At 56.0% G+C, this 57,671-nt stretch carries 53 protein-coding genes (1 of these 53 running past the window's edge); 35 read left to right on the top strand and 18 right to left on the bottom strand.

Going from position 1 to position 57,671, the window contains the following annotated elements; translation table 11 throughout:
* From QTL96_RS13100 to QTL96_RS13080, 5 genes are all read left to right on the top strand, one after another.
* Positions 1-910, top strand: partial view of a formylglycine-generating enzyme family protein gene (locus QTL96_RS13100; protein WP_289727960.1) — the 3' portion only. It extends 65 nt beyond the left edge of the window; only the last 910 of its 975 coding nucleotides appear in the window; its start codon lies off the left edge, out of view; it ends in the stop codon at positions 908-910.
* On the top strand, positions 907-1,707 hold the full coding sequence (locus QTL96_RS13095; protein ID WP_289727959.1) for an ABC transporter permease: 801 nt from the start codon (positions 907-909) through the stop codon (positions 1,705-1,707). Before QTL96_RS13100 ends, QTL96_RS13095 begins: the two co-directional genes overlap by 4 nt.
* The gene (locus QTL96_RS13090; protein WP_289727958.1) at positions 1,704-2,474 is read left to right on the top strand and encodes an ABC transporter ATP-binding protein; all 771 of its coding nucleotides are present in this window, start codon (positions 1,704-1,706) and stop codon (positions 2,472-2,474) included. Before QTL96_RS13095 ends, QTL96_RS13090 begins: the two co-directional genes overlap by 4 nt.
* A gap of 34 nt (positions 2,475-2,508) precedes the next feature.
* Positions 2,509-3,492 (top strand): aliphatic sulfonate ABC transporter substrate-binding protein, encoded by a 984-nt coding sequence (locus tag QTL96_RS13085; RefSeq protein WP_289727957.1) that lies wholly within the window; start codon positions 2,509-2,511, stop codon positions 3,490-3,492.
* 167 nt (positions 3,493-3,659) lie between these two features.
* Positions 3,660-4,298 carry a L,D-transpeptidase gene (locus QTL96_RS13080; RefSeq protein ID WP_289727956.1) on the top strand — a complete coding sequence of 213 codons (639 nt, stop codon included), beginning with the start codon at positions 3,660-3,662 and terminating at the stop codon, positions 4,296-4,298.
* 76 nt (positions 4,299-4,374) lie between these two features.
* Here QTL96_RS13080 and QTL96_RS13075 read toward each other — a convergent pair whose 3' ends face one another.
* Both QTL96_RS13075 and QTL96_RS13070 read right to left on the bottom strand, forming a co-directional pair.
* Positions 4,375-4,947: a flavin reductase family protein gene (locus QTL96_RS13075; protein WP_289727955.1), complete on the bottom strand. Its 573-nt coding sequence runs from the start codon at positions 4,945-4,947 to the stop codon at positions 4,375-4,377.
* Positions 4,948-5,873: 926 nt separating this feature from the next.
* Positions 5,874-6,317 carry a hypothetical protein gene (locus QTL96_RS13070; RefSeq protein ID WP_289727954.1) on the bottom strand — a complete coding sequence of 148 codons (444 nt, stop codon included), beginning with the start codon at positions 6,315-6,317 and terminating at the stop codon, positions 5,874-5,876.
* Between the two features lie 177 nt (positions 6,318-6,494).
* On the opposite strand from QTL96_RS13070, the gene QTL96_RS13065 reads away from it, so the two are divergent.
* Both QTL96_RS13065 and rnk read left to right on the top strand, forming a co-directional pair.
* Complete coding sequence (locus QTL96_RS13065) at positions 6,495-7,613, top strand: metallophosphoesterase (RefSeq protein ID WP_289727953.1); 1,119 nt, start codon at positions 6,495-6,497, stop codon at positions 7,611-7,613.
* A 249-nt stretch (positions 7,614-7,862) separates the two neighbouring features.
* The gene (gene rnk, locus QTL96_RS13060) at positions 7,863-8,267 is read left to right on the top strand and encodes a nucleoside diphosphate kinase regulator (protein ID WP_289727952.1); all 405 of its coding nucleotides are present in this window, start codon (positions 7,863-7,865) and stop codon (positions 8,265-8,267) included.
* 55 nt (positions 8,268-8,322) lie between these two features.
* Here the strand turns inward: rnk and QTL96_RS13055 are convergent, their stop codons facing one another.
* The gene (locus tag QTL96_RS13055) at positions 8,323-9,015 is read right to left on the bottom strand and encodes an alpha/beta hydrolase (RefSeq protein WP_289727951.1); all 693 of its coding nucleotides are present in this window, start codon (positions 9,013-9,015) and stop codon (positions 8,323-8,325) included.
* A 670-nt stretch (positions 9,016-9,685) separates the two neighbouring features.
* Here QTL96_RS13055 and QTL96_RS13050 point away from each other — a divergent pair.
* From QTL96_RS13050 to QTL96_RS13030, 5 genes are all read left to right on the top strand, one after another.
* Positions 9,686-10,519, top strand: a complete 834-nt coding sequence (locus tag QTL96_RS13050) for an FkbM family methyltransferase (RefSeq protein WP_289727950.1) — start codon at positions 9,686-9,688, stop codon at positions 10,517-10,519.
* Positions 10,520-10,924: 405 nt separating this feature from the next.
* On the top strand, positions 10,925-11,959 hold the full coding sequence (locus QTL96_RS13045; protein ID WP_289727949.1) for a glycosyltransferase family 2 protein: 1,035 nt from the start codon (positions 10,925-10,927) through the stop codon (positions 11,957-11,959).
* A complete protein-coding gene (locus QTL96_RS13040; protein ID WP_289727948.1) occupies positions 11,959-13,401 on the top strand; it encodes a flippase in 1,443 nt (480 codons plus the stop codon). Before QTL96_RS13045 ends, QTL96_RS13040 begins: the two co-directional genes overlap by 1 nt.
* Positions 13,402-13,546: 145 nt before the next feature.
* Positions 13,547-14,971, top strand: a complete 1,425-nt coding sequence (locus QTL96_RS13035) for a hypothetical protein (RefSeq protein WP_289727947.1) — start codon at positions 13,547-13,549, stop codon at positions 14,969-14,971.
* 369 nt (positions 14,972-15,340) lie between these two features.
* On the top strand, positions 15,341-16,033 hold the full coding sequence (locus QTL96_RS13030; protein WP_289727946.1) for a class I SAM-dependent methyltransferase: 693 nt from the start codon (positions 15,341-15,343) through the stop codon (positions 16,031-16,033).
* A gap of 61 nt (positions 16,034-16,094) precedes the next feature.
* Here QTL96_RS13030 and QTL96_RS13025 read toward each other — a convergent pair whose 3' ends face one another.
* From QTL96_RS13025 to QTL96_RS13005, 5 genes are all read right to left on the bottom strand, one after another.
* Complete coding sequence (locus tag QTL96_RS13025; RefSeq protein WP_289727945.1) at positions 16,095-17,021, bottom strand: family 16 glycosylhydrolase; 927 nt, start codon at positions 17,019-17,021, stop codon at positions 16,095-16,097.
* Positions 17,022-17,045: 24 nt separating this feature from the next.
* Positions 17,046-18,185 carry a glycosyltransferase gene (locus tag QTL96_RS13020; RefSeq protein ID WP_289727944.1) on the bottom strand — a complete coding sequence of 380 codons (1,140 nt, stop codon included), beginning with the start codon at positions 18,183-18,185 and terminating at the stop codon, positions 17,046-17,048.
* Between the two features lie 164 nt (positions 18,186-18,349).
* Entirely contained in the window at positions 18,350-18,637 is a 288-nt protein-coding gene (locus QTL96_RS13015) for a hypothetical protein (RefSeq protein WP_289727943.1), read from the bottom strand.
* A gap of 109 nt (positions 18,638-18,746) precedes the next feature.
* Positions 18,747-20,063, bottom strand: coding sequence for a polysaccharide biosynthesis/export family protein (locus QTL96_RS13010; RefSeq protein WP_289727942.1), 1,317 nt, complete (start codon positions 20,061-20,063; stop codon positions 18,747-18,749).
* A 34-nt stretch (positions 20,064-20,097) separates the two neighbouring features.
* Positions 20,098-21,168: a glycosyltransferase gene (locus tag QTL96_RS13005; RefSeq protein ID WP_289728153.1), complete on the bottom strand. Its 1,071-nt coding sequence runs from the start codon at positions 21,166-21,168 to the stop codon at positions 20,098-20,100.
* A 331-nt stretch (positions 21,169-21,499) separates the two neighbouring features.
* On the opposite strand from QTL96_RS13005, the gene QTL96_RS13000 reads away from it, so the two are divergent.
* From QTL96_RS13000 to QTL96_RS12985, 4 genes are all read left to right on the top strand, one after another.
* On the top strand, positions 21,500-22,219 hold the full coding sequence (locus QTL96_RS13000) for a sugar transferase (RefSeq protein ID WP_289727941.1): 720 nt from the start codon (positions 21,500-21,502) through the stop codon (positions 22,217-22,219).
* Between the two features lie 193 nt (positions 22,220-22,412).
* The gene (locus QTL96_RS12995) at positions 22,413-24,434 is read left to right on the top strand and encodes a glycosyltransferase (protein ID WP_289727940.1); all 2,022 of its coding nucleotides are present in this window, start codon (positions 22,413-22,415) and stop codon (positions 24,432-24,434) included.
* Complete coding sequence (locus QTL96_RS12990; RefSeq protein WP_289727939.1) at positions 24,435-26,087, top strand: Wzz/FepE/Etk N-terminal domain-containing protein; 1,653 nt, start codon at positions 24,435-24,437, stop codon at positions 26,085-26,087.
* Positions 26,084-27,178 carry a glycosyltransferase family 2 protein gene (locus tag QTL96_RS12985; protein ID WP_289727938.1) on the top strand — a complete coding sequence of 365 codons (1,095 nt, stop codon included), beginning with the start codon at positions 26,084-26,086 and terminating at the stop codon, positions 27,176-27,178. The genes QTL96_RS12990 and QTL96_RS12985 overlap by 4 nt, the downstream gene beginning before the upstream one ends.
* A 36-nt stretch (positions 27,179-27,214) precedes the next feature.
* Here the strand turns inward: QTL96_RS12985 and QTL96_RS12980 are convergent, their stop codons facing one another.
* Positions 27,215-29,179, bottom strand: a complete 1,965-nt coding sequence (locus QTL96_RS12980; protein WP_289727937.1) for a hydrolase — start codon at positions 29,177-29,179, stop codon at positions 27,215-27,217.
* Positions 29,180-29,460: 281 nt separating this feature from the next.
* Here QTL96_RS12980 and QTL96_RS12975 point away from each other — a divergent pair, with 281 nt between their 5' ends.
* From QTL96_RS12975 to QTL96_RS12965, 3 genes are all read left to right on the top strand, one after another.
* On the top strand, positions 29,461-30,780 hold the full coding sequence (locus tag QTL96_RS12975; protein WP_289727936.1) for an FAD-dependent oxidoreductase: 1,320 nt from the start codon (positions 29,461-29,463) through the stop codon (positions 30,778-30,780).
* Positions 30,781-30,855: 75 nt separating this feature from the next.
* Positions 30,856-31,923: a glycosyltransferase family 4 protein gene (locus QTL96_RS12970; protein WP_289727935.1), complete on the top strand. Its 1,068-nt coding sequence runs from the start codon at positions 30,856-30,858 to the stop codon at positions 31,921-31,923.
* Positions 31,924-32,091: 168 nt separating this feature from the next.
* Complete coding sequence (locus QTL96_RS12965; RefSeq protein ID WP_289727934.1) at positions 32,092-33,120, top strand: glycosyltransferase family 2 protein; 1,029 nt, start codon at positions 32,092-32,094, stop codon at positions 33,118-33,120.
* Positions 33,121-33,384: 264 nt separating this feature from the next.
* Here the strand turns inward: QTL96_RS12965 and QTL96_RS12960 are convergent, their stop codons facing one another.
* Both QTL96_RS12960 and QTL96_RS12955 read right to left on the bottom strand, forming a co-directional pair.
* Positions 33,385-33,744: a hypothetical protein gene (locus tag QTL96_RS12960; protein WP_289727933.1), complete on the bottom strand. Its 360-nt coding sequence runs from the start codon at positions 33,742-33,744 to the stop codon at positions 33,385-33,387.
* Positions 33,745-33,960: 216 nt separating this feature from the next.
* The gene (locus tag QTL96_RS12955; RefSeq protein ID WP_289727932.1) at positions 33,961-34,677 is read right to left on the bottom strand and encodes a hypothetical protein; all 717 of its coding nucleotides are present in this window, start codon (positions 34,675-34,677) and stop codon (positions 33,961-33,963) included.
* A 248-nt stretch (positions 34,678-34,925) separates the two neighbouring features.
* Here QTL96_RS12955 and QTL96_RS12950 point away from each other — a divergent pair, with 248 nt between their 5' ends.
* The 4 genes from QTL96_RS12950 to QTL96_RS12935 all read left to right on the top strand — a co-directional run bounded on the left by QTL96_RS12950 (position 34,926) and on the right by QTL96_RS12935 (position 36,856).
* On the top strand, positions 34,926-35,054 hold the full coding sequence (locus QTL96_RS12950) for a hypothetical protein (protein WP_289727931.1): 129 nt from the start codon (positions 34,926-34,928) through the stop codon (positions 35,052-35,054).
* Between the two features lie 463 nt (positions 35,055-35,517).
* Positions 35,518-35,889 (top strand): MliC family protein, encoded by a 372-nt coding sequence (locus QTL96_RS12945; protein ID WP_289727930.1) that lies wholly within the window; start codon positions 35,518-35,520, stop codon positions 35,887-35,889.
* Positions 35,890-35,988: 99 nt separating this feature from the next.
* On the top strand, positions 35,989-36,507 hold the full coding sequence (locus QTL96_RS12940) for a DUF6790 family protein (RefSeq protein ID WP_289727929.1): 519 nt from the start codon (positions 35,989-35,991) through the stop codon (positions 36,505-36,507).
* Positions 36,497-36,856 (top strand): hypothetical protein, encoded by a 360-nt coding sequence (locus QTL96_RS12935; protein ID WP_289727928.1) that lies wholly within the window; start codon positions 36,497-36,499, stop codon positions 36,854-36,856. Before QTL96_RS12940 ends, QTL96_RS12935 begins: the two co-directional genes overlap by 11 nt.
* 17 nt (positions 36,857-36,873) lie before the next feature.
* Here QTL96_RS12935 and QTL96_RS12930 read toward each other — a convergent pair whose 3' ends face one another.
* From QTL96_RS12930 to QTL96_RS12910, 5 genes are all read right to left on the bottom strand, one after another.
* A complete protein-coding gene (locus QTL96_RS12930) occupies positions 36,874-38,001 on the bottom strand; it encodes a hypothetical protein (RefSeq protein ID WP_289727927.1) in 1,128 nt (375 codons plus the stop codon).
* 490 nt (positions 38,002-38,491) lie between these two features.
* A complete protein-coding gene (locus QTL96_RS12925) occupies positions 38,492-39,487 on the bottom strand; it encodes a glycosyltransferase family 2 protein (RefSeq protein ID WP_289727926.1) in 996 nt (331 codons plus the stop codon).
* A gap of 412 nt (positions 39,488-39,899) precedes the next feature.
* On the bottom strand, positions 39,900-41,957 hold the full coding sequence (gene traG / locus QTL96_RS12920) for a Ti-type conjugative transfer system protein TraG (RefSeq protein ID WP_289727925.1): 2,058 nt from the start codon (positions 41,955-41,957) through the stop codon (positions 39,900-39,902).
* The gene (gene traD, locus QTL96_RS12915; protein ID WP_112973108.1) at positions 41,950-42,165 is read right to left on the bottom strand and encodes a conjugal transfer protein TraD; all 216 of its coding nucleotides are present in this window, start codon (positions 42,163-42,165) and stop codon (positions 41,950-41,952) included. The genes traG and traD overlap by 8 nt, the downstream gene beginning before the upstream one ends.
* 4 nt (positions 42,166-42,169) lie before the next feature.
* Positions 42,170-42,460, bottom strand: coding sequence for a TraC family protein (locus tag QTL96_RS12910; RefSeq protein WP_289727924.1), 291 nt, complete (start codon positions 42,458-42,460; stop codon positions 42,170-42,172).
* 328 nt (positions 42,461-42,788) lie between these two features.
* Between QTL96_RS12910 and traA the strand changes: the two genes are divergently transcribed.
* The 12 genes from traA (at position 42,789) to QTL96_RS12850 (ending at position 55,794) form a co-directional block, all read left to right on the top strand.
* Positions 42,789-46,100 (top strand): Ti-type conjugative transfer relaxase TraA, encoded by a 3,312-nt coding sequence (traA, locus tag QTL96_RS12905; protein ID WP_289727923.1) that lies wholly within the window; start codon positions 42,789-42,791, stop codon positions 46,098-46,100.
* Positions 46,097-46,660: a conjugative transfer signal peptidase TraF gene (gene traF, locus QTL96_RS12900; RefSeq protein WP_289727922.1), complete on the top strand. Its 564-nt coding sequence runs from the start codon at positions 46,097-46,099 to the stop codon at positions 46,658-46,660. Before traA ends, traF begins: the two co-directional genes overlap by 4 nt.
* Positions 46,650-47,816: a conjugal transfer protein TraB gene (locus QTL96_RS12895; RefSeq protein ID WP_289727921.1), complete on the top strand. Its 1,167-nt coding sequence runs from the start codon at positions 46,650-46,652 to the stop codon at positions 47,814-47,816. The genes traF and QTL96_RS12895 overlap by 11 nt, the downstream gene beginning before the upstream one ends.
* A gap of 14 nt (positions 47,817-47,830) precedes the next feature.
* Entirely contained in the window at positions 47,831-48,436 is a 606-nt protein-coding gene (locus QTL96_RS12890) for a TraH family protein (protein ID WP_289727920.1), read from the top strand.
* 12 nt (positions 48,437-48,448) lie between these two features.
* On the top strand, positions 48,449-48,661 hold the full coding sequence (locus QTL96_RS12885) for a hypothetical protein (RefSeq protein ID WP_289727919.1): 213 nt from the start codon (positions 48,449-48,451) through the stop codon (positions 48,659-48,661).
* Between the two features lie 175 nt (positions 48,662-48,836).
* Positions 48,837-49,205 (top strand): transcriptional regulator, encoded by a 369-nt coding sequence (locus tag QTL96_RS12880; protein WP_289727918.1) that lies wholly within the window; start codon positions 48,837-48,839, stop codon positions 49,203-49,205.
* A 326-nt stretch (positions 49,206-49,531) separates the two neighbouring features.
* Positions 49,532-50,536: a LacI family DNA-binding transcriptional regulator gene (locus tag QTL96_RS12875; protein ID WP_289727917.1), complete on the top strand. Its 1,005-nt coding sequence runs from the start codon at positions 49,532-49,534 to the stop codon at positions 50,534-50,536.
* Positions 50,537-50,599: 63 nt separating this feature from the next.
* Positions 50,600-51,961 carry a sugar ABC transporter substrate-binding protein gene (locus QTL96_RS12870; RefSeq protein ID WP_289727916.1) on the top strand — a complete coding sequence of 454 codons (1,362 nt, stop codon included), beginning with the start codon at positions 50,600-50,602 and terminating at the stop codon, positions 51,959-51,961.
* 72 nt (positions 51,962-52,033) lie between these two features.
* Positions 52,034-52,972, top strand: a complete 939-nt coding sequence (locus QTL96_RS12865; RefSeq protein WP_289727915.1) for a sugar ABC transporter permease — start codon at positions 52,034-52,036, stop codon at positions 52,970-52,972.
* Positions 52,965-53,813 (top strand): carbohydrate ABC transporter permease, encoded by an 849-nt coding sequence (locus QTL96_RS12860; RefSeq protein ID WP_289727914.1) that lies wholly within the window; start codon positions 52,965-52,967, stop codon positions 53,811-53,813. The genes QTL96_RS12865 and QTL96_RS12860 overlap by 8 nt, the downstream gene beginning before the upstream one ends.
* Before the next feature lie 26 nt (positions 53,814-53,839).
* Positions 53,840-55,039: a glycoside hydrolase family 172 protein gene (locus tag QTL96_RS12855; protein WP_289727913.1), complete on the top strand. Its 1,200-nt coding sequence runs from the start codon at positions 53,840-53,842 to the stop codon at positions 55,037-55,039.
* Positions 55,040-55,539: 500 nt separating this feature from the next.
* A complete protein-coding gene (locus QTL96_RS12850) occupies positions 55,540-55,794 on the top strand; it encodes a hypothetical protein (RefSeq protein ID WP_289727912.1) in 255 nt (84 codons plus the stop codon).
* A 373-nt stretch (positions 55,795-56,167) separates the two neighbouring features.
* On the opposite strand, the gene QTL96_RS12845 is transcribed toward QTL96_RS12850, so the two are convergent.
* Together QTL96_RS12845 and QTL96_RS12840 are read right to left on the bottom strand one after the other, a co-directional pair.
* Positions 56,168-56,890 carry a hypothetical protein gene (locus tag QTL96_RS12845; RefSeq protein ID WP_289727911.1) on the bottom strand — a complete coding sequence of 241 codons (723 nt, stop codon included), beginning with the start codon at positions 56,888-56,890 and terminating at the stop codon, positions 56,168-56,170.
* 111 nt (positions 56,891-57,001) lie between these two features.
* A partial coding sequence (locus QTL96_RS12840; RefSeq protein ID WP_289727910.1) for an IS66 family transposase occupies positions 57,002-57,671 on the bottom strand: 670 nt, incomplete at its 5' end.

Here is a 57,671-nt window from a genome sequence, read left to right as displayed (position 1 = left end):
TATCGTGGGCGGCACATTTGCCATGGGTGAAACCCGCTTTTACCCGGAAGAGGGTCCGGTTCGCAATGTGACCGTGGGCGACTTCTTTATCGACGCCGTGCCGGTTACCAATCGGCAATTCTCCCGCTTTGTCGATGATACCGGATATATGACGACCGCAGAGGTTCCACCCGATCCTGCAGCCTACCCCGGAGCAGATCCGGCAATGCTGGTCGCGGGGTCGCTGGTCTTTAAAGCACCGCGCAATGCGGGCGAGATGCGGTTTTGGGGTGACTGGTGGCACTATGTTCCAGGTGCATGTTGGCACAGGCCCGACGGGGCAGCCGCGCTGACAGACGCTCAGCTTGATCATCCTGTGGTCCATGTTTCCTTCAGCGACGCGAGCGCCTATGCCGACTGGGCGGGAAAGCGCTTGCCCACCGAAGCTGAGTGGGAGTTTGCAGCGCGTGGCGGACTTCCAGGCGCCGCTTATAGCTGGGGCGAAGAATTCGAGCCTGGCAGCCAGGTGATGGCAAACATCTGGAATGGCAACTTCCCGATGGCTGACACTAATGGCAAGCAAGTGGGAACATCGCCGGTCAGATCATATCCAGCGAACGGGTATGGCCTTTTCGACATGATCGGAAACGTTTGGGAGTGGACTGCCGACTACTGGGCAGAACGCCACCCCTCAGCACCGTCGTGCTGCAAGCCGTCGACATCCCAGCGCTCCCCGTCCGAGGCAAGCTTCGATCCGATGCAGCCGAACATCAAGATCGCGCGCAAGGTCCTGAAGGGTGGCTCTCATCTATGTGCCCCAAGCTATTGCAGGCGCTATCGTCCGGCAGCCCGGCAGCCGGAGATGGTCGATAGCGCGACATCGCATCTGGGTTTCCGCTGTGTTGCGCATACCGACAGGAGGTCGCAATGAGTATCGCTGTGAGCTCGCCGATCCCGGCGCCGAGGTCGAGTTTCTTCCGATCCCGCGTGGGGATGGTGGCCATCAACGCAATCAGTATCGTATGTGGAATTGCGGCCTGGTGGATCGTCACCGCTTTTGGTGTTGTCGGATTGCCAACTCCAGCTCAAGTGGCGGTTACGGCCGTCAGTCTTGCTCGGCAAGGGCTGCTATGGTCGGACGCCCTGGCAAGCCTTGCTCGCGTGTTCACCGGATTTGCCCTTGGCATCGCGCTTGCTATTCCCGTTGGCTTCCTGATGGGCTGGTACCGTATCGCGCGCGCTATCATCGAGCCGTACGTCCAGTTCTTTCGCACAATTCCGCCCCTTGCCATCATTCCACTGGCGATCGTCACGCTTGGCATTGAAGAGACGCCGAAGATATTCGTCATCTTCCTCGCTTCATTCCTTTCGAGCGTGGTTGCGACCTATCAGGGCGTCATCAGCGTGGACAAAACGCTGATCAATGCTGCCAGGGTTCTCGGCGCGAACGACTTCACGATCTTCCGGCGGGTCATCGTACCGGCGTCCCTACCCTATATCATGGTCGGCGTGCGTATCGGCCTTGGCTCGTCGTGGGCAACCGTGGTTGCGGCCGAGCTTATTGCCGCTCAGTCGGGGCTCGGGTTCCGCATGCAGCAGGCCCAACTCTACTATGATCTTCCGACGATCTTCGTGAGCCTGATTTCGATCGGCGTTCTCGGTCTCGTCATGGACCGCATCGTCATGGCGATCGATAGCGTCCTCACATCCTGGCAGGAGAAGCTATGACGACGAAGATCTCGTTTCAAAATGTTAGGAAGACGTTTGACATCGCCGGCCAGACGTCTTTCACCGCGCTTGAAGGCCTGTCGCTCGACATTCAAGATGGTGAGTTCATCACGGTGGTGGGCCCCTCCGGCTGTGGCAAATCGACAGCCATGAATATCGCTGCCGGGCTGACGATGCCGTCGAGCGGACAGGTGACGGTCGATGGCATCCCCGTAAAAGGCCCCGGCCCTGAGCGCGGTGTCATTTTCCAGCAGTATGCACTGTTTCCGTGGCTGACCGTTCGACAAAACGTGGAGTTTGGTCTGCAGATCGCGGGCCATCCAAAGGCCGAGCGCGGCAAGATCGCCGATCACTTCATCGATCTGGTGGGACTTTCGGATTTCGCTCATGCCCTGCCGAAAATGCTGTCTGGCGGGATGAAGCAACGCTGCGCAATTGCGCGCGCCTACGCCGTCAACCCAAAGATCCTGCTGATGGACGAGCCTTTCGGTGCCCTGGACGCCCTTACCCGCGTCCAGCTTCAGGATCAGTTGCTGACCATGTGGAGCAAGGAGCGGCGCACGGTGATGTTTATCACCCATGACGTCGACGAAGCTGTCTATCTCGCACGTCGCGTGGTCGTCATGGCAGCGAGGCCTGGCCGCCTGCATAAAATCGTCAACGTCGACCTGCCCTACCCCCGCACCGAGGAGATGCGCCTGTCGCCGGCTTTTTCGGAGCTACGAAACGAGGTCTGGCGTGCCGTCTATCATCCAGTCGCCGCATAGATCGAACAAAGCATCATCAGTTGTCTAAGGAGGAATGAACATGCTGACGAAACGAACTTTATTGAAGTCGGCTGCCGGCATTGCCGCTGCCAGTGTCTTTTCTATCGGCGGACGGGCAAGTGCCCAGTCTTCCGATATGAGCATTGGTTACATCGCCGATTTTCCAAATGCGAGTGTGCTGGCGATTGCCAAGGATCAGAAGCTGTGGGAAGCGGAAGGCATTGAGCCTTCTGTGAAGGTTTTCACAAATGGCCCGATCCAGATCCAGGCAATGGGCGCAGGTAGCTTGAACTTCGGCACGATTGGTCCCGGTGCCCTTTGGCTGCCAGCAAGTGGCAAGGCGAAGGTGGTCGGCGTCAACGATATCGGCTTCTCAGACCGCGTTATCGTTCAATCGACGATCAGTTCGATCGCAGAGCTTAAGGGCAAGAAGGTCGGTGTGCCGCAGGGAACGTCCGGCGACATGATCTTGCGAATGGCTCTTGCCAAGAATGGCATGACGATCTCCGACATCCAGATGGTTCCCATGGATCCGTCGACGATCGTTGCGGCATTCACGTCGAAGCAGATCGAGGCTGCCGGCATCTGGTACCCACTGATTGATACGATCAAGCCAAGGGTTCCAGACATGAAGGAGCTTGCTTCCAACGAGGACTTTTATCCGCAGACGTCGTTCATCAATACCTTCGTGGCTCGAAATGAAATCGTCGAGCAGAACCCCGATGTCGTCAAGAAATTCCTCCGTGTCATGAAGAAGGCAATGGACTACCGGGTTGCCAATCTCGACCACTCGATCGAGCTGACCACGTCTTTCCTGAATGCGCCGAGGGAAGTGACGGAGAAGGTCGCCAGAAGTCGGAAGATGCTGACAAGTCAGGAGTTGGACACGTTCACGAAGGACGGGACGGTCAATAAATGGCTGACCGACTTCAATAAGATGTTTCGGGATTTCGGGACGGTGAAGGATCCGCTGTCGCCTGAGAAGTACTTCACAGCAGACCTGTTTACAACTGCCTGATACCGCTTCTGCCCGCCGTATGATTCCGACGGCGGGCTTTCACCACGTCTCCGGCCGTGCATATGGCCGGCCGGCTCCGGTGCCCACTGCGCCCGCTACATTCAATGACCGTCATAGTGCCGCCACAGAGTTCAGACCAATCATCCAAATACACTGGATGGGCACGCATGAAACGATTGGCCTTCATACTCTCGATTGTCCTGCTCACCGCGGTTCACGCCGGAGCACAAGTCTATGTCCCCTATGATGGGTATGACGACCCCGGTGGATACAGCTACGACGATCCATATGGGTCCTATCCCCCTCCTCCTTACGACGAGCAGGAACCGCGATATCAAGGACCGCCGTATGACGAGCCTCGCTACCAGGCGCCATACCGACAGCCTCAACAGCCCACCGTCCGTGCGTCTGGCGGCACGATCACGATTACAACCCACCAGCACACGCTGGTCTACACAACGTCACAAGGCGAGGAATTCGCATACCCGATTGCTGTGGGCCGACAAGGCAAGCAATGGTTCGGAACGACGCGTGTGGTCTCAAAGAAAGAGCACCCGGAATGGCGCCCGACGGCCAGCATGAGGGCAAAGAACCCGAGACTTCCGGCGGTCGTGAAAGCAGGCCCCCAAAACCCGCTTGGAACCCGTGCAATCTATCTGGCGGATGGTTTGTTACGCATCCACGGGACCAATGATCCCTCCTCCATCGGAACAAACGCTTCAAGCGGTTGCTTTCGAATGTACCAGCAGGATGTTGAGGAGCTCTACGAGATGGTTCAACCGGGAACGCGGGTTATCGTCAGGTAACTCACGCGTCAACCGTCAGACGACGTCGCGTCCCAACTACCAGCCGTCGGCGGCACCCCACGCCGTGTGACCACTGTTAGCCAGCGCTCATCGCTTCGCCGATTGCATAGTAATGTCCACCTGCGACGTGGTGTATTGTCCGCCATTTCGGATCAGCCGTCTCAAAATGCCAGCGTCCGTCCCTGAATACTCTGTCATCTGCCCAGGCCGCAGAAACCTCCCCGACGAACAGGTCGTAGGCATCCTGAATGTGGGGTTCGGGTACGAGCTGACACTTAAGCCAAGCCGAGCAGCCCTCAACGAAAGGAATGGTTGAACCCGGCACTTCAAAAAGCCGGACACCGGCATTGATCAATTTGTCCGGTGCATCATGCATGCTTTGCGTGCCGAGGGCCTGTGCCAGGTCGAGCTGCGCGACGGTCGGAAGCTGCACCACAAACTGGCCACTGCGTTCGATGAGCGAGCGGGTATGAGCACTCTTGTCGATAACGATCGTGAGTTTCGGTGGGTCGAAATCGAGACCGCAACACCAAGCTGCTGTCATGACATTTTCAACACCATCGTGTCGCGCCGAAACCAGCACTGTCGGTCCATGATTGACAAGCCGATACGCTCTGGACAGGTCAACTGATTGGAAATGGTCGTTCACAGGCGCCCCACAGATTGATGGATATGGGCGCTATAGCAGACGCAAGCGAAAGCGGAAATCGCACCTCTCCATAGAGACCTGTGACGAAAGGTTGTTGTCGCGCTACGAATTCCTATCCTAAGGCGCAAGAGCTCGTCTTTAATATCGCTGAGGTTGATTTTAACATGAAGAAAATCTTCCCTGCTCTCCTTGGAGGCCTCTCCGCTGGCGTCGCAGCCTGGCTCGCTCAAGACCTTGGTCTGTCTCATTGGGCCGCCGCCATTTCCGGCGCGAGCGGTGCTTTTCTTGGCGTCGCCATCGCGCACGCTATGTCATGACGGATCCGTTCCGCTCCCTCGGTTTGGACTTCGATGCATAGGCGCTGACCCAAGTCCGACACCCATAGCTGAAGCGTCACCGGGAAGACGTTAGCAACGAGACACTCCTCGACCGCCAGGTGCGCGCCGCCTCCTTGGACACTGGTCAGGAGTTGGCAGGGAAGACTTTCAAAGGCATTGATGAAAGCCCAACGCGATGCGCATCGCCCAACTGCGCCGCCTCGGATGCAGCGACTGCATAGCTGCAATGCACAATAAATGTTTTCCAAATGGTCAAAAATCAAGCAAAACGATCACAGCTGATGCGCACGACGGTCTACTCCCAGTTCCGTTGCAGCAGCTGTTCCCCTCTGGAGGTCCATTGACCTTCACACTTTATGGGCCGCGGTGACGCTGGCCCATTTTTTTATCGACGCGTTTGGGGTGCGACGTTGACTAGCGCGATAGGCGCTGCTCGTCGTCGACGAGGATTCCCCAAGGGTGTGGATGGACCGGCGAGCCAAGATTTCGAACTATTGAACAAACTGCTTGGAGCGCGTTTACCGCAGTTGGGCCGTCAAAAGTCCTTCGCCACTCTGCGTTTATACTCCTATATTTTACCAATGAAGTTCAATCGGTTATCGCCTTCCCTTCATAACGCACACGAAAATTTCTTCGTTGGAAGTCGTCTGCGAAGCAGACGAACACCAGCTCAAGATCGTGTTCAGTATCTTGTCTGCCAAGGAGACTAAGTGAGGCGACGATCACACCATTGTACCCGCGGGTCAGACGGAAGGCGGCGTTGCGCATCTCATTTACGTCAGGATCTTCGCGCACTTCGTGACGGTCATAGATAATCCAGAACCGAGCTACGTCCCAAGTCAGCCGCAGCATTTCCTTGACCTGCTCGAGAAACTCTCCGGCGCTCATCGAGGGCGCCCAAGACAACGTCGTCTCGCCAGCGTCACTTACGGCATTGAAGTAGCCGTCATATGGATATCCTGAAGCGAGCGCCGCGTCGATCGTCGCGAAAGCAGAGTTCTCTGTGATCGTCGTCTTGAAGAGGATTGCCATGGAATCGGTACTGAAATGCAAGGAGATTGTTAGCGCAAGACTACATGCGGTCGATACCGGGAGCAACGGGGCTCCCGCCCATCAACGGCGGAACATTGCCCTTGTCTTTGAAGGGACCAAGCGCCACTTGTCCATCCTGCCTCTCTGGCTCACCCCATCGCTCTCGATAGGCTCATAATGTTTCACATAGTCTTCGGGCTGCCCTGGATCGTCATCACTTTACGTTTCATCATGCCGCTGCCATGGGCATGGCCCCTCAAGATAGTCATCGCGGGCCTGCTGCTGATTGCATCTCAATACCATTTGATCAGTCGAATTTCCTCAGGGTCGGTCTTCTCGCCTGAATTTCCGCGCGCTCTGGTTATCGGCTTTAACGTGCTCTTCGGCGCGATCGTTATGCTCGCACTGTTCCAGATTGCCCTCGACATTATTACGCTCGGCGTTGCCCTCGTTAAGCGAACCTCCCCGTCCGTCTCATCTGAGGTCCGGTATGCATTAGGGATTGTCGCGCTTGGTCTCTCCGGCTTTGCAGTCACTCAAGCCGTGCGCCTTCCCCCGCTCAAGGCTATCGAAGTCGCGATCCCGAACCTCCCATCGAACTTCGAAGGCTATCGGGTACTGCAACTGACCGATCTCCACATCAGTCGTTTGTTCCCCAGATCCTGGGCTGAGGAAGTGGTGAAGCGATCAAATGCGCTCCAGCCGGACCTTACGCTTGTCACCGGAGACTTCATCGATGGCAGTCTTGACGCTCGCCGAGAGGATATTGCACCAATCGCGGGGCTCAAAGCACGTGACGGCGTTCTCGCGATACCTGGAAACCATGAATACTACTTCGGCTACGCGGGATGGATGAAGCATGACACGGAGATGGGGATCCGCATGCTCCTCAATCAACACGCCGTCATCGAACGCGGCGGACAAAGAATTGTCGTTGCTGGTGTGACCGATCTCGCGGCTCTCGGCACGACTTTCCCAAGACCTGATCTCGATAGAGCACTGAACGGAGCGCCAGCCGGGGCGCCGATCATCCTGATGGAGCATCAACCGCGGATGGCAAAAAGGTCGGCAGCGAGAGGCGTGGCACTCCAGCTTTCCGGCCACACTCATGGAGGCATGGTCCGCGGCTTGGATCTTCTCGTTGCCCGCGCGAACGATGGCTATTTCTCCGGCTTGTACCAAGTCGGAGACATGAAGCTTTACGTCAACAACGGCACCGGTCTTTGGCCAGGGTTCGCTCTCCGCCTGGGTAGACCGTCAGAGTTGACTGTCATCACTTTGCGCCGGGCATTGTAGTTCGCACTCACGTCTTGACTGCCGCGCCAGTCAAGACGATGCTTGTCTCATGCTGATAACGCGTCTCCATATGGTCTTGAAGAAAGCCGTCCTCATCGCAGGACCTTGACCCCCGGCTTGGTCGCGTCGCGCCTGCCGAGGGGCGCGCGTTTCGATTGTTGAATCGGACTACGCAGAGCGACAGAAATCCCAGCTATCCTCGAATTCACGCTGCAAAGCATGCCGCCAAGACCATCTAGGAGTACCCGCATGGCATCGAAGACCACGCGCAAACCCGCGATCTCAATTGCTCGCTCGGAGCATCAACGCCTTGTGAAATTGGCCGAGAGCCAAGCCACTCGCAACCCGGAAGTGTCCGAAGTGCTCTTAGTAGAACTCGAACGAGCCCATATCGTTGACGACGTAAAGCTGCGAGCCGGCGTTGTGCGTATGGGATCGACGTTGCGATACACCAGCGACCTCGGCGAGGACAGGCAGGTCACTCTCGTCTACCCTGGTCAAGCCGACATAGCAGAAGGGAAAATATCCATCCTCACGCCTATCGGTGCTGCGCTCATTGGCTTGTCATCCGGCCAGTCCATCGACTGGACTGCTCGCGACGGCCGGGTGCACAGGCTTAAGGTGGAAACCGTCGTCCAGCAAGCAACGTCTTAACTCCAATATAACACTTCGCGCCGTCTGCCTTGGACGGCGCGAAGAGCGGTCGTTGTCAAGACTGCGACTGGACCGTGTCTGCTGCGTCTTTGATGACCTTGTAGACAACTTCAGGCTGGGAGAGCATCGGAACATGGCTGCTGGAAAGGACAGTTGTCTTTGCTTTCATCCTTTCGGCCAAAAAGTGCTGAAGATCCGGATGAACCGTCCGGTCTTCGGAACCGAGAATGTAATATGTCGGCTTCGACTTCCATGCCGCACCTCGCACGGGCTCCTCGAACAGGTTCGCCAATGGCGCCATCTGAGCGGCCCAGACGAGCCTCTGTTCAGCCTCAGGAATATCGCCTGCAAAATCCTTCAAGCCCGATTGGCGCAGAAAGATCCGTCCATCCACCACCTCAACGTGGTCGAAGATTGGCGTTTTTGGATATTTGCTCTGGTCGAGCTGTGACGGCTCGCCATCCTCCGGGGCGAGCGCACAGATATAGACCAAGGCAGAAACCCTCGGATCAATCCCTGCGGCAGTGATCACGCTCCCTCCGTATGAATGGCCGACGAGGATCGCCCGCCCTTTCGCGCGATTGAGCGACGTGCTGACCGCCGACGCGTCATCGGCCACGGTGTTTAGAAGGTTTTGGGTTGAGATGACCTCGTAACCGTCAGCGATCAAAAGATTGATGACCTTACTGAAGCACGACCCGTCGGCCCAAAGGCCGTGGGCGAAGACAATGCTTGGCTTCTCGGACATGCGGTTCTCCTATGACGTTTCCATTAAGGCTCTCATTGCCCAGCGTTAGACGTGCAATTTGACGGAAAGTCGCGGCCGGATGACCTGTCCGGGATGCTCGTTAACAACGCACGCTGCCGGCAACTGCTTGCACATGACCCCAAGGAAGTAGAGCGCGAACCCAATACAGCAACAGGACCGTCGGCAGCGGTACGGCCGATCTAACCGAGGACCTCTTGCCCGAAGCACGAGCGCTGTGCGCAAGGCGCGGTCACGTCTATATGAAGGAGGCTCACCTCGAGTGGCGCTGCGGCTGGAAACCAGTTGGGCTGTCCACTCGACTGCAGGTCCGTCTACGTCATGTGGGGCCCGCCGAACCACGACTTTTTGGGTTGCAGGCGGCCGGCTTAAAGCACGTGCCGCGCTGGCAAGTCGCATTGGTGAGCTCCTTTATCCGCCGTCCGCTGACGCCTTAACGTCGAGACGCATCGCCGCGACCACGCGACAGAGGTCATTCCAACAGCTACTTGCTCATAGAGCAAGGCAGTACATTGCCGTTTTATGGCGGCGTAACCTTCACAAATTTACTTTGATTCGCGACGGTTTCTGCCGGATACTCTTCAAAATATCTTTTCTAACTTCATGAATACGAGCCTGCAAAACCTCACAAACGCCGGAGGATACGTATTTTATGTTTGATATGAGAAAATTTGCTCTTTCCGTAATGGTCTCGCCTTTGAAAAGGGTGCTCACCAACACTGCTGTGCAGAAAATGCTCTTCAATGCCATACGATTAAATCGGCCGCAGATTGCGGATCTCATCCTGAACGAGGATGCTCGTTTCCTCAGCTACTGTCTCGCTAGGCGAACTTGGTCTAGGGCGCAGATCTTGCAGGATTTGTGGGTGTGTTTCGAACTTGGGGAAGTCCACGGAGGGTATTTTGTGGAGTTTGGGTCAACGAATGGATTGAAGAACAGCAACACGTGGCTCCTTGAAACGAAGTTTGGGTGGTCAGGTATACTGGCCGAGCCCAACCCCGTCTGGCATCTGGAATTGGCATCGAACAGAATAGCTCACATCGACCATCGGTGCGTCTCATCGAAATCGAAAACCACTGTGACGTTCCTGACGACCGATTCTTCGGATCCTGAATTGAGCTCGATCGCTGAGTTTTCCCAAGATGATCATTTTTCCGATATCCGTAGTCACGGAGCGGCAATTGAGGTCGAGACGATATCGCTGGAGGATCTCTTGAACACGTATGACGCACCTGAAGTCATAAACTACCTGTCTATCGACACAGAAGGCAGCGAACTGGACATCCTCTCTGCCTATGGCTTCGAGCGTCGTTTTGATCTCATTTCAGTTGAGAATAACCCTAAGACAGAGGCAGTGATTGAAGATCTTCTGCAACGACGAGGATATCGAAGAGTATACCGGCAATTCTCTCAATGGGATGGCTGGTACGTGTTCGAGGGGCTGCGACAGAGGCAAACATCCGTTGTTGCAGCTCCAGCGTCTTGATCTTCCAGCGCGGTGACCTGCCCGTCAGCGCAGCCGCGCGGGGGCTTTGGCATCAGGTGCTCCCGGGGCTCTGTTGGGAACCAGCGCGTTGATGCAGGTGCGAACAAGAGATGGCCGGCGCAGCCTGACCATTTTTCGATCCATGGCTCTGCTGATTTGGAAATCCTTCCAGTTGAATGATCCGATGCACAACGAAGCTCAAAGCACTTCTTCACTAGGGTGCGCATTGAGCTGACAAATCACAATGCAGGGGGGGGGCTAGTAGCGCGTATGTGTTCGAGCAATGCAACCTGATACAAACCCATTCGTGCCGTGGATAATCAAAATACAAATGGCGCTATTTACAGCATGATCTCGCGACGATACTGTGAGTAGATCCCAGATCTACTAGGGAGATTCAGCCGCATGCCGAATGTCTCTGTTGTAATGGCGACGTACAACGGCGCTCGCTTCCTGGATGAGCAGCTTGCAAGCCTGCTCCGGCAGACGCTGATGCCATCAGAGCTCATAATTTCCGATGACGGATCGGCTGACGAAACAATTGCGATCGTCCAGAGATTTCAGATGGAAGCGCCTTTTCCGGTCCGCGTAATCCGCAATCCGGAGCGTCTGGGCTACGGTGCGAATTTTCTTAATGCGACCCGTCAAGCGTCGGGCGATTTCATCGCGTTTTGCGACCAGGACGACATCTGGCTTCCAGGTAAACTCGAGGAAGCAGCGAGTGCACTTTCGCGGTATGACTGCGATCTCCATGTCCACACGGCCAAGGTTATTGACGGTATCGGCAGAGAAACCGGGCTGTTCACGCAGTCCATAACGAAGACCGAAATCGTTGGCCCTCTGAGCCTTTCGCCTTGGGGCGTCTTTTACGGGTTCTCGATGGTCTTTCGCAGGGAGTTGTTCGAAGCCATCGATCCAGCGCTCCGGAGCCGTCACACCTTTGAGTTTGATGGGCTACTTTCGCACGATCTGTGGATATACTTCCTTGCGGCGAGCGTCGGTAGAACGATAATGGATTCACAGCCTCTGGTCCTATATCGCCGTCACGCCAGCAATCAAACGCCAAGTATAACGGGCACATTTGTCGATCGGATGGCACGCCGCATTGGCGTGGCGGCTCACCCAATGCTGAGACGCGATGAAATCGCTGAATCTCGATCAGTGGCACTGGAGAAATTGTCGAGCGTTCAGGGACCTAATCGATATAGCGACAAAGCGAAAGTAGCGTCGATTTACTGGCGACGGATCGCCGAACACGAGCGTCAACGGATTGCACTTTACAGCTCCTCAAATACCGCCAAGCGTGCTTTCACGTTTTGCAAGATAATCGCCGGTGGGGGCTATCGACCGATTTCGAATGGCGGGCTGGGATTTCCCCTTTTTGTAAGGGACGGTGTGTCGGGACTGTTGCGACTTCGTCGACAAAGGCCATCGACCTGATGTCGGCCTCCCGGTTACATCATAATGTTCTCTATAACCTCGCGGGCAGCGTGATCCCAATCCTGGCGGCTCTCGTTACGATCCCAATTTACATCAGAACAATTGGTGAGGTGCGCTATGGCCTGTTATCGCTCATATGGCTGGCATTCGGATATTTTGGGATATTCGATCTTGGGCTATCTCGAGCAGCCGCGTATCGGTTGTCCGCGCTTCGAAAGCAGGACCTCTCAGTGAGAGTGAGCGTGTTCTACACCGCCTGCAGTCTCAGCCTTTGCATGGGGGTGTTCGCATGCTTTGTATTCCATCTTATTGCGGTGCCGCTTGCAGAATACTTCACTGTCGATCCGCTGTTGCGCGCTGAGATCCTGCGCGCCCTGCCCTTGATCTCGCTTTTCTTTCCAATCTCATTACTTGGCGGAATATTTGGCGGGTGCCTACAAGCAGAGGAGCGCTTTCTCGTGCTGAACTTGCAACAGTCTGTCGGGTCAATCCTTGTTCAGTGCCTGCCACTCGCTCTGACGTTTTTAATTCGCCCTAGCTTGGAGCTAGCTGTTTTGGGTGCCGTCGTCGCTCGCTTCATCAGCGTTGGCTGGCTGGGCGTTAGCTGCTTCAACTGGGCGCGTGCAGCAGGGCGAATAAAAGCTAGCTTTAGTCACGTGAAAGACCTGTTCGCCTACGGAGGCTGGATTACTTTCTCTGACATGATAGCGCCCTTGCTGAACGGCTTGGACCAGATGATTATTGGCGCAACCCTCGGACCCAGGGCAATCGCACACTATTCAGTGCCTTTCAGTGTGGCATCGAAAATTCTAATTATCCCGGCATCGTTCAACCGCGCCGTTTTCCCGCGTATGTCCGCAATGCATACTAAGGACGCGCGCGAATTGAGTAAGAAAGCTCTTTCGATTGTCGCGCACGTGATGGCGCTGCTCTCGGTGCCAGCAATTATTCTGGTTCAGCCCGCACTCGAAATTTGGATCGGCAAGGATTTTGCCAACGAGGCACATCTGGCAGCTTCAATCCTGATCGTTGGAATGTGGTTCAACAGCATTGGCTACATTCCGTGGACCTTCCTCCAGTCACAGGGTCGGCCCGATGTTGTGGCGAAGATCCATGCTCTTGAACTCCTGCCGTTTGTAGCGATGCTCTATGGCCTGATCTGGTTGTTTGGATTGCCAGGTGCTGCGCTCGCTTGGTGCCTCCGGATTATTCTGGACGTTGCGCTTCAATCTTGGTTTGCGAAGTTTCGCTGGTCAGACGGACGATCTGTGGTGTTTCCAGGGATAATGGTCATCCTTGCGATGCTGGTGACAAGCTTTCATCCAGCGCTGGCGTGGTCACTGATTTCGGCAGGTATGCTATGTTGCGCTGTGACTTTAAAGATGATGCAGGAGGAGGATCTGGTCCTCTACACCAGACCAGAGTTTTGGCGCCGAACTTAAAGGGGATAAAGCCGGTGTCAGCAGCAATACACCCTGCGATCTTCTCACGGTACCCGGTGGCTGCCAGACCAGGTATAGTACGCAGTGTGTTTAAAGCGATCCGTTTTGCAGCAATGGCATGCCAATCGTTCGCGAGTGATTTGCCATGGGCATAGAACCAATTGGGATACTGACGTTAGCACTCGGATTCATCTGCCTTTCAATGGGCCACGAACGAGGGGTTGTCGTATTTATTACGCTCACAGTACTCGGGTCGGCGGCGGCGATTTTGGTCGGCTCAGCTAACGTCCAGCCCGCCCATCTTTTTCTCCTCTTTCTGTCTATCTCTACCTTTTCGCATCCAAAGCGGTTTTCAATGGCCCTCCGTGCGTTGAGGTGTCCACAACCGGGTTTCTGGCTTGCATGTCTCTTATTCTACGGAATAGCCACCGGATACTTTGCGCCGCGTTTGCTTGCGCGCATGTCGGAAATCGTTCCCCTCGGGGCGCCCTATTTCCCATCCACCGACGGGATTTCGCCGTTGGGTCCGGTCTCGAGCAACTTCACGCAAGCTGTTTACCTATCGGCCGACCTCCTTGCCTTCCTTCTTATAAGTGCGATAGGGGCGACGAAGTCTGGCTTTCGAGCGGTGGTAATTGGGCTTATGGCATTCGCTTTCGCCAATGCAGCGTTCGGTTTGTTGGACATGGTAACACATGGAACCTCGGGACAGGATCTCTTCGCCTTCATCCGCAATGCACAGTACACATTCCACGAGAACGAAGAGGTTGCCGGCATTCGACGCGTCGTCGGATCATGGCCAGAGGCCTCGGCACTAGCTGGTATTTCTCTCGGGCCACTAGGTTTCACAGGCACGATGTTAATCTGCGGGCGATTGCGCTTGTGGAGCAGCGTGCTATTTGCGACGTCCGTTTTTCTTGTCTTGCGATCAACGTCATCTGCTGGGCTCCTTGCACTGCCTGTCTGCTTGCTCCTTCTTTACCTAACGGCTCTGTCGCGCTCTGGAGCCGGGGTTGGAAAATCCACAAGCAATGGAATCGTCTTACTCACCCCACTTGCTCTCATCGTCGCCGGTTTGATCCTTGCTCTTGACGAGGCCCTTTACTGGAGAATTTACGACTATGTTGACCTTCTTCTTTTCAGCAAAGCGAACTCGGATTCAGGTCTAACCCGCTCTGCCTGGAATTATTACGGTTACAGGAATTTTCTGGATTCCTTTGGCCTCGGTGTCGGTCTCGGAACCGTCAGAACGTCAAGTTTCCTGGTGGCACTTCTGGCAAATGTGGGTATACCTGGAACGCTGTTCTTTGGGCTATTTACAATGATGTCCCTGATGAAAAAGCTCGATCCAGTCGCAACTTTTGAATCAGATTCCCGCGCGGCCTCTAGAAATGGTTGCCTTTGCCTGCTGGTGGGAGCGTTCATCGTAGGGCCGACGGTCGATCTCGGCCTTCTATTCTTTGTTTTTGCAGGTCTTGTTAGCTCGTCTATTGAAAACGATACAATCGCTTCCCCCGTAAGATATCAGCCGAGGTCCCGTGCGACCTGTAGCAGCGAATTCAAAGGATAACCTCAGCAATTAGCCCTCTCCTCGCCAATGTTGAACGCATTGCCGTTACCTCGAAATAATTACTTCAAAAAACCCAATATTTGCGATTTTCAATTACAAGCGATGCCTAGCGCAGAAACAGTCATACGCAACTTCGTAAAGCGAGCGTCATCAAAAATATCATCTAAAGGACGTCTATAATTCAATATAAGTATGTTCTTAATAATAGACGTTTTTGCAGCGTGTTGCTATCATGTCCGATGTAAGCGATCGTGATCGCTGCCTTTTACCTAATGGGTGTTCCTCGATGTTCCTTGGGCCGCCCCGCCTTTCTGTGTGAGCAACGTCTTCGCCGTGGCTGGCACTAAAGGCTTTTCGCGGAGGTTAGCGTTGCAAAGCATTTATACCTCCAATCAGTACGCTGAGCTGAACCCCACATGGCATGAGGAAGACTCTCCGTGGAAGGCCAAGCAGATCGCCGAAATTATTGCCAGAAACAATCTGACTTTTGAGAGCCTGTGCGAAGTGGGATGCGGTACCGGCGAGATACTGTTAAATCTTAGCCGTTCATATCCTCACGCAAAGTTTGACGGATACGAGGTTGCACCAAACGCTTATCACAGGGCACGCCTGAAGGCGACCGACAATGTTTCGTTCCATTTGAAGGATATTCTCAGCGATCAGACTGCCCGCTATGACGTCCTTGTCGTCGCCGATGTCATCGAGCATGTGGAAGACTACATCTCATTTATCAAGGGACTGCGGCCGCTAGCCCGCTACAAGATCTTTCACATTCCCTTGGACCTTTCGGTCCAGTCGGTAATCAGGGGCTGGCCGATCACCAATCTCCGGCGCAACGTCGGGCATCTCCACTATTTCTTCAAAGAGACCGCGCTGGCTACCCTTTACGACTGCGGATATTCCGTCGTCGATCACATGTATACGGCAAGTCGTATCGAATTGCCGAAGCAAGCCTTCAGCAGCAAATTGATGAGCCTACCAAGAAAGTTGCTTTATCCTCTCAGCCCGGATCTCACAGTCAGGATATTAGGCGGTTACTCTCTGCTCGTATTGGCTGAATGATTTGGAAGCTATTCGCATCGATATGACCGACTGTATCTGCTTGCGGAAACAGTTTGCGAGCTCAACTGTATACGCGGAAGTAGTCAATCCGCATGTGGGTGTGAAGTTGGTCTTCCCTCAGATCCGATGGATAAGGGATGTCTGATCTCATTGCGAGTGTCAGCAAGGGCCAAAAAGTGTCGCCATCCAAATCGAGATTTGCGGACCTGTGAATTGGCCAGTTGGCAGGCTCTCCAGTGCGGGTATCCATGACCGGCTTGCGTTCAAAGTATGGCACACACTTGTTCTCTTCAACGAGGATGCCATAGCGGCGATAGTCTGTCGTCAGATCAACGCCAACAGAAACTCCCGTGCCCTCGTGATGCTCGCCCGGCTGCCCCCACTCATGGAGGTAGCTTCCGTATTGCGATCGTTCCCAGCCCTTATGCTCGACGACATCGAGCTCGATGGACGTCTTTGGATCGAGAATGCTATGGTCATTCATTAGCCAGAAAGCAGGCCACGTCAGTGGATGACTTGGAAACAGCATTCGCGCTTCAAAATATCCCTTTCTCCACCCTTGGGTAACCGTGCCGTCTTTCCTGCCTGTTTGGATGTTTCCCGAGATCCACTGAAATTCGCTGGTGTTGTTTCCGTAGTAGGCCGGCACCGACATTGGTTTCCCAATGTATTTTGCCGAGATCTGAAGTGCCTTGCCGTCTTGCGCTTGCGGGTCATCAACGATGCTGTAAGGGTTAAAGCCTTCTTCGCCTGTTCGTCGGGCGAAGGCCGAGCGTCCGTAGAACCCCGCGTCCCACGTCCCCGCTTTCGGCCCAGCATTCCAGACAGCCCAATCCAGATCTGAGAACGGATCATCGAAAACCAGGCTGCGTGCTGCCGTTGGATCATCAGAATCCGCGAATGCTGGAGCACCAGGATTTGCCCATAAACAGGCTGCGGCAGTAGAAATGAACCCTCGCCTCGATATCAAAGTCAAGCTCATAGGCATTCCCCGGAGGTTAGTTACACGGCACTACCTGGCAGCAGCGCGCAATGCCCTTGCGTGGACGTCTACTACCTGGTCCTCACTGTACTGGTCTATGAAGGACTTGCGGAATTCGGCCGCACCTTTTTCGGCGACCACGTTGTCACAATAATCGATCATCGCATCGACCAGCGAACTTTGTTGATCAGGCTCGACTAGGCGACCAAGCCTTGGATCGACGAGGATGTCGCTTGGTCCAAATTCACAGTCCGTCGAAATGACCGGCAGCCCAAAACGTAACGCCTCACAGATCGCCAGAGACCATCCCTCCCAACGAGAGCTAGAAACATAAATGTCGCTTGCCGACAGCGCTCGCTGGGGGTTGTCCGGATGATGCTCTATGGCAACAACCTCGTGGAGGCCGAGACGGGCGATCTCATTGCGCAAGTCTGCCTCCCCCGAGCCGTGTCCGACGATTTTCAGGCGGACATGCGGGCGTTGAGCATAGACTACCGCAAAGGCGCGAATTAAAATGTCTTGGCCTTTTTGAAATGAGAAGCGCCCGACATTTACAAAGGTAACGAACCCCGGCTCGCCACCGGTCGCCGCCTCGACGCCATCGAATTTTCGCACGGGGTTTGGCACCCAACATTGCGGGGTTTTGCTTGCAAACATTTCACGGAAAGATGCCAGCTGCCGCGGTGAGGTCCCAAAGACATAAGAGGTACGAGCAAGAAAAAAGTTCTTCATTAAGAAAAAGAGTATCTTTGCCTTGAAGTGGCTGCACTCGCGCTTTGGGTTGCCATGGAGATGGACCGCGAAATTCCTGCGGATACCAAGGCATGAAATCATTGCTATGACGGCTGGCTCGATTTGCGGCACGACCACGAGGTCGTAGTGCTTCGCCTTTATGACATCACGAAAAGTCTGCATCAACTGAAGCCTGCCGCGGGGCCGTCGATCGATTGCGTTGTATTCGGTCTTCGTTGGCCTGTTCTCGTGGGTGGAAGTGTAGAGTACCTCCACCTCGAAATCGTCGGCATACTTTTGTGAAAGGCTGCAGCAGATCGTGTCGACGACACGTTCGATGCCGGCGAAAGATTGCGTACCGGGTTGAATATAGAGGATCTTTCGGCGTTGTACCGACGACGAGTTGTTCTGTTCGAAGCTGGCGGCACTCACTCCCATAACAAGGTCCTTTTGGGCCAATGGCAGGGCATCTCGGGACTGGGCAATCTCGTCTTGCGACAATAACCCAATGGTGCATACGCGATTAAATATTGCTGGACGGCGGCGCGGAATGCAAGAATAAATAAACAGCGTGATCGAATTATCGGAGCCCAGTTTGAGCGTTATTCAGACTTGTACTTCGATTGGATTTGTTGGTGAGCACGGCCTTTCTTCGCGCTTCGTACATACAGCACGTAAAATGCGCCGTGGGTAAAAAGATATCCTGCCTCCAGCGCCACGCCAATCACTGCACTCCAGGCAAGGGTATGGATGACTTCCCAGCCCGCAGTGATGCCAATAAAAAAGTACGCCGCGATCACGACGACAACAATCAAGGCGAAAATCAAGACAGGCAGGCGCAGTGCGCAAACCGCACCGATCACAAAGCAAACTGCGATAGCCCAACCCATAGGCTTCTCCGATCTCGCAACCATCAACCAAAAGTTGGGCATATCGGTGACACAGGGAAGCTAAAATTCTCTGAAGGCCAGTCAAGAATCCAGTTGAAACTGCAAACAATCAGTTACTGTCAGACTTGGCCACACCTTTGTCACGCTCCCTTCGGTCTACGCGTATGACGTCGCCCGGAATTACCGGATCATTGTCGCTCACGATCAAGGTCTGATTACTTCCATCGACAACCCTGTTGATAGTTATCTCGAACGCATAGGGCGCGTTGTCTTCTTCCAAGGTGAGCATTGCTGCAGGTGCGCGCACCTCAAGATTTCTCAACAAAGCGCTTGTTGTCTTCAATCGCTTGGCATTCGATGCAAAGCGATCCCGCAACTCCGCCGCTTCCGTAAGAGCAGCGACGCGATAACGATTTTTGACATCCCCGATGTCCTGGTCGACTTTCGCCAGATTTTGTTCTGTTCTTAGGATGGCGAGTGAAACATCGAGGTTGCGGCTCTCCAGATCGGCCACATTTTGGGTGGCGCCAAGCTGGCGGGCCGACACCGTCAAACCTTGTGAAATCAGCTTGTTGACCGAGCCTAGATCTTTGTTGGCAAGAGCGATCTGCTTTGCGATCGATGCAGCTTTCTCTCTAAGGGCGGAAATCTCCTGCGTCGCCAGCACCTTGGATTGGGCAAGGGCATCGATCTCAGTATTCATGGAGCGCCTCCGTGTATCGAACAGCGCGGTTTCCTCATTCATCATGCGATCAATACCTGTTTCGCCTTTGCGCGAAGTAAGTTCATTGGGAAACTCGATCTGGGAGGCCTCCCTGATGGTCGCGTCGACCCGCGACTGACGAGCGATGAGTTCAAATCGCTCGCCTTCAAGCGCGCCAAGTTCGCCACGATCTGAAAGAGCGTCGCGCTGTAAACCGATCATGTTGGAATCTGACTGGCCGATGCCCCCTGCCATGCTGAGGGCCTGAACCACGGTCAGTCCTGGGCTGAAATTATACTTTCCCGGTGTCGTCACCATCCCGGTTACGAAAAGCGGCCGGTACGACGAGATTTCGACCGAGGCTGTCGGTCTCTTTTGCAGTCCGACCTGATTTTGCAGGCGATCGGAAATTGCATTGGAGATTTCTTCCACGGTTTTGCCGGAAGCCTGCATGGTTCCAATGATGGGTAGCGAGAGGTTTCCAGCTGCAGAGACCGCGAACTCTCCATTTAACGGCACCCACTCGAAGGGAACGCCAGTGCTTGGACGCCACTCAAATACTCTGATTTTGACAGCATCTTGGGGCCCCAGCCGGTAGTCCTCAGCTGCGTTCGCAGGCGCATGGCCAATAACGATGGCCACCGAGAGCGAGGCGAAGAGCCTGGCTACTCTCGACCACAGTTGCCGGCGACCTGTTGACTGGGGCAGTGCATCTCCGTACATGCGTTACTCCATATACCCGGGACCATTGTTGGGCTTATGCAGAAACCGCAAGTTCGGTCCCTGTTGCCCGCTCGATGAAATGACGAAATCGGTTGGCGAACACTTCACGCCGAAAATCCGAGGCGCGCGAAACCGCATCGGCAGGATTGAAATCCAGTCTGTCCATTCGCTGAACGGCGTCGGCGATGTCTTCGACAGTCTGCTCCTTGAAAAACACACCTGTCTTGTTGGCGATCACAGTTTCGGTGGCGCCTCCGCGCCCGTAGGCGATGACTGGCCGGCCGCTCGCCATGGCCTCCACTGGCACGATCCCGAAATCCTCCTCGCCTGGAAAAATCAGGGCCTTGCAGCGGGCATAATGGTACTTCAGAGCCTCGAACGGCTGAGAGCCGAGGATTGTCACAGTAGGGCCTGCGATATGCTTGAGATGTTCGAGCATTTCTCCGCCACCAATGACAACCAGCTTCATCTTCAGACGATTAAACGCTTCGACAGCGAGCTCCGGTCTCTTGTAACTAACAAGCTCACCGACCATCAGGTGGTAGTCACCGAGCTCCGATGGCGCAACAGAACCAAAAGCCGAGGTGTCGACAGGCGGATGTATAATCGACGCCTCACGACGATAGTAACTGCGAATGCGATGGGCGACGGTCGTTGAATTGGCAACGAAATCATCGACTCGGTTTGCTGTCGCGACGTCCCAAGTCCTTAGATAGTGGGCAAGCGGCGGCATCATCATACGCGTCATCAAGCCGGAACTGTCGTAGTACCTGTTATACATGTTCCAGATGTAGCGCATAGGCGAGTGACAGTAGCATATGTGTAGCGCCGGTGACGTGGGGATGATCCCTTTGGCAGGTCCAGACTCGCTGCTAATGACAAGGTCGTAGGCGCTAAGATCGATTTGCTCGAGTGCCATCGGCATCAGCGGCAGGTATCGCTTGTACATTTTGCTCGCGTAGGGCAGCTTCCCGATGAAAGTGGTTTCGATCCGATGCGATTTCAGGGCGTCGGAAATAGCACGTAGATCGCATACGTGCGTATAGATGTCGGCGTCCGGGAAGATATCGCACAGCGCTTCGAGGACCTTTTCGCCGCCGCGCATCCCCACCAGCCAATAATGTATGATTGCTACACGCACGCGACACCCCACAAAATACATATCCGGAATTGCAGCGTGTAAAGCGGTACAAAAGTACTTTATGCCTATGATATATTCTGGCTGAGGTTGTATCCATGTAAAGATAAGAACTTAGAGCGATAAAACCTCGCCACATACCCGCAATGCACTTGGCGATAGTGCTACGCGTTTATTTTATTGTCAATTCGATTTACAATTGTTAACGTTATTGAGCTAGCCCAGCCTGGCATTCTCCATACCAGACAGTACACAGTCCATCTAATAGTACACAGTTATGCTATTTGGGAGTACGCGGATGAGGGAAATAGATTTCTCCCGAAAATTCGGGCGTTCGAATAAAACTCAACTGCGGCTGGAGAGTGCTCCGCAGCTTGGGATCGGCAAAAGAGGCAGCGGCTCAGCGCTTGGCGGTGTTGCCAAATATATTCTCGATACAACGTTGGCTGTGGCAGGACTGGTGGTCTTGCTGCCTATGATCGCAATGCTCATTGTGATCGTGCTGATGTTGCAGGGCCGGCCGGTTTTTATCGCGCACCGTCGCATCGGCAAAAACGGCGTGATGTTTGCTTGTTTGAAATTCCGCACCATGGTCATCAACGCGGATCAGGTTTTGACGCGTCACCTCGCTGACAATCCCCGCAGCAGAGAGGAATGGAACGCGACGCGCAAACTTCGCAAGGATCCGCGTGTCACGCCGTTCGGGGCGATCATGCGCAAGAGCAGTGTCGACGAAATTCCCCAACTCCTCAACATCATTCTTGGCAATATGAGCCTGGTCGGGCCTCGACCAATTGCCGCTGGCGAAGCCGAACTATACGGCGTTCATTATGCCGATTACATCAAGGTTCGACCTGGCCTGACCGGGTTGTGGCAGGTGAGTGGGCGCAATGAAACGACCTATGGCGAACGTGTGCAGCTTGATGTTCGCTACATTCGCGAGCGCACGATCTTGGGCGATCTCGCCATTCTGATCAGAACGATACCTGCGGTCTTGCGTTCGCGCGGCAGTTACTGAGGTGCAGGATGCCCGTGCGCCTTATAGCTATTCTCGGGGTTAAGGTCCCAAGCGTTTTCGCGCCTGAAGGGCGGCACTTTCGTTGCCCACAAAATTCGAAAGGAGAAGGGTTGGAGTACAAGAGGCTCAATCCCAGTCTGGCGGATCCGGTCGCCACTTCGGGTTCTTGGCTAAGGCTAGGCAGAGCCCGGATATGAGCGCTCCCTACGCGATCAACGGCCGATTCTTGACCCATAGTATCACTGGTGTGCAGCGCTACGCCCGCAACGTCATAGCCGCCATCGATGCCTCTGATCGTGGCGGCCTTTGCGAGATCATTGCACCCAAGACGAGCGAAGAATGCGAATATTTACGGCTGCGTGTTGTTGCGCGCGGCCACCTCAAGGGGCATGTGTGGGAGCAGATAGAATTGCCAATGATTGCCGGCGCTCGCAGGCTCCTAAATCTTTGCAATACGGCCCCTGCCAGCAAGAGCGATCAAATTGTTTGTATCCATGACGCCAATGTCTTTTCGGCGCCTGGAAGTTATAGCGTCGCGTTCAGGACGCTCTACCGCAACCTTCTGCCGGTTCTTGCGCGCCGGTCGGCGCGCATCGCGACAGTGTCACATGCCGCCGCGCGCCAGCTTTCCAGATATCTGCCGGTCAAGCTTTCGGACATAGCCATATTGCCGAATGGTCATGAGCACGCTCTGTCATGGGACCCCAGCCGCGCCATCGCAGCACCGGCATTGCGATCGCCTATGGCGGGACGCCCTTATGTTCTGGCTCTCGGATCCAAAGCACTCCACAAGAATATCGCGCTCGTCATGGATATTGCGCCGGAACTTGACAGGCTCGGGGTCGACATCATCGTGGCGGGCGGTGGCGAGGGAATCTTCACGCAGCAGTCGCTCACCAGCGGCTCAAATGTAGAGTTGTGTGGCCGCGTGTCGGACGATGACCTGGCCTATCTTCTCGACCATGCGCTGTGCCTGGTCTTCCCCTCCATAACGGAAGGGTTTGGCTTGCCAATTCTCGAGGCGATGGCGCGGGGTTGCCCCGTTATTTCCTCAGATTCTGCAAGCATGCCGGAGGTCTGTGGCGACGCAGCTTTGCTGGCATCGCCGTTCGACCCTGCCCGATGGATTACGCACATCCGCTCTGTGCTACAGTCAGCAAATCTTCGTGACGACCTCATCGGTCGTGGCTTTGAAAATGCCAGGCGGTTTTCCTGGAAGCAGACGGCCGAGGGATACATGGATCTGCTTGCAAGCCCGTCTCATGCATTGTCTACGCATACATCAACGAAGCGCCCCTCGGCCCGTATTGCTGCCGTTTTTGCCACACGAGGCAGGCCTGAGATTGCCGAAGCCACTGTGCGACATTTCCTTCGAACACAAACACAACCTCCCGACTGTGTCATCGTCTCATGTGTCGATGCTTCTGACGCCGGGCAGCTCGCTTCCATGCCTTCGATAAGAGTAATTACAGGACCATCTGGACTTGCCGCCCAGCGGAACACTGCACTCACGAGCCTCCCGCCGGCAACCGAAATTGTCGCGTTCTTCGACGATGATTTTGTGGCAGATCACAAGTGGCTTTCGGCCGCCGCGACTGTGTTTCGTGACGAGAGCCACGTGGTTGGTTTCACTGGCCATGTCGTCAAGGATGGCATTAAAGGTCCCGGTATTTCCCTTGAAGAGGCTATCGACATCGTGTCTTCGGCCGACGCGCCGCAAAACTTATGGTCTGAGCCCTACAGTCCATACGGCTGCAACATGGCGTTTCGAGTAGCCGCGATCGGTGATGTTCGCTTCGACGAGCGGCTTGTTCTCTATGGCTGGTTAGAGGATCGGGACTTCGCAGCCGCACTTGCTCGCAAAGGCGGACGTTTGATCAAGTGTTCACAGGCATTCGGCGTCCATATGGGTGTCAAAAGCGGCCGGATGAGCGGGCAACGCTTGGGTTACTCGCAGGTCGTCAATCCCATTTACATGATGGGAAAAGGAACGATGAGCCTGACCGGCGGCACAAAGCAAATATCGAAGAATTTAGCGAGCAATATTGGCCGCCTATTTTGGCCAGAGCCTTTCATCGACAGGCGCGGCAGGGTCAAAGGCAATCTTCTGGCGTTTGCAGATATCGCGCGAGGTCGCCTGGAGCCAGAGAGGGCAGCCAATATCTGCACGCAGACACCGAGCCGAAAAACCGGCCATTGGCAGGAGACGCGATAGATGTTCAACAGACCAAAGCCGATCGATGTCACCTCCCCTTTATGGCGCCTGGAGGGCCTCAATCCCGACACCGACACTGATGGTCCGCTTTCTCTTCTGAGGTTAGTTGTAGCCCTTTGCCTGCGTCATCGGCTCGTTCTTGCGGCCTCTTCGGTCGCCGGGTTCCTGCTGGCGGGGATTTACGGTCTTGCACTACCGTCGACATACACATCGGTCGCCACATTGCTTCTTGAGCCACGGCAATCGGTCGCCTTGGGCCAGGATTTCAACAGCCAACAGGGTCTCGACCTTAATCGGGCAGATAGCGAGTTGCAGACAATCCGCTCCGAGCGCTTGCTTTCCTCTGTGTTCGAAAGTCTGAGCCTTGAGAACAGTCCGGAACTGGGTAAACATTCCTCTCCTCCGACCGAACTCACCCCTTCAACATTGCGCTTGTCTGTCACGCCGTCTCAGCTTGGAGCAGAAAAGGGGTCGCGCCAGCTGGCGAATGGGGACGTCAATCTCGTCACCGATGCGCAGCGAGCGGCATTTGTCAATTTTTCTAGGCGTCTTGTCGCACGCCGTGTGGGACAGTCATTTGTCATTGAGGTCGAGTATTCATCCGCTGACCCGGCAGTACCGGCTCGGGTCGCGAATGCGGTCGTGTCGGGTTACATTTACCAGGCAATCGCCTTCAAAGAACAGATTGCGCGGGCAGGAACCGAGGCACTACAAGGTCGCCTGGATAGTCTCTCGAGCCAGATGGAGGCAGCGCGCATTGCCATGCGTGAAGGAGCGCTACCCTCCATTCCCACACCGGATGCTGACGCGCGCGTCATCGGCGCTGCCTTGCGCCCGCTTGGCCCTTCTGCACCGCGCAAAACGCTGATTGCAGCGCTGGGCGGAATTCTCGGCTTACTGGGCGGCATTGGCTTTATTGCAGCCCGAATGGCCTTTGATAGAAAGGCCCATAACGCTCCCGATCTTTCGCGCGATAGTAGAATTGCCTGCCTTGGATCCATCCCGATGGCGCCCTCACCTGAAATCCCATTGAAGGTCGAACCACGGCATCTTGGATATGTAAGCGCAATCCACAATCTTCGCACATCGCTCGAGATCGCCTCCACAGGTCGTCGTAGCGACCAGAACATGGCGATCGCTTTCGTGTCCTGGTCGTCGGGAGCGGGAGTGAGTTCTGTATGCACGAGCCTGGCCCAGCTCATCAGTCGCAGTGGGCGACGCACGACGCTCTTCAAGAACTCATTAGATTTACGCACGAAGTCGACCGAATCTGACCTCGCCTGCCCTGCATCTCTGGTTGATATCGCACTCGCAAACTTTCAGTTCGAGAACTTCACGATTCAAGAAGCCGACGGTCTTGTGGTTGTCCCCATTCACTCGCGTGACACGAGTGCGAACCTGTTCACCGATTTTAGGAACTCTCGTATTCAGATGATTTTAGACGCAGCGCGTCTGCAAGGCGATGTAATCTTTGACCTACCGGCATTGCACGAAACCATGGATGCGATGGCGCTTTGCGCCTATGCCGACGCGGTCGTTGTCGTTGTAGCGGCCGAAGAGACAACCATCGAGGAGGTGACGGAAGCCGTCCAGTTATTGCGCCGAAGGGGCGCAAATGTGATTGGCACCGTTTTAAACAAGGCACTGCAATGACCGGAACTGAGGGCGAGTACGGTTCGACCCAGAACGTACCCCGCCCCCGCCTTGCCGTCATCATCACCTGCTGGAACTACGCAGACTATGTCGACGAGGCGATAAGAAGTGTTCTCGACCAGAACCGCGAAGACTGCGAGCTGATCGTTGTCGATGACGGATCGACCGATGCATCCTGGGACCGGATCAGGCATCACCCAGTGTCGGCCTACCGTATCGAAAATTGCGGACAGCGTGCGGCCTGCGCATTTGCTGTCACAAAGACACGAGCTCCGTTCGTGCTATTCCTCGACGCTGACGACGTGCTGGTGCCAGGCTCGCTAGCGACAATCATCTCAAAACTCGACGATAGCGTCGCAAAGCTCCAGTTTCCTTTGTCTCGTACCGATCGTGACGGCGTGATCATAGGGGATCCTGTTCCACGCTTGAATGCATTCCGCGACACCGGCTCGATCGCGCGAGATGTACTAAGGCACGGGACCTACAAAAGTCCTCCGACCTCTGGTAACGTTTTCCGGCGGGACCTTTGCGCAATGCTTGATGACGCAGATTACGAACGCGCAGTCGATGGCATCCTGATCTTTGCAGCCCCCTTTTTTGGCGATATCGTCAGTCTGGCGGATCCGCTTGGCCGATACAGGGTGCATGACCGCAACGAGTCAGGTCTTGGCCGAGCGCTGGACGCACAGGTTCTAAGACGCGAACTGACGCGTCATGTCGAAAGAATGGCCCATCTGCGCCGAGTTTTGGCGCCGCAAGGACGGGCCGGCAAACTCGTAGATCCTCAAAATACGCCGTTTTTTCTGGAACGCACAATCTACCTCGCAATTTTGAGCGGCCAGCGTGTCCGGCCCACCATCGTCGGTCGCTTACTCCGGAAAATCTATACGACCGACAACTCCCTCGGCACCAAGTGTGCGATAACAATTTTCCTGCTTTTGATGACCATTCTTCCAAACCGTGCGGCGCGCCGTGGGCTGTCTTACAGGCTTACAGCGGGGAAACGATCCCTGGGAGGGTTATTACGTGCGCTGTTGGGCGATACTCCCTCATCGGCGGAACGGCCGATGCAGTCTTCCAGAAAAATCTAACCGAAATGGATAGCAGATCCAAATGTCGTCTGTTGTTCACCGTTGCCTTCGGGTCGATAGCCCGCGCATTATATGGGCTAACTCAAGCGCCGGTAAAAGTGCAGACTTGAGCCGAGGGAAGTCCCGCGCAATGGCTGCTTCCCGCCAGAGATGAGATCTCACCGACTGCAATTGTCGAGCGATGCTGTTGTTCTCGGCGGCATTCAGGATGTTTTTGCTCTCGGGGCGCCCGAAATCAATGGATCTATATCCTGCGCCGAGAATGTTCACGTCGCGCGGAGTGGGATTGATGATTGCTTGCTTCAAGCGTGTCCATGCAACAGGGGCATCGCGCAGAATTTCCGTTCCATTGTCAACGCCGTCGATATAGTCGAGAACGCCCGACAGAAGTAGATTGCCGGCTGCAGGGTCAATTTTTCCATACGCAATGTCACCACAGTTCGCCTCGATCTTGCCGTTACCGGAAGCCCAGAGCTGCCGGGCCGATGGGACTGAAGGTTCAAACAGGCTCTCGATGATGTGCCAGTATCTCAGGACCACAGTCTCAACTTTGAACGGGTTGTAAAAATTGTCCTCGACAACAAGCCCAGATACAGAAGGGAAATGCTCTTCGGTCAGCCCTTTGTAGTTGCACCTGGCAAACTGTATCGTTTCGAAGTTCCGGTTTGGAAGCCCTGCGGCCAAGAGCCTTTGAGTACTCCCGTAAAGCCCGGTATCGCATAGGATGATGCGCTCGCAGGTCTCGAACATTGTGTCTAGATGCCGTGTGAAGAGTGAATTCTGCAGCGTGACATCGGCAAGGAGATCTTGCCCGACATCGGTGCCCAAAATACCAAAGAAACTGGCCGCGTTGAAACGCTGGTTCCACGCTGGAGGCAGGTCATAAGTCCGGCCGCCTACAAACGCCGCCACTTCAGCGAACGTGTTATTCGCAAATTCTCGCCCAAGCTCGTCAAGCACGGCTGGACTGCGAGCTTCCAAGGCGACACGAGCGGCAATAAGTCGTGAAACCAGCAGATTTTCGCGACGGATCGACAGCGGCAGCGAGAGGCGGCTAATCAGTCGCTCAAAAGCCTCACGTATCCCGATCCCGCCGCGCGCGCAAAATGCCAACGCTGTGCTTTGGCTTTCCGCCTGTCTCGCGTAAAGCCAGATCATAAGACAAAAGTGAGCGACAATCGGCCCGAACACGTTGCGCCCGAACGACGTCTTGTCGCTCAGGTCCGGCATTTGATAGTTCGGCGTACGCAGTTGACGTTTCAACCGTCTCAATGCCTCAGCTCTGGCCCCGTCCGCCTTCGATACGTAAAGCCGAAGGCGACCCTTCGGGATATGGATTGTCTTGATACCCATACTATGTGGGACGTCGTGATCAGCTAATTCGTCGTCGCCAATATGCAGCATACGCGATACGCAAAGCTTCTCTTGCGACAGCACATGAGAGAACAAGCGTCCTGATCGCTTGCTTTCGCCACATTCGGCGCTGGAGTAGACTTTGTCGATCAGGCCCGGACCGTGAAAGTGCTCTATAAGTTCCGTCAGGCGGTCAACTGAGAGCGCTGTGTCAGACAGAGCAATAACGCGCACACCAGCCTGACGTTGCTGGCGAAGTGCCATCGCTAGCGCGCCGTTGGCAAAGAGCGACATCTTTTCGATCGCGAGTTCGATGTCGATACGCGTTTCAGCAAGCTTTTTCGGCAGACCAAGCATGTCAAGCTGACGCCCGATAATTTCGGTTAGCCTGACTTCCCCAATGCCGCCGCCGACATTGAGTGCGCGATAAGCGCATCGTTCTGCCGAAAGACGGGCCTGCAACAACTCTTCAACGCCTACGGACAAGCCTCGTTGCCCGAGCAACCGAGCAAAGCGTTGCTCGCCCAGTATCACGCGGGATCGCAGCGCACGCGGATGCCTGATTAAGAGCGTATCAAATACGTCGCTCGAGATCAGCTCAACGCCGGCAAGTGGACCACAGAGAATATCGAGGTTTTGCCGCGACACTTGGCCCCCTTTTGCCGCTGGTCGTCCAGGGTTCAGATCCGCCACCCCTAGGCGCTCACAGAGAATATACTAACAGCACCAAAATATGCCGCAACCCATGTAGTAAGATTAAATTCGAAACAATAAGTCGATATCTCAACGAAACTGCGCGGCAATATAGTATTGCTTATCTTGTGGCACGATCTATAGTTTTCTTTCCGTCATGATTGCAGATCGATCGACTCTTAAAATATCCTATAATAACATTATTCGTGGCGCTGTAAGCTACTATGGAGCGTGGCATGGATGACACAAGCCCGCATATGCCTTTAGTCTCTACTGAAAGGTTTGATGCTGTCGTTCTCGGCGCAGGCATATCGGGGCTTGTTGCAGCCTCCATCTTGTCCGGGAAGGGTGAACGGACGCTGATTGTCGATGACTATGATCACGTCGGCGGCAATCATATGGATTGGATGTCGAAGGAGGGTTACACATTCGACGTCGGCAGCTTGATATTTCAGGATGATTCACCGCTCCTGCGTCACTTCCCGGAACTCCTCCCGCTTTATGTGCCTATCGCACCCACATGGGGTCGTCTCAATCCGCAGGGAAAAATCACAGCTTATCCGATCTCTGTGCGTGACGACATAATTGCGGCCGGTCCGGTTGCGATGGCGTCGATGGGCATATCTGTTCTCTACGCAAGAGTATTTGGCAGGAAGATGAACAACGCCCGAGACTTTGCCCGGTACTGGGTTGGGGCGTATTTTCTACGCCGATCCGGCCTGGAGACCTATATGTCTCGCTTTTATGGGATAGCGCCTGAAAAGATCGATCTTGATCTCGCACGCAAGCGAATGGGCTGGATTAGCGAGCACGCTTCAATCGGCAACATAGCGAAGAAACTGATGCGTTCGAAGGTAGCGTCTACACCTACAAACCGCCAACTGGCCCGACCAAAAGAAGGATTTTCCAGCCTCTACGACATGGCCATCCAGCGATTGAAGAGTGCGGGTGTGTCTTTTTGGCTGTCAGCGGCGGCTCGCAGCATCGTCAAGACAGATGATGGCTTCGAACTTCGACTGGAGAAGGGTGTCGTATCAACCGGTCGCATCATCTCCACGATACCCATTCCCCACCTCGAGCGTCTTTGTGGTTTTCCATCCAAGTCAGCACTCGATACGATTACGCTAATAACTCTTTATTTCAGCTTCGCTGGACAACGCGGATTTGCACAGTCGATCATCTACAATTTTTCTCATGGCGGCGCCTGGAAAAGATTGACCGTTTATTCGGATTTCTACGGCCGCGTAAACGATCGTGAATACTTTGCGGTTGAAGTTGTGGCCGGGCAAGTCGGTACTGTTGCCCAGGCTGAGAGCGATTTTCGCAATCATGCTTCTTCCAACGCCCTGTTTACTGGCGAGCTCACGCTGGCGGGAAGCCAGATACTCGAAAGTGCTTATCCGATCTACCGCCAAGGCGCGGCGCAGCGTGCCGCTGAGGCAGTCAAAAGCTTGCGAACTTTCGGCATTGAATCAATAGGTCGCCAAGGTGGGTTCAACTATCAGCCCACAGCACGTGTTTCTACAGTGGAGGTTGAAGCAGCTCTGGGGGGCTAATCGGTTTCAAACGTGAAGCAGCCTCCAAATGGTCAACCGATCTACCGGTGGCCACGTTTAAGTCAAAGGTCAGCGATGCGTATTATGCATGTACTCAATCACCTTCGACGGTTGAACGGGCACGTTCATGCTGCGGTTGACCTCGCATGCGCTCAGGCGGCGCAGGGTCACGTTGTCTCTATTGCCAGTGGCGGGGGCGATTTCGAAGCCTTGCTTCAGCGCAATGGCGTTCAAACATTTCATGTTGATCACAAGCGCAGCTTTGCCAATCTCGCAAAATCCCTCGTTTATCTCCGCGGTCACGTCCGCAGTTTCGGAGCAGAGATCGTGCATGCCCACATGATGACAAGTGCAGTTCTGGCATTTCCAGTCTGCCGGCTCAGCGGCATCCCTCTGGTCACCACCGTTCACAATGAATTTGAGCGCAGTGCGATTTTGATGGGAATTGGAACACGCGTTATTGCTGTGAGTGACGTAGTGGGGGCATCAATGCGAAAGCGCGGCGTCCCGGCCGCGCGACTGAGTGTGGTATTGAACGGGACGATCGGTTCTGCGCGCATGCGAGACCGCGACTTCAAACCGGCGTCCCTTCATTCGCCCAGTATACTCTTCGTTGGTGGCCTTCATCCTCGCAAAGGACTGCCGGATCTGCTCGACGCGTTTGAGATCATTCATCGCACCGCGCCCAACGCCCATCTTTATGTTGTCGGGAACGGACCACACAGGCAAGAGTATGAGAACAAGGCCGCGGCCCTCTCAAGCGCGCCGGCCATAACATTTGTTGGAGCCACGAACGATCCGTACCCTTACATGGCGGGTGCAGATATCTTCGTCCTACCGTCTCACGCAGATCCGGCACCCCTGGTACTATCGGAAGCGCGAGAGGCTCGATGCGCGGTCATAGGAACTGAGGTCGATGGCATCCCTCAATTGCTTGAACATGGAGAAGCCGGAATTCTTGTCCCGCCCAGCGACCCTTCCGCATTGGCCGCTGTCATCCAGCACTTAATTGACACGCCTGGTCAAATTGAGGAATGGAAAACGAAAAGCCAGTCCAAGATCGAGTACCTGACGATCGAACGCGTCGCTAACGAAACGCTACAAGTTTATCAGGCCGCACAATCCAATAATTCGCTTTGGTAGAACATAGACATTGTGCACCCGACATCCGAGTAACAGTATTTCCTAATTTAGATGTATAGAAGTATCTGAGGATCGAGGCGATGATATGCCGATCTTCTTCACGAATCCGTGATTTCTTAACCGTTTGCATCCAGCAATGCCGAAGCTTATTCGATCTGGAGCTATCTGATGAATGCACACCCTCCACTGATAAGCATTATTATTACTTGCTACAACTACGAGGCATTTATCAGGCAGTGTATCGAAAGTGCACTTCGGCAGACCTACCCCAATGTCGAAATCATCGTTGTCGATGACGGGTCAACAGATCAGTCGTGGCACATTATCCAAGACTACCGACAGAAGATCACTGCGGTACGGACCCAAAATCGTGGCGCACTGCGCAGCTCGCTAACTGGTCTTAGTCTTTCGACGGGAGATTTCCTTCACTTTCTCGATGCAGATGACATGTTGGAACCGCGCGCCCTGGCCGAAATAGCCATCCACCTGCGGCCAGAGGTATCGAAGGTTCAGTTCATGCTGATCCCGATCAATAGCGATGGGGACGTGATCGGAGACCCATTTCCAAGCCTGACGTTCTCCGAAGAATCGTCGTTGCTCATTCAATCAATTAACCGGAGAGGCTACTATAATACCCCCCCAACGTCGGGTAACATTTACCGTCGCGACGTCTATAGCGATTTGGGAGACCTCAGTTATGAGCGCGCGATTGACGGTGTTCCCTATCTCTTGGCACCGTTCATCGGACGTGTAATCTCGCTCGATCAGCCTTTGGGCAGATATAGGATCCACAACGCCAATCTTTCATCCTTTTCGACGCTTTCCAGCGACCGAATGGACGGATACATGAAACGCTTTCTTGCAAGACTGAGACACCTTAAAGAGCTGGTCGATGCGCGCGGCCTGAAGGATAAAATTCAACTGCGCCACGACTACGCATATATTCAGGAAATGAAAATGCTGAGCGTCGTGGCATCTGGAAAGCGTCCAACGGCTCATTTGCTGGCATCCTACCGATCCGCGATCCATCGAGAACATGAAACGCTTTCAAAACGGTATGCGTCATTGGTGTTTGCTGTCGGGTTGTTCGCACTGCCAGACGAAGGTCGACGGCGGCTCGCCTCTTTCCGTTTGGATCCATCACAACACTGGAAAATCAGATCGCGTCTGAAGCAAGCGATAACCGTTTCAAATTGACTGCCGCGTCGCGCCGCGCTTTAAAACCAGAACGCCACTGGCCACGAAAGAATTCAGGTGCAACGTAGCCGGCGTGCTTGCGCTATGGTCGCTCCAGGATTCGGAACGGGTTGGTCGCACATAGGTTGTTGATCCCAAGTTGATGACTGAGCATCTTCTGGAGAAAGTACCGCGGCGACCCGTATTGTCGACCGGGGGACCTTACAACGGGGATAAGCGAAAACAGCGAAAGATCAGAGAACCGGTAGACCGTGACGAAGCCTGTCACAAGAAGCGGGAACTCCGGACTGTCACCCCGATCTCCTGCAGCGCAGGAACCAGACCAGGATGTCGAAGAAGCTCGATTGCCGGCGTTGCGTCAAGCTTGCAGGTCACCGCACGATCGTAAACCGCGAGACAATGGGCACCTGTCAGCCGCGAGCCGTACAGTAACCCATCGACATCGAAGGTACCGTAGACGGTTTCACTCAGTTCTTGACCATCGTTGTGGGCTTTTGCGCGGGCAGCATCGGTGCTGACGCCGAGCCTCAGAAGTCCGGTAGTTCTTAGATCGAGGACCATCAACGGGTCGGTTGCAGAGACCTCGGCTACCGCCCAATCGTCGAACTCGGTTTCGTCAAGCACCCGGTCGCTGCTCCTTTCGAAGCGGCAATCGCCGTCGGCAGATCTTGTGCGATATAGGCCAGACGAAACCTCCTGTGAGGGCTCGAAAAGCGGCTATTGCCGAAGCCCATGCCAAGGGGCGTCACCATGTGGCCCCGCGGCAAAACGCGCAACCAGGCTTTGGGCCGAAACTCGACCGCCAGATCGTTAGCTGTTGCGGGATCGAGCTTCAAAGTCTCAACCAAAATCACGCGCAGCCGCGGAAAGCACCTCTTGCAGACGGCCACTTTTAAGAAGCTCCAGCGGCGTGTTGCCGATGTCGGGCTTTGATTGGATCAACCATTGCCACGCGACGCGGGGATTGGGGATGATCCTCGTCACCTGAGCCATGCCTTCAACCGGGCGCCCATCGACGAACTGCGCCAATGGAAACACATGCTTGCGCTCGCCCTTCAGCAGGCCAATCACAGCGCCGCGTGTCTGCCAGTCGTGTAGGGTCGATCGCTTCGTACCAATCGTCCTTTCGATCTCGGCTGGTCCCGCGACAGGCCCGGCCCATTCTTCGAGACGAGCGGGGTGTGCAAAATCTGCAAGGCGGCGCCTTCCTTCCTCACGGTCGATAGGCGCGGGAAGGCCGGCACCTTGACTAACCTCCACTGATTTGCTCACCGAAAGCGGCACAAGGCGGGTGCTTGGGTCTACGACAAGAGCAGCGACAACGACTTCGACGGCTTGCGCCAGTTGATGTTCATCTGCAACGATCTGCCGTTGCTGATCGGCGGCTAGCCGTGCGGTTGCCGCAGTGACCGCGGCGACGACGCGTCCGGTAGCGGCGAGCGCCGTCTCGGAAAGACGTGGGTTATGGCGGGCAAGGACTTCGATGACATCGGCAACGACGGCCGAGTTCAACCCGCGAAGGGAGCGTGCGGAAGATTTACTGATGGTCGTGGCCATGTTTCCTACTCCTTCAACAAGCAATATAAATAGTGCAGATTGTCCGGAATGTCCAGATTGCGGCCTTCCCCGGTACTGGATCACCCTGTAAAGTTGGCTCCGCGCTCGATCTTCGAGGTAAGCAAACTCGTCTTGTGGATGCACACCTCCGAAACTGGAGCTGCACGAATTGGATTATGCCGAGATATAGCTTGCATTCTCTCCTGCGCTGCTCGGTAATGCACCATTATGTCGAACAGGAGGAATCGATGGCCAAGGGTCAAGCTAGAAGCAACAAAGAGGTCCGCAAGCCCAAGAAAGACAAGGCTGTTCCTGCTGCTGCGCCTGCTACTCTCGGAGCAAAGGCGGTCGAGTCGACTAAGCAAAAAAAGCCATGAACTAAGCCAGCCTTCCCGCGGCCTGCTTCTGCCGCGTGTCTGATATAGACCTTCCGGAATTCGGCTTGGGGAAGTATCCTGGCACCCATGCACTGCGCATGGGAAGGCCTTCCCTGCAGGATCAGCCAGTTCGGGTCGGCACAATTGTCGTCTGCGCGCCGCGCAGCGACACCATTTCCGACAATTTTGACGCGGCACACTCATGCCTGTGCCCAGCGGGGATGGCGAGAACGCAACAGGCCAAGGCCAACGCGCTCATGGATCAGCCTTCCTGCACGGTCTGCTCTAGACGAGCACAGGGGTTTAGGAAACAGCATGGCCGTTTGCTGTTGCGTATCGGTCGAAGCAGGCCGCCAGCGCCGAGACATCCGATACTGCCGCGACCGCGCATCACCACTTCTGGGTATGCCAGCCGAACCCGATCGGTCTATGTCGACGTCGTGGCACACACAGGAGTATCCACATGAAAATTGCTGAGGGTTTGAGCGTCGCGATTGGCATTCTTGCGGCTACATCGCCGGCGCTTGCAATGGACGATGGTACGATCCAGCTGAAGAGCACGAGCAATATCGAGCGCCAGCAGGTCGCCTATGATTGCGCCGAGGGAGGGAAGCTTGGCGTCACCTACGTGAATGCCGACCCCAACTTTCTTGCAGTCGTCCCATTGCCGGGTGAGCGGCAGCCAATTGTTTTCGTATCGGTGATGTCAGGTTCCGGCGCGCGCTATGCATCGGGCAAGTTCGTCTGGTGGACCAAAGGTGCAACGGCGCGCCTCTTTGACATTACCGCCGGTGAGAACGCACCTGCGGTAATGACATGTACAGCGAAAGGCTGAGGTCTAACGTCTATCAACAGTTCTGGCGATGCGTCAGCGCTTCCGCAGTCGTACCAATCTGCAAGCCGGGCCAACCCAAACCGAACGCAGGAAACCTCCATGATCGCTCTAGCCATACGGTTCGTCTTGACGAACCTTCCGCTACTACTTTTCATCATCGCCCTGGTCTGCGCAGCGCTTTCCAGATCGACTGTGCATTGGTCACGACGCTATCTCTCGTGGATCCTGCTGCTTTCAGTTGGTGTCGATGGCGTCTGGGCCGGAATCTTTCACGTCTTTTTCCCAGCGATTGCCTCGGCCCAGATCGGTTGGCAGCCAAGTCCTTTCGAATTTGAGGTCGGGATTGCCGATATCGCACTCGGCAGTGTCGCCGTAATATCCTTCTGGCGAAGCCTTTCGTTTCAAAGCGCGATCGCGACCTACGCGATCATATTTTATGTTGGCGTCACGATCGGCCACTTCGTTCAGGCCTTCGGGCACGCCGACTTCGCGTCGGACAATTTTGGCGCCCTCCTGGTGCTGACAATCTTGCGCGCGGTCGCGCTCATTGGTCTTTTAAAGATAACGTGGAGTGTGGCGGCTGAGCAACGAGTGCAAGGCCTCGCTGATGCGCGCTAACCGTCTTCAAGGCAACCGTTGGATCGCAACGGCAGTTGGCGGCTTGTTTCTAATCGCACTTGGGATTGTCTTGGGCGCTGACCAGTTAGGATACGTTTTGCCCTATCGATGGGCGTCCCTCATCCTTCTCGTTCCAGCCTTTAGCGCCATAACAGACGGCGTGCGCATTGCAGGCGGAGCCGGTTGGCGAAGTGTCGCAGCGTCGACGCGCTTTGTCACCGGAGCGATCTTTGCAACAATCGGGATATCGCTGGCATTGCGGCTCAACACAGGGCTGATCTTGCCTGGTTTGATCGTTGGACTTGGGATTGTAACAACGATGCGGGCACTGTCCGGCAAACTGCTCTGACGATAGCGGTTGAGACGTTATCGGGAGAAGGCTCCAAGTAGCGCACCCATTCGTTCGAAGTCACGAAGGTTGGCGGCATCGGTTTTGCGTAGAACTGTGCGGATTTGCGTGCGGACGGTATCCAACGACACACATCGATCCTTCGCGACGGTTTCGGCCGTCTGCCCGCCAAGAAGAGCGGCCGCGACCGCACCTTCGGCAGCACTCAGACCAAACAGCTCGCTGAAGATGGACGCTTGAGTTGCGCATGGTTGTGATAATTCGTTCATCAGAAGAAGGACCGGTGCGGCTCCAGCGGCTCCAGCGGCACCAGCGCGCAGTGGCGAAGCGAATACGGCAAGCTGGCCTGCCCTGTCACTTTGAGGAGCATCATACTCGAAGCGAATAGCGCCACCCTCGCCTGCGCGAGACGCTTCCTGGACAAGCTGGCGAAGCCTTGCTCCGTCGCGTCTGTCCAGTACGAGGCGTGTGCGACCGCCCGCCGCGAGTGTAGAAAACGAAATCGGGATTTCCTTGCGAGAGAGCATCGTTGTGGCGGAGGCATTCGCGAAAAGAAGGTTGCAATCGCCATCCACCACGAGCATGTTGCCGGGAAGGGTATCGAAGGCCGCATAGAGAAGGCGCGAGGCCTGTTCTTCGCGAAACGAGGCTTCGCGCAGGCGAAGGCCCCGCCGGACATGCGGCATGAGGTCACCGAGCGCTGCCCTTTCCCTGGATCCGAACGCTCTGTCTCCGCGGAAGAAGCTTATGATCGTGTTGTCGCGATCCCCGACAAGCCCGATCATCATATGCTCGCGACCATTGTGCCTGGCAAAATCCTGGTAGAATTCCGATCCCCTGTAGAGACCGTCGTCTACGACCTCGTCCACAGATACGACCGTCTCTCCTCTTTTGGGGTCGCAACGCATGTCGGCAATTGCTGAGCGGATCGGATCGATATGAAGATAGTATCTCGTGTAAGGGTCCGAGCCTTCATCGCAGGGCTGAAACACGTTCGCGGATCGACCATCGGCTGATTTGAAGCGAAGTGTTCCGGCGTCGGCACCGAGATATTCGAACAGCTCTTTGCCCAGCGAAAACCAGTCGCTATCGCTGCCCGAAGCCTCGTAGATATCGTTGATAATCAAGCTCTCGTTCATGATCACCGCGCCTCGAAATGCCTGAATGCAACAGCCGCCAGCGTACTGGAGGGCTTCAAGTATTCATTCTGTCTGGCATGCGTGGAACATGTCTACTCCAAGAGCAAAAGCGTCCGTTACTTCTTCCGCGGCGGGGGCTGCCGTATGAGACATCACTTATATACTCCCCACTGAGTTGCATCAACGCTCCTGTCTGCGACATCATGATTAAGCAAAAGCGACACCCGTCCAGCCAAAATCAATCCAGAATAGCGCAAACATTCGATCGACACCGATCGCGGGCGCAGTCAGGCCTAGCTTAACTCGCTGCGCTGAGTGTCGCGGCCTCCTACAGCCCCGCTTGCACGCTCTAGCGGTTCAAAGAAAATGGCAACCGGTCGGACAAGGTCCCCAGAACTGGCTTGGCAGACGGCTTGTGCCTCGCCACATTTATCTGGATCCTGGAGTACCAGGGTAGTTTCTAGACCGATCGCTTCCGGTAAGAGCGAGGTGTCTTTCAACCGAATATGAATTTCAGATCTTTTGCGAGCGATCGCCACTGCATTGAGCCATCGTGAACTGCTCTATATCGCCCGGTGATTACGCCACGCAGGCAGATGAAGAAAGACGAAATCCTAAACTTCGAGAAGACCAAGCCACGATGTTGCTGATGAAGAAGCGCCGCCCTGTAGAACGCATTCGCCTTCATGCGGTCGAATGCGGGAAACCTCTCTTCGACATCATCCGGAAACAACTCTAGGATGTTTAGCATCGACTTTGTGGCTGCGATATATGGTAGCTGCTCCGCAAGAAAATTGCCTCGAGCAGGCTGCTCGCGTTTACTTGGCACGCCGTACACATTCGAGGCATGCTGGCGGTAGCCGACAAGCGGTTCAGCAATCTCCACAGTTTCTCCCAGTGTCTGCGCCAGAAAACATGCCCACCGATCATGTGCGATAAGATGGCGAGGATCAATGAAGTCGACAAATCGATGAGCTGGCGAGACAAGATCAAGCACATCGCGCCTAACAACAATGGAAAACCCCCAAAACGTGCCCCAAGCATTGTATTGGAGCGTCCCGCGCTGTTTCGTGGTTGTGATCCCCTGATTGAACGAGCCAATATTCCGACCGGTTTCATCGAGCAATGAAGCCTGATGCACGATCATCGTCACCCGGGACCCTTCGGTGTGAGCGGCAACCTTTTCCAGCTTTTCGGGGTGCCACACATCGTCCTGGTCGCAAAAGGCGATCCAATCGCCAGTCGCCAGTTGGTAAGCGCCAAGAAAATTATCGCGAAAACCCAATGCTTTCGGATTGCGATGGAAAGTCACGGGGAACGGTGCATTCGCGCAGAACTCCGCAACAATTTGCGAAGTGGCGTCGGAAGAGTTGTCGTCGCAGATCACCAGTTCTGCAGGCAACAGGGTTTGCGCACAGATACTCTCCAACTGCTCGGCTAAATATTTGCTTCCATTATATGTTGCGAGAACAATGGATATTTTCGCTGCCATGCTCTCTCCACGCTCAGAGATGACACGTAACTCCGGCAACATTCCGGCCATTCAAGGAAACTTGCAAGGCCTGCACCAATGCCAGGCCGACAAGAAAGCGGCCAGGGCCTCAAGATACCGATTTTATCATCGTCAATCGGCCCTCCTGAAACAGTCCGGTGGTATTGCGCTCCGATATCATCAAGCCTCACAAAAACTGTCCAGCCGCCGTCAGGGCCCTTCCCGCCCCTATTTCGATCCAGTCCTTATCAGCCCTAGCCGATGCCGCAAGCGCTGGGCCAAGCTCCCGACTTTAGCCGCCGGAAGAAAAATGCGGATGAAAATCCAAGAGAGAAAGTTTGGGCGGACATCAGATCTACCGTCAGTTTATCTGCAAGTTGTAGGCGTCAACTTCGTGCCAGCGTCCGCCAATCTAAATGTGTTCGCGCCCACTCTGATATGGCGCCTCGGCATTTGCAGCCTGCGCGCAGTCTGCAGTCGCCGCATCGATGAGATGACTAGTGACCTTTCTGATAGCCGTTCTAGCCGTTCCATCGGCCCTGGCGCTTTCTTGTCGGTTGCCAATATCCTCAGCGAACCGGCCAGGCGTCACCGATGCACGCATGTCTGAGCGCCTGAACCAGATCGCGCGGCCACAACGCAGCGGGGGATTGCCGGCGGTAAAGACGATCTGCTCATCCGCGCGCATGCGCAAAACCTCATGCGGCTGGATCAGAGGACGGGGAGCAAGCTGCCTGGAACGTGTGCGCGAGGATCCGCGCGGCTGGCTGCTTCGGCTGACCTGTTCAATCTCGACCGTGGTCATGCCGCACCGGTGCGAAATATAGTCGGCCGTTTCAGGATCGTTGATCGCCGAGAACGAAATCCAGCTGGCACTCTCGAACCATTTACTGGAAGCATCGCGGCCGCCATAGGTTTCCCGCATCTGCCCGATCGACTGGTAGATCATCGTCAGGGTGATCCCATATTTTCGGCCAGCATCGCGCGCGGTCTCGAGAATGCGCATGTAGCCAAGACGGGCAACCTCGTCGAGGAGGAACAAGGCGCGGCCGCCCATCTTGCCATCGCTGTTATAGATGGCATTCAAGAACGAGCCGATGATCACACGCGCCAGGCCGGCATGCGTCTCAAGGGTCTTGAGATCGATATTGATGAAGACGTCGGTATTGCCCTTCGCAATGGCGTCCGTCGTGAAGCTTGAGCCCGAAACCAGCGCCGCGTAGTTCGGGTAGGAAAGCCAATGCGTTTCCTTGATGGCGTTGGCATAGACACCACTGAAGGTCTCGGGCGTCATGTTGACGAAGGCGGCAACGTTCTCGCGCACGAACTGCGACGTTGACCCGTCATAGATGTCCTGGAGCCGCTGGCGGAGCTTCGGTTCGGGCTCGGAGAGATTGGCGCGAACCCGACGAAGTGTCTGATGCTCTTTTTCCGTATGGCCGGACAGGCAGACATCGGCAATGATCGCGGTCAGCAACTGCAGGCCGGAGGCGCGAAAGAAATCGTCGCGCACGCCTGAGGCACGGCCGCTTTCGCTCATGATCCAGGAGGCGACGGCTGCGATGTCTTCCTCCTTCGTGCCCCCGAAACAACCGATCCAGTCAAGGACGTTGACGCCGACCTCCGGGCGTTTCGCGTCGAGCACGAAGACATCGCGACCGGCGTTTCGGCGATGCTCAGTCACCATGGGGGCGACTTCGTTTGAGGGATCGAGCACGACCAGCGTCCCGCCCCATTTCAGGGCGGTCGGGATCGTCACCGAGGTCGTCTTGAAGCCGCCCGAACCGGCAAAGACAATGCCATGCGAAGAACCGAAGCTGCCATCGAAACAAAGAAGCGAGGATCTTCCACCTGCACCCCAGGTCTCTTTGCTGTCTGCGCGAAACGATCGGGCGGCGACACTGTCGAGGTCAACCCGGTAGCCTTCGCCGACGACGATGCCACCAATGGCGGGAAAAAGTCTTGCCGCCTCCGTCATCTTCATCCACTCGGCTTGACCATGAAGCGCCCGTCTCCCGACAATCCGCCTGGGTGTCGGCCGGGCAAAGGCGGGATTGCCAACAAATGCGACGCGCAAAGCGAAACTCCCCACGATTATGACCGCTGCGGCGCCGCATAGGGTAGCCGGATCGAGATCAGACAAGAGGGACTGAGTGTTCGTCACGTGCTCTGGCAAACCCGCAAGACGGATCCATTCCCGCGCCGTCGCAATCGCAATTGTCACAGTGGCGCCCATCACAACACCCCATCCGGCGAAGCGAATGGCAATCGCGCCTGCGGTGGCGAACAGAAACGTCACACCAGCGAGTGCCGCACCGACGTAGGGCAATGCGATACCGATACGCGCGAGTGCGAGGTGCCCGGCCTCTGTCGTTGCGAAAGAGGCCAGCCATTGTTCACCCTCTGAAAGGCCCTTGGTGGTGGCGATCATCGCAAGGCAAGGTGCCGCGAAAAGTGCGAGCTTATGCATCGTCCTTGCCGAAGGCTTCCTCGCCGATGGCCGTCAGACGTTGCCGTTCACCGTCGTCAACCTCCAGACGCTTTCGAAGATCAATCAGCGCGCCAAGCAGGAGCGATCGCATTTCGGTTCGAAGCCCGGCCTTGACGACCAGGCCACCCAGTTCGATCTTGTCGCGCGTTTCCTTCTTGCGCGCCTGGAACGTCTTGACTTTGCGCATGCGTTCAACCCTCGCCAATGTTGCTTTGAGCCGCACCAGTTAAGAACGAGGACGCCGCTGGAGCGTCGGCTGCGGCTTCCCTCCCCCAGGCGTTGACGGCAAGTCTTGCCCTTCGAAACCGCCTCACCAGATCCAGGAACGCCCTTTGCAGATCGCCCTCGTCGATCGACAGATCCCCAATGCCGGCTTTCAGCGCAATGCGGCCGATGCGCTCGGCCTCGCGGCTCTCGGCCCGTTTCAACTGCTCCTGGAGCCGCGCGATTTCTTCGCGGATTCTCGCAGATGGTTTCGTCATGTCAGGTCGGTCCTTTCGTGGCGCTTCTGGTTTGAGCGGCATGACAGTCCCGTAGATCAGCGTGCCGTTCTACTCGCAGATGTGTGGGTTGGCGCAATCAACCCGGAGGGGCATGATCCATTGCGTCTCGAAGGAGCGGATCTGAAAGTCGTGATTGGAGCTGACCACCACGGCGCTCTGCCTCATTCCTTCGCCGTAAATTGTCTGCCTCAAGCGCCTCAGCTCGGATGGGCACGCTCATCTTGCCGTCGCCCGGCCATTGCCGAGCCATCGCCTTCACCGCTCGCGACAAACGCCTGGATCTCTTATGCAATCAGGAGCCGCCTCCGTGCCTGTCCCGCATTTTTCCGTCAACGTCGTCGCACGCAGCTCCGGCCGCAGTGCGGTCCTGTCGGCGGCATACCGGCATTGTGCAAAGATGACGTTCGAGCGGGAGGGACTGCTGGTCGACTATTCTCGAAAGCAGGGTCTGATCCACCAGGAGTTCGCGGTTCCGCCCAACGCGCCCGAATGGCTGAAGGATCTGGTTGCCGGTCAACCGGTTGCTGCTGCCTCCGAGCGGTTCTGGAACAAGCTCGAAGACTTCGAAAGGCGCCAGGACGCGCAGCTCGCCAAGGACCTCACGATCGCCTTGCCGCGAGAGCTCGACGTAAAGCAGAACATCGCCCTCGTGCGTGACTTCGTCGATTGCCATGTCACCACCCGGGGAATGATTGCCGATTGGGTCTGTCATGATGCTCCCGGCAATCCGCATGTGCATATGATGACAACGTTGAGGCCGCTCACCGAAGATGGCTTCGGCGCGAAAAAGGTTCCGGTTCTTGACGCTCGAGGAAATCCGCTGCGAAGCGAGGCCGGCAAGATCGTCTATGAGCTATGGGCCGGTGGCCTCATGGAATTTAACGCGCTTCGTGACGGCTGGTTTGCCTGCCAGAACAGGCATCTTGCCCTTGCAGGCCTCGACATCCGTATCGACGGCCGATCCTTCGAGAAACAGGGCATCGATCTGTCACCCACCATCCATCTTGGTGTTGCAACAAGGGCGATTGAACGCAAGGCTCATGAAACGGGCAAGCAAGTCCTGCTCGAACGGTGCGATCTACAGAAGGAGCTGCGGGCAGAAAACGCCCGGCGCATCGCGCTCAAACCCGGCATCGTTCTCGACCTCATCACCCGCGAAAGAAGTGTTTTCGACGAACGAGACGTGACGAAGGTACTTCATCGCTACATCGATGACGCTGTGCTTTTCCAAAACCTGATGGTTCGCATCCTCCAGGACCCACAGACACTGAGGCTCGATCGCGAGCGCATCGACTTTTCCGCTGGACAGCGCATACCTGCGAAATACACGACCAGAGAGCTCATCCGCCTTGAAGCAGAAATGGCCAACCGCGCGATCTGGCTTTCGAAGCAGTTCTCGCACGGCGTGCGCAAAGTGGCGCTGGAAACCGTCCTGGCACGCCATCAGCAACTCTCAGACGAACAGAGGACGGCAATTGAGCATGTGGCAGGCGGCGAACGGGTTGCAGCCGTCATTGGCCGTGCCGGCGCTGGCAAGACGACGATGATGAAGGCGGCACGAGAGGCGTGGGAAGCTTGCGGATACCGTGTCGTCGGCGGTGCTCTTGCCGGTAAGGCGGCCGAGGGGCTGGAGAAGGAGGCAGGGATCAGATCCCGTACATTGTCCTCCTGGGAACTGCGATGGAAACAGGACCGCAACAAACTCGACGGCAAGACGATCTTTGTTCTCGATGAAGCCGGAATGGTCTCCTCACGTCAAATGGGTGATCTCGTCGAGACCGTTGCGAAGAACGGCGCCAAGCTGGTCCTTGTCGGCGATCCCGAACAGCTTCAGCCGATCGAGGCGGGGGCCGCTTTCCGGGCGATATGCGATCGCATCGGTTATAGCGAAATCGAGACGATTTACCGGCAGCGCGAGCAATGGATGCGGGATGCCTCGCTTTGCCTTGCCCGCGGTAATGTGGCTCGCGCGCTGGAAGCCTATCGATCGCAAGGAAGACTGATTGGCGCGAAGCTCAAGACTGACGCAATCTCAAATCTGATTGCCGACTGGGACCGCGATTATGATCCTGCGAAGTCCTCGCTGATCCTTGCGCACCTGCGCCGCGACGTCCGCAAACTGAACGAGTTGGCACGCCAAAAGCTCGTCGAGCGCGGCCTGGTCAATGAAGGCTCTGCATTCAAGACCGCCGACGGCTTGAGGACGTTTGCTGCCGGAGACCAGATCGTGTTCCTGAAGAACGAAGGCAAGCTCGGCGTCAAGAACGGCATGTTGGGCAAGGTCATCGAGGCTGGTGCCGGTCGCATCGTCGTCGGTTTCGGTGGAGGCAACGATCAGCGCCAGATCACCGTCGAAGAGCGCTTCTACAACAATATCGATCATGGCTACGCGACCACGATTCACAAGAGCCAGGGTGCAACGGTCGATCAGGTCAAGGTCCTCGCCTCCCTCTCGCTCGATCGACACCTGACCTATGTTGCCATGACCCGTCACCGCCAGGATCTCGACGTCTATTTCAGCGAGCGATCATTCGCCAAGGCTGGTGGGCTTGTCCAACTGCTGTCGCGGAAGAACGCCAAAGAGACGACGCTCGACTATGCCGATCGTGGCTTTTACCGCCAGGCGCTGCAGTTTGCCGAAGCCCGAGGTCTGCATCTGGTCAATGTCGCCCGCACGCTTGTTCGCGACCGTCTCGAATGGACGCTGCGCCAGAAGCGGAGCCTTGCCGATCTTGGCCTGCGACTTGCCGCCGTTGGCGTTCGGCTTGGCGTTGTCGCCTCGTCTTCCAGAAACCAGTCCGCGAACACGACCAGGAGCGCAAGACCGATGGTGTCAGGCATCACGACCTTTCCGAAATCGATCGAACAGTCTGTCGAGGACAGACTTGCGGCTGACCCCGCACTCCAGAAGCAGTGGGAGGATGTTTCCACCCGCTTTCATCTGGTCTATGCCCGGCCGGATGCTGCGTTCAGGGCCATCAACGTCGATGCGATGCTGACCGACGATGCTTTGGCCGCCTCTATCCTGTTTAGCATCGCCAACGAGCCGCAAAGCTTCGGCGCGCTGAAGGGGCAGACCCGAATGTTCGCAGGCAAGGCCGAGCGGAAGGCGCGCGAGGTCGCTCTTTCCAACGTGCCTGCCCTGTCGCGCAACCTCGAGCGCTTCATCGAGATGCGGGCGGCGGCCGAGCGGAAGTATCGGGCAGAAGAGCACGCGACCCGTAGGACCATGTCGATCGACATACCGGCACTGTCGGCGAGTGCAAGATCGGCGCTTGAACGTGTCCGCGACGCCATCGACCGTAACGACCTGCCCGCGCGGCTTGAATATGCGCTTGCCGACAAGATGGTGAAAGCGGAACTCGATGGCTTTGCGAAAGCCGTCGCAGACCGGTTCGGCGAACGAACCTTCCTGGGCATTGCGGCAAACGCGGCCAACGGTGAGGCCTGTCGGGCGCTCACTGCCACGATGCACGAAACGCAAAAGTCGGAAGTCCAATCGGCCTGGAGTGTCATGCGCACCGTTCAGCAGTTGGGCGTCCATGAACGGGCGACCGAGGCAGTCAGGCAGTCTGAAGCAATGCGCCAGGCAAGCGCTAAGGGTCTCTTACTGAAATGAGAAGCCTTGCCACCCAGTCCAACGCCACACTGAGATCAAGGCGGAGGCCCCGGATCGCCCTTCTCCTCATCTCGATCCCGGCTGCCGCGAGTGCTTTGGCCTTCACGCTTGACCTTCGCATCAATTTTACCCCGAGCGAACCGCTCGGCATCTGGCGCATTCATCCGCTCGTGCGACCAGTCAAGGTCGGCGATTTGGTCTTCGTCTGCCCGCCACAGACCGCTGACATGGCAGAGGCACGCGGCCGCGGATACCTGCGAGCCGGACTTTGCCCGGGCGGCTATGCTCCGCTGATCAAGGCGATCGCAGCGACCTCCGGCCAGAGGATCGACATCGGCCGGCATGTGCACATCGACGGACGGGAACTGCCGCACTCGTCGCTGGCTTCTAAAGACGGCAAGGGTCGGATACTAAGCGCCTTCGCTGGAGGGACGGTCCCGGCAGGACAGGTGTTCATCCATTCGAGCTTCGCAGGATCGTTCGATTCCCGATATTTCGGGCCGGTTCCAGCGTCTGGCATCCTCGGATTTGCATCGGAGGTGCTCACCTATGCGCCGTGAACATCTTTTCGACGTGGCACTGGTCGCATCGGCAATCGTCACCGGCATGGTCGCCTGGAGTGGCGAGCCGTTGGCTCTTCCATTGTCGATGGCCTTCCCGATGATCTGGTCGCTCACGCGAAACAGGCTTATGGCCGCCGCAGTTTCTGCCGCATATTTTCTGGCGGCGTCGCGCGGGCTTCCGCAGGGTGTCGCAGCGTACTATGGCGCGGATCTCCTGCCAGGCTTTTTGCTGTGGCTGACGGCTTCCTCGGGATTTGTCGCCATCCACGCACTCTTCTGGACGCCCAGATCCGGCGTCCGGCGCGCGAGCCGCTACGGCGCAATCATGCTTTTGATGGCAGTGCCACCTTTCGGCATACTCGGCTGGGCTCATCCCCTGACGGCAGCCGGCATTGTTTTTCCTGCGTGGGGATGGACGGGGTTAGTTGCGATGGCCGCAGGTCTTGTCGCCATGACGACCAGGCTTCGCCTGGTTGCAAGCGTCACCATGACCGGCTTGTGGCTCTGGTCCGCCATGAATTGGACGACACCTGACCGACCAACCGCCTGGCAAGGTGTCGACCTGTTACTTGGTTCATCGCTGGGGCGCAAATTTGATCCAGGCCGGCATTACCTGCTCGTCAGAGAAGCGAAGGCGGCTGGACGTTCGGATCGTGATGTCGTCATCCTCCCTGAAAGCGCGATCGGCTTTTGGAACCCAACGGTCGAGCGGCTTTGGGTTCGCGCATTGCGCGGATCCGGTTTGCGGGTGCTGGCTGGCGCCACTGCGATCGATGAGCACGGCTATGACAACGTGCTTGTAGAAATTTCCGCCGACGGAGGGCGCATTGCCTACCGTCAGCGAATGCCTGTCCCGGGATCGATGTGGCAGCCCTGGCTGGTGCTGACTGGAGAGATTGGTGGAGCACAGGCCCATCTCTTTGCAAACCCGATTACCGAGGTCGCAGGCTCGCGGGCAGTCATACTCATTTGCTACGAGCTCCTGATCGTTTGGCCGATCATCCAGTCAATGCTCTACGACCCGGAGGAGTTCGTTGCTGTCGGTAACGGCTGGTGGACCAGAGGCACCACCATCGTCGCCATACAGCGCGCCAGTGCCGTTGCCTGGTCACGCCTCTTTGCAAAGCCTCTCGTCTTGTCCTTCAACATGTAGCAGAGGAGCCGTTGATGCTGGACGCCGCACTCATCAAGGAATGTTCCGATCGATCGCTTAAACCCGCCATCGTTGAGCAGTTCATCAACGCCGCCGGCTCAAAGGATCCCCTTGCTGTTACGGTCAAGGCCGGAAGCCGGCTGATACTTTTTCCGAAGCCGAAGACTGCCGAGGAGGCTCTTGGGATCATCCGTGAAAATGTTGGCCATGCGGTCGTCCGCGTAGGTTTGACGCAGCTGCCCGCAGGCGTCGGCTTGAACGATCCGGCGCAGCTTCAATCCGATCTGGTCGATCCCTGCAAGAACCTGAAAGTTGGTACGGCAATGTTTGCCAAGGTGCTGCGCATCGTTGCCAAATGGTATGGCAACCCCAGAGACGATGTCTTCCCGCAGGTGTTCGAGGATGCAATCTACGCCTGGCGGAGCGGAAGGTTTGAAGGCGACAACGTGTTTCAAGCTGAAGATGTCGCCGGCGACGCTCAGGTTTCCCCGAGCGTTGGCCGCAGTGAGGAGGAAGAGGCCGGAGCCAGCTCGAGCAATACGTCAGAGCGAGAAGCCTTCGCTTATCCTGAAAACGCCGAAATGAGGATCGACATATCACGCATAAACGGCCGGGAGTGAGCGATGTGAACCATGAATCAACTCGCCTGCCACCCGGCGGCGACCCATCAAGCATTCATTTGTTCGAATGGCGTTGGCTTTGTTGCCAACGCATCTGGACAATGGCATGATGAGATGGTTGCAGCGATCCTTATAGAACGTTCCAAGACTGTGCTGCCCGACGGAGCGATCGTCGCGATCGTTATTTGGAAGGTGCCGGAGCCAGTTCCCGGCAGTGCCCATTAGTTCAAGTACAGACTGTTTTACGGTCAGGACGGGCAACGTGTCGTGGGTTCGATAATGAACGAGGCAAGGGCGATCATTGTCACGTTGATGGTGACGAGATCCCTTATCTGTTTACGACAACCAGTACCCTCCTGTCCGATTTTCGAAGGGAGATTGTCAAGAGGAGGCGGTTAACATGAGAGAAGCCTTGATCCAGATCCGGGCAGACAGTGACGCTGTACTGGACGAAATCTTCGATAGGGCTGCTGGTGCAATGCGTTCTGGACATCCCTCTGACCCAGTGGCGGTCTTTACGTTCTCGTCGCCGGCACAGCTCTTTTCCATTATCTCGCCCAAGAGGTGGGAACTGATCGAGCACCTTCAAAAGATTGGTCCGTCCAGCATACGCGGGCTTGCTCGGTCCGTTGAGCGGGATGTGAAACGCGTTCATGATGACGTTTCGTTGCTGTCCGAATGGGGTATTTTCCAGCTAACAGAGGATGGGAAGGTCTGCGTTCCCTACGACGTGATCCACGCTAACTTCGATCTGAGGGCAGCGGCCTGACCAGGCGACGATGCGTGCGGCGGCGGCCGGGAGCTCCTTGAGCCCCTTTCACTGTGAGCTCCATAATCGCTTCCACCCAATCAATCGCTTGAACATTGAATCCTCAGCGGGTGAAGCGTGGCGCGCAATTTGGTGTCCCCGGCGTGGGAAATGCGGCCGTGCTTATCATCGAACCACACTAGAAATGGCGCGGCGTCAATCCGAAGCTGGCTCCGTAGGCTCGTAAACACATCGAGCGGCCGGGCTATCAACCGCATCCCAAGCTCAGCCATTCTTAGATTGCAAATCGATTTGCAAATCGATTTTTTCTATGTTTTACTCATCTCATGAGCACAATCGCGAAGGTCGCAAAACGAGCTGGAGTATCGCCGACGACGGTGTCGCACGTGTTGAACCATGCTGATCGAGTTTCTCAGTCTCTGCGAGAACGCGTGCTGGTCGCCATCGAAGAACTCGGATACGTGCCAAACCCTCAGGCTCAGTCCCTGCGAACCGGGCGGACCAATCTTGTGGCAATGCTGATCCCGGATATCCGCAACCCTTTTTATCCAGAACTCGTCAAGACCGCACAATCGGAGCTTGAGACGGCTGGTCTGGACATGCTGATCTTCAACACCGATGTGCCGGGCGGCCACTCCCAGGAACACAGTCGCGAATATATGCGTCAAATCCGCAACCGCCGGATTGACGGCCTGATCGTCGGCGATTTCGCGTTGCACGGCATGCATAGCGACCTCGTCAACATCGACATTCCAACGGTCTTCATCGGCGACCTGCCAAATCAGGCCGTAGACAACCTCAAGATCGACGACTTCGGCGGAGGTCGACTGATGGGAGAGTATGTCGCCTCAAAAGGCCATCGGCGGGTCGCCCACGTGACCGGCCCATCATTCTTCGCCGAAGCGATGGCGAGGGCTGAGGGTTTCGAACAAGGATTGCGCGACGGTGGCGTTGATCCCATCGACGACCTTCGGTTCGAAGGTACTTATCTCGCCCCTTCAGGCAAGGCAGCAGTCGAGTGGCTTCTCGATCGCCACGGCGATGACCTTCCCTCATTGGTATTCTTTGCGAACTTTCTGATGGCTTCTGCAGCGCTCGCTGAATTTTACGATCGCGGGATAAGCATCCCACGCGACATGGCGGTGGCCGTGTTCGGCGATCAGGCGCAGCTTGAATATGTGAGGCCCAAGTTGACCCGTGTTGGTCGCTCGCCATCTGTGCTGGCGCAACGCGCGACCGAGATGTTGCTGGAACGCCTTTCTGGAAAATACGACGGACCCGCGCGTTCCGAGGTCATAGCCTGCGATCTTCAGCCTTTCGATACCGCATGAGGAATTGGTTCACGCGGACCGGATGAGGAGCCGGATCCGCCAGGTCATTATGGGAGGATAAAAATGACTGACACCAAGAACGAACGATTTGGTATTTCGCGCCGTCATCTGATCAAGCGCAGTGCATTGATCGCGGGAACCGGGCTTGCAGCGAGCATAGGCGGCTTCCCGTACATCAATAGACTGGCGGTGCGCGCCCAGGAAGCTCCCTTGAAGTTCTGGCAGTTCTACGCGCCGGGCGGCCAGGTGGCCAGTCAGGTCGACTGGTTCACGAAGATGATCAGCGACTGGAATGACAGCCACGACCAGAAGGTCGAACTCGAATACGTTCCGAACGCGGAATATATCAATGGCCCGAAACTCGCGACATCCTTTGCTTCAGGCGAAGGGCCGGACGTCTTTCTCATCTCGCCTGGCGACTTTCTGCGCTACTACAATGGCGGCGTCCTTCAGGATCTGACACCCCATATCGACGATTCAACGAAAGCCGATTTCCCGGAAAGCGTAATTGCCAACCGGATGGTCGACGGGAAGATCTATGGCATCCCCATGGAAGTCGAGCCAATGGCTATGTACTACTCGGTCAAGGCATTTGAGGAAGCGGGGCTCAACGAGAATGACGTCCCGAAGACCTGGGACGAGCTGCTTGAAGTCGCCAAGAAGCTGACGACACCCAATCGGTACGGCGTGCTATTTGAGACACAGCCGGGCTACTACCAGAATTTCACCTGGTATCCTTTCCTCTGGCAAGGCGGCGGCGAGTTCCAGGGAAAGGATGGCAAGAGCGCGTTTGACTCTCCTGCGACCGTTCAGGCGCTGAAGTTCTGGCAAGATGCCGTCAAGAGTGGTGCAGCGCCACGCCAGGTGCTTGGAAACGGCGCAAACGACACTGTTGCCAATCTTGCGGCCGGCTACTGCGCCATTCAAAACGTCGGTATCTGGGGCATCTCTCAGCTCGCCGGAAATGCCAAGGACTTCAAGTACGGCGTCTTCAAGCTGCCGACGCCTGCAAACGGCAAATATTTGACCGTCGGGGGTGGCTGGGCCTTTGTTGCCAATGCCAAAAGCAAGAACCCCGATGCGGCTGCGCAGTTCTGCGCCTGGGCGTTGGCATCGATGGACAAGGGATCGGTTCAGCGTGTCGCCGACTGGTGCACAAAGGCAAAGTCCGACATGCCGCCGCGCAACAGCGCATTGAAGGCCGGTGGCGATGCCTTTGAGAAAGGCAATATCGGGATCTTCGCCAAGAACATCCACCCCGGTACGCGAGCAGAACCACGCGTTCCGCCGGAAGTCTACAAGATCATCTCCGACGCTATCCAGCAGACCCAGCTTGGCGGTGCGGATCCGCAACAAACGGAAACGGCTGCATCCCAGCAGCTCGACGCCTTCCTTGCGTCTTACAGCGGCGCCCCGATCCTCTAGTCGAAAGGCAACCGCCGTACGCCTCCAAAACGTGCGGCGGTCATTCAAGAGGACATTCAAGAGATGTCAATTATGGATATAGGCACCAGGACAAACCAGCGCCGGCCCAAGGCGCATAAAGGCTTGTCGGCCAAGCACCGGGAATGGATCGCTGGGTACCTCTTCGTCGCCCCTGACGCGATCGGGTTGCTCGTGTTTCTCGGCCTGCCGATGGCTTTATCGTTGTTTCTCGCGCTCTATGAAGTCAACGGCTTTGGCGGTTATCGCTTCGTGGGCATGGCCAACTTTGTGCGAATGGCCCACGATCCGCTATTCTGGTCGTCTGCGCGGGTCACAGCGCTTTATGCGGCAATCCTGGTGCCTCTTCTTTATGGTTGCGGTCTCGGACTTGCACTTCTGGTGCAAAAAACCAACCGCTTCAATGCTGTCATGCGCTCGATGTTCTTTGCCCCTCACATGGTGAGCCTTGTCGTGGTGGCGCTCGTCTGGCAATTCATGGTGGTCGACAAGATCGGCGTCATCAACAAGGTTACGCCTTTCCTGGGAATCGATGGTATTTCCTTTCTCGGCGATCCGCAGTTTGCTCTGCTGACCGTCGTTTTCGTCAGCCTGTGGTTTCTGATGGGCTTTTACATGCTGATCTTTCTCGGCGGCCTCCAGGACATACCGCGGGAATATTATGAGGCCGCCACCATCGACGGCGCGGGCCCGGTCGCCTGCTTCTGGTACATCACGCTCCCGCTTTTGAAACCAACGAGCTTCTTCGTGATCATGGTTTCGATGGTTGCGGCTGTCGCCGGTTCCCAAGCCTTCGATATCATCTACGTTATGACCAAGGGCGGGCCGGCCAACTCGACGTCAGTTCTGATTGTCTACATCTATCAACAGGCCTTCGCGTTCGGCGCATTCGGCTACGCGGCTGCAATGTCGTCGATTCTGGTGGTCGTTTTGATGCTTGTGACCGCAATCTTCTTCGTCATGACGAAAGGAGGCCGTTTCGACCATGACTAGGCAAAACACCTATTCATATTCCACACGATCCCAAGTGACGCTGGTGCGCATTGTCTGGATGGCCGTGACCGCAGTACTTGCACTAATGACGCTGTTTCCGCTTCTGTGGATGGTGTCGATTGCATTCAAGACGCCGGCTGAATCCTTCTCTGCAAATCTCATCCCGTCACAGCCGACATTTGAGAACTTTACCTACGTCCTGACCGGCGTGCCGTTCGTGCGCTACATGCTGAACAGCTTCTTTGTCTCTGCGACCGTCACGGTCGTTGCATTGTTCTTTCACACGATGGCCGGTTACGCGCTTGCCCGATTGCGCTTCCCCGGCCGCGAACTCATCTTCCTAGCGATTTTCTCAACCTTCCTGGTGTCGCTACCCGTCATCATCGTGCCCTTGTTCGTCATTGTCAGGGCAATGGGCATGTTGAACACCTATGCCGGACTGATCATTCCGGCAATCTTTAACGCCTTCGGTATCTTCCTACTAAGACAGTACTACCTTTCGCTGCCACGCGAGATCGAAGAAGCCGCCGTCGTCGATGGCGCCGGTCACTGGCGCATATATTGGAGCATCATCCTGCCACTCAGCCGTCCAATCATGTCGGCTTTGGCGATCCTGTTTTTCCTGGCGAACTGGAACGCATTCCTGTGGCCGTTGACGATCGCCTCCAAGCCCGATCTGTGGGTGGTTCAGGTGGGGATTGCAAATTTCAAGAGCCAGTATTCCGCATCGTGGAACTACATGATGGCGGCATCAACCATCGTGGCGATCCCCACTCTCGTCCTCTTCGTCATCTTCCAGCGACAGATCATGGATTCGCTAAAGACGAGCGGCCTCAAATAGCTTTCTCATTCCAAGAGGAGATTTCAATGACCCAAGCCGGCATCTCGCCGCTCCGCGGCCTCGCCAAGCTGAGAACAGCCAAGACACGCCGTTTTTCGAGCTACGATCGAACGGGAGGAAACGACGATCGGTTGCACATCGAGCCCGGAAAGACAGTGGTGATCGGCGAACACGCCGGCGCAGGTATCGTCACACATATCTGGGCAACGCTTGCCTGTGAAAGCGAGAGCTTCCTGCGCAAGATCGTATTACGCGCTTACTGGGATGGAGAAGCAAACCCCAGTATCGAAGCACCAATCGGTGATTTCTTCGGCATGGGGCATGGGCGGACGGCCAATTATGCCAGCCTGCCGATGCAGGCGAGCCCCGAGGATGGCAAGGCGTTCAACTGCTATTTCCCGATGCCCTTTTCAAGCCACATGAAGTTCACCATCACCAACGAAGCCGAGGATGACCTTCTCTTCTACTATTACATCGACCTGGAACTTCATGACCAACTTGAAGACGGGTTCGGCCGCTTCCATGCCCAGTATCGCCAGGCCCGACCCGAGGGCGAAAGCGAGAGCGGTCTGACCAACGAGCAGTTTCTGTTCGGCGGAGAGACCACCGATGGTTCGGGGAACTACACCATTCTCGACGCAGAAGGTCAGGGACACTACGTGGGTGTTCTGTTCAGCGTATATTCCCGTCGCCGTTCCGATGTCTGGGATTGGTATGGCGAAGGAGACGATATGATCTTCATCGACGGCGAGCCGGGGATGTCTGTGCCTGACACCATAAGAAAGCCAGATCCGCGGATCGGGCCGAAGGCTACGCTGATTGAGCCCCGCGATGTCAGTTCTCAAGGTGCCAACGACGCCTGGCCGCCGACGCTTCACGGAACCGGAACTGAGGATTATTTCAACACTGCCTGGTGCCCGACGCAGGAATACAGCGCTCCCTATCACGGCATCATTGCCGCTGGCGGACCCAACTGGACAGAGCCTGTGTCGCTATATCGCTGGCACATCGAAGATCCGGCGATCTTTCAAAGGCAGATCCGCGTGACAATCGAACACGGTCATGCCAACCGGCGCTCGGATGACATTTCTTCCGTGGCTTTCTGGTATCAATCCGAGCCGCATAAACCGTTCGAGACGCTACCTTCTGCTGCGGATCGCGTACCGACGTTTCGCCGCCCCTACCAGAATTGGGCCGAGGCAGCGAGGAAAGCCAAATCAGAATAGGATGGGTTGGCAACGATCGCTCTCTCTATCCTGGATGCTGGATATCAGCGCTCGGCACTTGGGTTCGCGCCGAGCGCTCGACTTCGCGAAAGGCTTTGTCAGACATTCGAATGCCAAAGCTCTCACGGGGATCGGATCAAGCAAATGCCGATCACAGGCTGAGGTGTATGGGGCGACCCTACGGCAAGGTCTTCACACAGCCTCGTGGGAAACTTGAGCAGCGCCAACGGCTTGAGTGTTCATCGCAGGTAATCTTGACGTCTGGGAGATCGATTTGATCGATTCGGCAATCGCTTGCCCTGCCCTGCCCTGCCCTAGGCTCTTGGACGTGGCTTTGCCATCCACTCTCCGCACAATCCGGCCCACGCAATCGTTCGTCAGGACGCCGAAGAAAATAATTAGGACAGCTGCAGTCAGACGAAGCAACCTCCACTTCCATCCGACGTTATCGGCATACAAGGCCGGCCGGCTGGCTGCGCCCGTCTATGGTGGAGGATGCGATGAAGGAAATTAGTGACTGGCTCGATGAGAATGTGAATGACGAGGTAAACCTCGGCGACGGCGCGGATGTCGGACAACAGGCAGACTTCCTGAGAGCCGAGGCTGAAGCTGCAGGCTACTCTGCTGACGAGCTCAACCGTGCATGTGGCGGCGACATTGCAGAATACATCAGAAACCGCAGAGCAGATGCCGGCGACGGCAAAATAGCGGGCGACGTGTCCCCGATCCTTACGCCCGGCTTCAACCAGCAGTGACCTGAAGCATATCGGCACTCGGCCATCCATGCACACGGTTGATCATCGAAGAGGCGGACCGAATGAGTGCCTCGCACACTTTTCGGTCCACCTTCTTTCGGTCGTAAGCGGTGTTTTCCTCCCATATTGACCAAGCGCGGTAGGCGGTTCTGAGAGCTACCGCTGCAACATCGACGGCCGCAATGCGCCAGCAGCGGACATCTTCGCTAAAGAATGTAGCGTCGTTCTACGGAGCAGGGCAGCGCTGGAGGCGCTCCCCTCGCGCTTCGGGCACGACTTAGCAATTCCTGGAGGGGAACGTTTTTTGCCAGCCATAGCGCGGAGCTGCGCCGCCCGGACTTGGTCCTTGCACTTCTCTCAGCCACGTGGAGCCTTATCTACTCCCGTCGCCAAAAAAATGTGCCTTTGTAATATGGTGTCCAATGAAAGGATCGCTGCTTGACGCCAAGCCGCTTTTCGGTCGTTCGAAGACTTGGCCCTCAGCGTTTAACCATGGTAGGCGCGACCGCAGTCGGTCGCTAACTGGTTCATTGGTGGTTTCAATCTCAAGACTTTTGAACTCTACTCCCCAAAAGGTCTTATCAAGCGCCACGGGATTTATTTCAAAAATAGATTTTGGTTGTCGCTCATCTCGAAACGATACGAAGGCTGGCAGTCGGCCAAAATACTGAAATGGCAGCCGCCCAGATGCTTGAGAGATCACGTGAAGGTCGTCGTCGCTCAAGCCCCCCACGCTATTTTTAACACCTAGTGACCGCAGAACGGCCGTCTCCCAAACCTGGTTTAGTTCGCCCGTCTTCAAATGCTCAATTGGCAAGATAAAGAAGCTGCGCCCGCCTGGCAGATCGAAGATCAAAGCCTCGCCGTAAAGCCGAGTCGCGCCGCCCGCTCCAGACAGACTGTTCTTTACGCGAACATATCTTGCCTCCATAACCGTAGATGCCTGAACAAGCTTATGGTCCACATTCACGGTCGCAATGACACGATAGCGCACCACAGCGACTTCCGAATCCGCACAGCCGAACAAAGGAAGAGCAACTAATCCAGCGAAAGCGCTCCGCCTGACCAACTTACCTAGAATCAGAACGAACTTCACTGTCTCTCACCGTCAGCTTAATCGGGAAGTACTTTTATCAGCGACCGGTGCCTGAATAATGAGGAAGATCAGTACAATTTTCGAAGTCCGCTAAGGGCCGACAGCAGACCCTTAGGGATGTGTTTGCCCAGAGTAATTCCACGGCATAAGCTCGTGAATCCGGCTCTGCTTGTGGCCATTTACGATGGAGGCGAGCGTGGTGGTCAAGTAGGCCAGCGGATCGACCGCATTGAGCTTGCACGTTTCGATGAGCGAGGCGATGGTTGCCCAGTTCTCTGCTCCCGCATCGTGGCCAGCGAAGAGAGAGTTCTTGCGGTTCAGCGCTATCGGCCGAATGGTTCTCTCAACGCTGTTATTGTCGATCTCGATGCGACCGTCGGTCAGGAAGATACACAGGCCATCCCAGAATTTGGCGATATAGGCGATTGCTTCGCCGAGCGGCGACTTTCCAGCGACGCGGGAACGATGAAGCGTCAGCCATGTCCGCATATCGGCGACCAACGGCGCTGACCGTGCCTGCCTTCCAGCGAGGCGGGCGTCGGCGTCGAGACCGCGCAGCTCTGCCTCGATGCGATAGAGTTCGCCGATCCGCTTCACCCCTTCCTCGGCAATCGGCGTCGAGCCGGTGCGGGTGATCTCGACCAGCTTTCGCCGAGCATGCGCCCAGCAATAGGCCAGCCGGATGTCGGACCCGACACGATCTGGCGCGATCAAGCGATTATATCCCGCGTAGCCATCGACCTGAAGGACGCCCGCAAACCCTTGCAATATTCGTTCGGCA

The sequence above is a fragment of the Rhizobium sp. S163 genome (assembly GCF_030380805.1).
Classification (GTDB): Bacteria; Pseudomonadota; Alphaproteobacteria; order Rhizobiales; family Rhizobiaceae; genus Rhizobium.
The sequence above is the reverse complement of the archived record's forward strand: the minus strand, read 5'-3'. Positions and strand labels throughout refer to the sequence as shown.

What these genes read in the sequence shown, in the direction of transcription:
- QTL96_RS13095 (WP_289727959.1), top strand. Translation starts at nt 907, where the DNA reads ATGAGTATCGCTGTGAGCTCGCCGATCCCGGCGCCGAGGTCGAGTTTC.
- QTL96_RS13065 (WP_289727953.1), top strand. Translation starts at nt 6,495, where the DNA reads ATGTTTCACATAGTCTTCGGGCTGCCCTGGATCGTCATCACTTTACGT.
- QTL96_RS13055 (WP_289727951.1), bottom strand. Translation starts at nt 9,015, where the DNA reads ATGTCCGAGAAGCCAAGCATTGTCTTCGCCCACGGCCTTTGGGCCGAC.
- QTL96_RS12855 (WP_289727913.1), top strand. Translation starts at nt 53,840, where the DNA reads ATGACCCAAGCCGGCATCTCGCCGCTCCGCGGCCTCGCCAAGCTGAGA.
- QTL96_RS12970 (WP_289727935.1), top strand. Translation starts at nt 30,856, where the DNA reads ATGCGTATTATGCATGTACTCAATCACCTTCGACGGTTGAACGGGCAC.
- QTL96_RS12925 (WP_289727926.1), bottom strand. Translation starts at nt 39,487, where the DNA reads ATGGCAGCGAAAATATCCATTGTTCTCGCAACATATAATGGAAGCAAA.
- traD (WP_112973108.1), bottom strand. Translation starts at nt 42,165, where the DNA reads ATGCGCAAAGTCAAGACGTTCCAGGCGCGCAAGAAGGAAACGCGCGAC.
- QTL96_RS12955 (WP_289727932.1), bottom strand. Translation starts at nt 34,677, where the DNA reads ATGGCCACGACCATCAGTAAATCTTCCGCACGCTCCCTTCGCGGGTTG.
- QTL96_RS13020 (WP_289727944.1), bottom strand. Translation starts at nt 18,185, where the DNA reads ATGGGAGTGAGTGCCGCCAGCTTCGAACAGAACAACTCGTCGTCGGTA.
- QTL96_RS12865 (WP_289727915.1), top strand. Translation starts at nt 52,034, where the DNA reads ATGGATATAGGCACCAGGACAAACCAGCGCCGGCCCAAGGCGCATAAA.
- QTL96_RS13080 (WP_289727956.1), top strand. Translation starts at nt 3,660, where the DNA reads ATGAAACGATTGGCCTTCATACTCTCGATTGTCCTGCTCACCGCGGTT.
- QTL96_RS13035 (WP_289727947.1), top strand. Translation starts at nt 13,547, where the DNA reads ATGGGCATAGAACCAATTGGGATACTGACGTTAGCACTCGGATTCATC.
- QTL96_RS13040 (WP_289727948.1), top strand. Translation starts at nt 11,959, where the DNA reads ATGTCGGCCTCCCGGTTACATCATAATGTTCTCTATAACCTCGCGGGC.
- QTL96_RS12935 (WP_289727928.1), top strand. Translation starts at nt 36,497, where the DNA reads ATGCGCGCTAACCGTCTTCAAGGCAACCGTTGGATCGCAACGGCAGTT.
- QTL96_RS13015 (WP_289727943.1), bottom strand. Translation starts at nt 18,637, where the DNA reads ATGGGTTGGGCTATCGCAGTTTGCTTTGTGATCGGTGCGGTTTGCGCA.
- QTL96_RS12895 (WP_289727921.1), top strand. Translation starts at nt 46,650, where the DNA reads ATGCGCCGTGAACATCTTTTCGACGTGGCACTGGTCGCATCGGCAATC.
- QTL96_RS12880 (WP_289727918.1), top strand. Translation starts at nt 48,837, where the DNA reads ATGAGAGAAGCCTTGATCCAGATCCGGGCAGACAGTGACGCTGTACTG.
- QTL96_RS12860 (WP_289727914.1), top strand. Translation starts at nt 52,965, where the DNA reads ATGACTAGGCAAAACACCTATTCATATTCCACACGATCCCAAGTGACG.
- QTL96_RS12945 (WP_289727930.1), top strand. Translation starts at nt 35,518, where the DNA reads ATGAAAATTGCTGAGGGTTTGAGCGTCGCGATTGGCATTCTTGCGGCT.
- traG (WP_289727925.1), bottom strand. Translation starts at nt 41,957, where the DNA reads ATGCATAAGCTCGCACTTTTCGCGGCACCTTGCCTTGCGATGATCGCC.
- QTL96_RS12910 (WP_289727924.1), bottom strand. Translation starts at nt 42,460, where the DNA reads ATGACGAAACCATCTGCGAGAATCCGCGAAGAAATCGCGCGGCTCCAG.
- QTL96_RS12940 (WP_289727929.1), top strand. Translation starts at nt 35,989, where the DNA reads ATGATCGCTCTAGCCATACGGTTCGTCTTGACGAACCTTCCGCTACTA.
- QTL96_RS13070 (WP_289727954.1), bottom strand. Translation starts at nt 6,317, where the DNA reads ATGGCAATCCTCTTCAAGACGACGATCACAGAGAACTCTGCTTTCGCG.
- QTL96_RS13085 (WP_289727957.1), top strand. Translation starts at nt 2,509, where the DNA reads ATGAACATGCTGACGAAACGAACTTTATTGAAGTCGGCTGCCGGCATT.
- QTL96_RS13025 (WP_289727945.1), bottom strand. Translation starts at nt 17,021, where the DNA reads ATGCCTATGAGCTTGACTTTGATATCGAGGCGAGGGTTCATTTCTACT.
- QTL96_RS12870 (WP_289727916.1), top strand. Translation starts at nt 50,600, where the DNA reads ATGACTGACACCAAGAACGAACGATTTGGTATTTCGCGCCGTCATCTG.
- QTL96_RS13000 (WP_289727941.1), top strand. Translation starts at nt 21,500, where the DNA reads ATGAGGGAAATAGATTTCTCCCGAAAATTCGGGCGTTCGAATAAAACT.
- QTL96_RS12990 (WP_289727939.1), top strand. Translation starts at nt 24,435, where the DNA reads ATGTTCAACAGACCAAAGCCGATCGATGTCACCTCCCCTTTATGGCGC.
- rnk (WP_289727952.1), top strand. Translation starts at nt 7,863, where the DNA reads ATGGCATCGAAGACCACGCGCAAACCCGCGATCTCAATTGCTCGCTCG.
- QTL96_RS12875 (WP_289727917.1), top strand. Translation starts at nt 49,532, where the DNA reads ATGAGCACAATCGCGAAGGTCGCAAAACGAGCTGGAGTATCGCCGACG.
- QTL96_RS13010 (WP_289727942.1), bottom strand. Translation starts at nt 20,063, where the DNA reads ATGTACGGAGATGCACTGCCCCAGTCAACAGGTCGCCGGCAACTGTGG.
- QTL96_RS12885 (WP_289727919.1), top strand. Translation starts at nt 48,449, where the DNA reads ATGAATCAACTCGCCTGCCACCCGGCGGCGACCCATCAAGCATTCATT.
- QTL96_RS13045 (WP_289727949.1), top strand. Translation starts at nt 10,925, where the DNA reads ATGCCGAATGTCTCTGTTGTAATGGCGACGTACAACGGCGCTCGCTTC.
- QTL96_RS13050 (WP_289727950.1), top strand. Translation starts at nt 9,686, where the DNA reads ATGTTTGATATGAGAAAATTTGCTCTTTCCGTAATGGTCTCGCCTTTG.
- QTL96_RS12950 (WP_289727931.1), top strand. Translation starts at nt 34,926, where the DNA reads ATGGCCAAGGGTCAAGCTAGAAGCAACAAAGAGGTCCGCAAGCCCAAG.
- QTL96_RS12890 (WP_289727920.1), top strand. Translation starts at nt 47,831, where the DNA reads ATGCTGGACGCCGCACTCATCAAGGAATGTTCCGATCGATCGCTTAAA.
- QTL96_RS13090 (WP_289727958.1), top strand. Translation starts at nt 1,704, where the DNA reads ATGACGACGAAGATCTCGTTTCAAAATGTTAGGAAGACGTTTGACATC.
- QTL96_RS12965 (WP_289727934.1), top strand. Translation starts at nt 32,092, where the DNA reads ATGAATGCACACCCTCCACTGATAAGCATTATTATTACTTGCTACAAC.
- QTL96_RS13005 (WP_289728153.1), bottom strand. Translation starts at nt 21,168, where the DNA reads ATGCGCGGCGGCGAAAAGGTCCTCGAAGCGCTGTGCGATATCTTCCCG.
- traF (WP_289727922.1), top strand. Translation starts at nt 46,097, where the DNA reads ATGAGAAGCCTTGCCACCCAGTCCAACGCCACACTGAGATCAAGGCGG.
- QTL96_RS12850 (WP_289727912.1), top strand. Translation starts at nt 55,540, where the DNA reads ATGAAGGAAATTAGTGACTGGCTCGATGAGAATGTGAATGACGAGGTA.
- QTL96_RS12985 (WP_289727938.1), top strand. Translation starts at nt 26,084, where the DNA reads ATGACCGGAACTGAGGGCGAGTACGGTTCGACCCAGAACGTACCCCGC.
- QTL96_RS12975 (WP_289727936.1), top strand. Translation starts at nt 29,461, where the DNA reads ATGGATGACACAAGCCCGCATATGCCTTTAGTCTCTACTGAAAGGTTT.
- QTL96_RS12995 (WP_289727940.1), top strand. Translation starts at nt 22,413, where the DNA reads ATGAGCGCTCCCTACGCGATCAACGGCCGATTCTTGACCCATAGTATC.